The sequence below is a fragment of the Caballeronia humi genome, from assembly GCF_001544475.1.
GTDB classification, from domain to species: Bacteria; Pseudomonadota; Gammaproteobacteria; order Burkholderiales; family Burkholderiaceae; genus Caballeronia; species Caballeronia humi.
In genome coordinates, this window is record NZ_FCNW02000003.1 from 284,505 (window position 1) to 339,388 (window position 54,884).

The window sequence follows — 54,884 nt, forward strand, 5'->3', positions numbered from 1 at the left end:
GGCCGGCGCAGCTTTCCGGCGGACAGCGGCAGCGTGTCGCGCTGGCTCGCGCGCTCGTGCATCGGCCGGATCTGCTGCTGCTCGACGAGCCGCTCGGCGCGCTCGACGCTCTGACGCGAATTGAAATGCACGCGCTGATCGAGCGTTTGTGGCGCGAGCATCGGTTCACGGCGCTTCTCGTCACGCACGACGTGCAGGAGGCGGTGGTGCTCGGCGACCGCATCGTGCTGATTGAGGAAGGCCGCATTTCATTCGATGCTGCGATCGACCTTGCCCGGCCGCGCTCGCGTGCATCGGCGGGGTTTGCCGCGCTTGAGGAAGCGGTTTTGACGCGCGTCCTCGGGACGACGCCGGGCGTGGAGCCGTCGCGCGATTCACATCCGCTTGCGGTCCGCTGGGCCGTTTGACATCTCTCACAAGTCTGACGATCGATTCACCACTCTGGAGACTCACAATGGGCATCACCGCGATCAACGTGCGCAATCAGTTCAAGGGCAAGGTCAAGGAAATCATTCGCGGGTCGGTGGTGTCGGAAGTCGACGTCGATACGCCGTTCGGCATCGTCACGTCCGTCATCACGACGCGCTCCGTCGACGAACTCGAGCTCAAGGTCGGCTCGGAAGTGGTGGCGCTCGTGAAATCGACGGAGGTGTCAATCGCGCGGCTTTAACGCGCTTTATTTCGCCCTATTTGGCGATGGCGTCGCTCGCCGGGTTGCTGTGGATCATGCGATCACTGTTGGGCGGCGGCGTCGGACGCTTCATCGGCATGTTGTCCGAATTGTTGGGATTGTCGGGGCGAACCGTGCTGGCGCCCGCGGCAGCCGGCGGCTTGACCATCGAGGCGGCGTCGGCTGGCGGTTTTTGTTGCGCGAAGGCGGTCGAGACGGCGCAGAAGAGCAGGGCGGCGAGCGTTTTCATGATGTGTCCCTCGGATGGCGGGCGGCTTGGCATCCGCTTGGTAAGCATTTTGTGTGACTGAAGCGGGGCGGGGAGATTTGGGCGCTTGCGCACCGAGGGCTTTCCGTCTGCATTCCGTGACGACGCCCGAATGTTTTCGAAAAACGCCGAGGCCAAACCGCTGAACGATTTGAATCACCCACTCAGCATTCGATGCGGGAATTCGTTCTTGCGGGTCGCGCGGCTTCTGCCGTGCTCATGCCAGGAAGGTCCACATTTTCTCCCGAACGACTTGAACGGCTCAATGAGCAGTTGATGTGGAAGTTCATTGTTGCTGGTTGCGCGGCTTCGGCCGTGCCACGAAACCGCGCGCCCTGCGCGGGCGCCGACGTCTCAAAATTCCCGCACTTTTTCCCGAACGTTTTGAACGGCCCACTCGGCGATTGATGTGGAAGTTCGTCGTTGTTGCCCGCGCGACGGCGGCTACGCCACGAAACCGGGCGCCCCCACTGAATGATCTTGGACGACTCACTAGCCGTTCGAATCCGGAGATCAGGCGTTCGCCCGCCTCACGAACGAATTTGTGCTCATCCTGTAAAATTAGGGATTCGGCGCCTTTTTTGCCGCACCGGCGTGGCGCCCCACGCAATCGAATCCGCGTTCCATGTCAGCAGCTTCCAAACCCAGCCCGCGCCGCGTGTCCGTCGCCCCGATGATGGACTGGACCGACCGCCATTGCCGGTCGTTTCACCGCCTGCTTTCCCGCGATACGTGGCTCTACACCGAAATGGTGACGACCGGCGCGCTCCTCTTCGGCGACGTCGCGCGGCATCTCGCGTTCACGCCCGCCGAGGCGCCTGTCGCGCTGCAACTGGGCGGCAGCGAACCCGCCGACCTCGCGAAGAGCGCGAAACTCGGCGAGCAGTGGGGCTACGACGAGATCAACCTGAATTGCGGCTGCCCGTCCGAGCGGGTGCAGCGCGGCGCGTTCGGCGCGTGCCTGATGAACGAGCCGCAACTCGTCGCCGATTGCGTGAAGGCGATGCGCGACGCCGTCGCGATTCCCGTGACGGTGAAACACCGCATCGGCGTCGATGCGGTCGAGGACTACGAGTTCGTGCGCGATTTCGTGGGCACGGTGGCGGAGGCGGGCTGCGAGGTGTTCATCGTGCACGCGCGAAACGCGATCCTGAAGGGCCTGAGCCCGAAGGAGAATCGCGAGATTCCGCCGCTGAAATATGAGTATGCGTATCGGCTGAAACACGATTTTCCGCAGCTCGAAATTTTGATCAACGGCGGCATCAAGACGCTCGACGAGGTGGAAGAGCACCTGAAACACGTCGATGGTGTGATGCTCGGCCGCGAGGCTTATCACAATCCGTTCGTGCTCGCGGGCGTCGATTCGCGCTTTTACGGCGGACAGTCGCCGGTCGCGACGCGCGAGGAGATCGAGGCCAGCCTGATCGACTACGCGCGCGCAGAGCTTGCGCGCGGCACGTACCTCGGCGCGATCACGCGGCATGCGCTGGGGCTTTATCGGGGCGTCGCGGGGGCACGTGGCTGGCGCCGGGTGCTGTCGGACAGCAAGCGTCTCGCAACCGGCGATCTCTCCATCTTCGACGAGGCGCGCACGCATCTGCGCGAAGCAGTCGAACTAGCCGAAGGCTGATTGACGAATCGCTTCCCGCGGGGGCTAGGCAAACGGAATCTTTATTCGTATAATCTCGCTTCTCGATCGGCAAGCCAGTTCTTGGTAAGCCCGAGAGCAGTAAATCAGGTTGTCAGTGGTGGCTGTAGCTCAGTTGGTAGAGTCCAGGATTGTGATTCCTGTCGTCGTGGGTTCGAGTCCCATCAGCCACCCCAAAGTTTCTTTCTCAAGCCAGTTCGGCATTTTTCCCAGCTGATATATCGTGTTGAATCGGGTGTCGCCGCCGCTTTTCGCACGCGGTGTGAAGCCAACGGAAACAGCGTCGGCGGGTGAAAAAGTCTCGCAAGGCGAAGCGTGATCGCACGAGCAGGCGCGTGATGCTATTCGGTCATTCTGAGTATCGTGTCCGCGCCGGTTACTGCGTGGGCGGCCAATCCGCGATCGATCTCGACATCGATGTGATAGTCGGCCTTGACTCGTGCGTCGAACAGCGGCCGAAGCCTTTTGCTGATCGCCTGAGACGTTAGGAACTTCCTGTTCTGCCTGCTGCACTGCGGGTTCGCCAGCTGCGCTATCAACTGCTCATGACTACCGCTTGCCTTTCCGACGAGAGCCGGCACGGGAAGCGATGATGAAAAGCCCTCGCGGCATGAAACGCCGCGTAGTACGAGCGACTGCAGACCGCCCGGTAGTGAGGTTCCGACTCGGCAGTTTTCAACAATTCGGCTTCGTGGGCGGCAAGTTCTCTCGGTGTCGCGCTCATACCCGGACCTCCTCGAAGACCACATCGAAGGCGACATCCTTCTTGATACCCGCCTGATTTTCCGCTTCGGCGAGTTCGACGTTCATCTCAAATGCTTCGAGTGCCGGGACAGGAACGGTCAGCGAATACGTCACGCCATGGAACAAACCATCAGCGGAGGTGGCGAGAGGCACGATGATCGGGCGGATCCGAAGACGGCGAAGCACTGTGCCAGCGACATCGAGTTGACTCGCGATCTGTTCGTCCGGAATGCCAGCGTCGAGCAAAATCGCGTGCGCTTGCAGGAGATCGTCCGCTTCCTCCATGTCCCATTCGATCTGCATTTCTTCGGCTCGCGCAATGAAGCGGGCCGCCTGAGCGATTGCGCCAGCCGCAAATCCTTCCCGAAGCGCCAGCGTGAACTGACCAAGCTCCGGCGCGCCGACTCGAGCATAGATGTCCTGACCCGCCTGGAACTTGCCGAGGTTCAAGCGATTGATCATCCAGTTCACTTCGTTCGTGCCGGTGTTCCCCAGCGCGACGCTATTCCTGAATGCCTCTTCCGTGCCATCAAAATCGCCCGTCAGCCCCTTCCACGCGCCTGCGAGCTCCCAGGCGGAGCACGCATCGACGGTCATAAGAGCGTCGATTTCCCGCTTGATCGCGCGCCACTCGCGAACGAGCGGCGTCACCGTCGACGGCATCGATGCAATCGGGCGAGGCCGTCTGGAGAGCGTTGATTCTCTCCACGATTTGTTCGGTCTTTGGCTGGGGAATGGCTTTCATGCGCCTTCTTTGAAAGAGTCACGCGGGCTGCGCGGTTTTGCCTTTAAGTGAACTTGAACGACTTATTTTAAGAATCGTACTATTTGTCGATCGAGCTTGTGTGTGCCCGGCGGCGGCTTTGGAATAGGCCGCGCGGTAAGGCAAAAGCGAATCGGTCTCGAACCGTCAAGGCTGGCGCGCCTTTGCGAGACGCCTATGCCAAGTTGCCACTTGAAAACTCTTTGCACAAAAGCGCAGAAACCCACACGGATTAAGCAGAAGGCGCGAAACCGCGCTCTCAAGTTTCGACAAACGCTGCCGTCAAAACCGGCATGCCCCGCGAAACTTATTCTCCCGCGAATGACCCCGATATCCACGAGCTAATCGCCCGGGGCAGCGCGTTGATCGGATCGCTCGACGTGATACGCAAGGCGCGGGCGATGCCGTCGTTCACGGATGACATGAACGCCTACTGGACATGGTGCCAATCCGGCGAGCCCGACGATCCCCGCATGATCGATATCATCAGACGCCTGATTCGCGACGGCGCTTCCACTTGATCACGCCACGAGCCGCCAGCCTCCGCCAATTTGGCCCGCGATGTGGCCCGCGCCACACAACGCTCCCCACATCGGCACTACGCTCACCGTGCGATTCCTGCCAAAAGCATTCGAAGAACGGGAGACCGACATGGCGCTGAGCAAAGCAGAAAACCGGGTGTTCGGGGACAAATGCCTGCCGTTCCTCGTCAAAAGCGTCAGTTCCAGCTTCGGGCGCGACTTTCATGTGATGCCGCGCCTGATGCACGTCGCGCCGACCGTCGGACTGCACATCACCGCGCACCGCGCCTCCGACGCCAGAATGTCGTATCCGCTGAACGTGTTCGTCTTCTGGCCCGCGCCGGGAATCCGCCAGTTCCTGAGCAACGTCGACCGGCCAATCGTCGCCGCCAGCGTGAGCGAGCGCGTCCCGCAGGAGATCCGCAAGATCATGGAGCGATCGGGCATCGACTTCACCGGCCGCTCGCAGGAGCGCGGCGAAGTCGTGATGGTCGAATTGAGCGAGAGCGTTCTTTGAGCGGATCGTAGGCATCGGACTCGATGCCCGGATGACGGCGGTTTGGCCATGTGTTAATAATGCGCGAACCTGAAACCCGCCCCGGACCACCTCTGCATGAGACCGCCGCGCCTCGATCAACTCGACGACATCGATCGCAACCTCGTCGCGCTCCTGCAAACGAACGCGCGTGAGAGCGTGGCGAATCTGGCGCGCCAGCTTGGCGTCGCGCGCACGACCGTCATCGCGCGCATCGCGCGGCTCGAGAAGAACAACGTCATTGCGGGCTACGGCGTGCGCCTCGGTCAGGACGTGCTCGACGCGAGCATCCAGGCTTACGTCGGCATCAAGCTCGCGCCGAAGTACGGCCGCGATGTCCAGAAACGCTTCGCGAAAATGCCCGAGATCCAGCTTCTTTGCGCGGTGAGCGGCGAGTTCGACTACGTCGCCTGGCTACGCGCCGATTCCCCCGATCGCCTGAACGATCTGCTCGATGAAATCGGCGCGCTGGAAGGCGTCGAGCGCACGACGACGTCGATCATTCTCGCGCGCAAAATCGACCGCGGCGGATAGATTTCGACGATTTGTATCACAGTCTAGTCGAAACGACGAAAACCATCGTCGATACGCATCATTTTGTGTCTAGGATCAATATTCATGCGCTTCTAAACTTGTGTAAGAAGGACATTGACGCCCTGACTGCATAAGGAGAGAAGAATGAAAGTAGCCCTGATAGGCGCCGGCTTGATCGGTCAAAGCATCGCCCACCTGCTGCGTGAAACGGGCGATTTCGAAGTCGTCGCGTTCGACCGCGATACCGCCGCGCTCGCGCTGCTCGACGAGCAGGGCATCGAGACGCGCCGCGTCGATTCCGCCGATACCGCCGCCTTGCGCCAGGCGCTGCAAGGCTTCGACGCGCTTGTCAACGCGCTGCCGTACTACCTCGCGATCAACGTGGCGTCGGCGGCGAAAGCGGCGCGCGTCCACTATTTCGACCTGACCGAAGACGTGCGCGCGACCCACGCGATCCGCGCGATTGCCGACGACTCGCAGCAGGCGTTCATGCCGCAGTGCGGCCTCGCACCGGGTTTCATCGGCATCGTCGCGCACGATCTGGCGAAGCGCCTCGACGACGTACGCGAAGTGAAAATGCGCGTCGGCGCGCTGCCGGAGTTTCCGACCAACGCGCTGAAATACAACCTGACGTGGAGCATCGACGGCCTGATCAACGAGTACTGCCAGCCGTGCGAAGCGATCCGCGACGGTCGCACGCAATGGGTTCAGCCGCTCGAAGGCGTCGAGCATTTCTCGCTCGACGGCACCGAATACGAGGCATTCAACACGTCGGGCGGGCTCGGCACGCTGTGCGAGACGCTCGCGGGCAAGGTCGAGACGCTCGACTACAAGTCGGTGCGCTATCCGGGCCATCGCGACCTGATGAAATTCCTGCTCGACGATCTGCGCATGTCCACCGATCGCGACGGCCTGAAGGCGATGCTGAAGCGCGCGGTGCCCTCGACGGCGCAGGACGTCGTGCTGATCTTCGTGACGGTGACGGGCATGCGGCGCGGCCAGCTTGTGCAGGACGTGTTCACGCGGAAGATTTTCGCGAAGGACGTTTGCGGCGTGCCGATGAGCGCGATTCAGATCACCACCGCCGGCGCGATCTGCGCGGAACTCGACCTTTTCCGCGAGGGCGTTTTGCCGCAAAGTGGTTTCATCCGGCAGGAGCAGGTGCCGCTTGACGCGTTCCTGAGCAATCGCTTCGGGCGTTTGTATGAAGGGGAGAGCGTGGTCCAAGCGACGCGGCGGCTCGCGGCAGCGTAAAAACAAAAAACCTGAGAGACGAAAAGGCGCTTCGGCGCCTTTTTTGTGCGCCAGGCAGGCGGGGTGGCTCCGGTCAGCGTGCCGATTGGCGAATACGAGCAAGGCGCCGGTGGTGCCGCAGTGCGTGGCTTCCTCAACCCAAGCCGCTACAGAAGGCGCTTCAGCAACTCCTCATAAGCTTCGTCCGACGGTACCGAGTTATCGAACATCAGCAAATCGCGGCATTGATCGCCACTCGGAACGAAGCGGCGCGACTTGTACTCGTCCCAATGTGCGAGCTTGTACGCGTCGTTCGGATTGCCACGCGCGACGATCCGCTCACGCGCCACGTCTTCATCGACATGAACCCAGACGACGCGCAGCGTCACCTCATCGCCAATGCCGAGCCACGCGCGCTCGAAAATCCGCCCGTCTCGCACTTCGCGGGACAACGGCGCGACCACCGCCGCCGATACACCGAGTTCGAGGTTCTCCCGAGCGGTATCGATCAGCGATCGATACTCGGGATCGCGCAAGTGCTGCAAAAAAAGAGGGCTGTCGCGATCGTTCGGGTCGCCGGTGAGCGCGCCCATCGCAGCGGCGCTGTAGGCGCCGTAGAGCGTGTCCTTGTCGAGCATGCAGAACGGTTCGCCAGTCGCGCGCATGAGCCGCGGCACCAGCCGCCTGGCGAGCGTCGTCTTGCCGGTGCCGGCGTGGCCGCAGAAGAAAATCAGATGTGTCATAGGGTTGACCGTCCGCGCTGATACCACTTCATCAGCGGCGTCGAAGAGATGCCGTGCACGATCACCGACGCCGCGATCACCGCGATCACGAGCGGAATCAGCGGTCCGGCGGCGCTTTTCGGCGCGTGTTCCAGCGCGAACATCAGGTAATAGAACGAGCCGACGCCGCGTATCCCGAACCAGCTCATCAGCCGCCGCTGCGGCCCCGTCGCCATCGATCCGACGAGCGACGCCTCGACCGCCGCCGGCCGCACGACCACGAACAGGGCGACGATCAGGATCACCGCGTGCCAGGTCAACATCGGCTGCCAGTAGTTCGCGAGCACCGCCCCGACGATCAGCATGATCGCCACCTCCGCGATGCGTTCCAGTTCGATCGTGAAGCCGAGCACGCGTTCCGCCATGAACGCGTGCGCGCGCTCCGGATCGGAGGCAACCGAACCGACGTCGTCCGCGTCGATCGTGCCCATTGCCTCGCGCGGCGACTTGTCGCCGCTCGCCTTCTGCTCGACGCGGCGCATCGCGAGGCCGGCCGCGAACACCGCGAGGAACGCGTACGTGTGCAGCAATTCGGCGACGCCGTACGATAGCGCGATCAACCCGAGCGCATAGAAGCCCTCGGGGCCGAGCGCCTGGCCGTGGCGCGTGCGCAGGAACGCAACGAGCCGCACGGCGAGATCACCGAGCAGCCAGCCGCTCGCGAGCGCGCCCGCGACGCCCCACAGCGCCTCGCCCGTGAACGCCCACGAGAGCGCCTCGCCCGGTGATGCCTCGTACTTGCACACGGCGACGCCGAGCAGCGCGAACGGCAGCGCGATGCCGTCGTTCAGGCCGCCTTCGCCCGTCAGCGAAAAGCGCAGCAAGTCGATGTCGCCGGGACGCTCGACTTGCACGTCGTGGGCGAGCACGGGGTCGGTCGGCGCGAGCATCGCCGCGAGCAGCAGCGACGGGCCCCAGTTCAGGCCGAGCAGATACACGCCGACCAGCGTCAGCGCGGCGACCGTCAGCACCATCGCGACGACGCCGAGCCGCAGCGGCAACAGCCAGATTCGGTCGGTGGGCGGGACGCGCAGGCGCAGGCCGATCGCGAACAGCGACACGAGCATCGCGACTTCGGTGATGCGGCGCAGCACGGTGGCATCGGCGAGGAGATCGAGGGAGAGGAGGCCGGCGCCCGCGGGCCCCAAGCCGAAGCCGATCGCGAGGTAGCACATCGCCGTACTGATCGGCAGATGCTTAAAGGTCGAACTGGCAAGCCCCATGAGGATGAGTACACCGCCAACGACGAGAAACCACATCGTCTCGGTCATGGAAACCTGTCTGCAGAGGGGAAATGGCCGGCGCTTTCTCTGTGGCCGGAAGATGAATCAAGGTAGCACGGCCCATGCCCGTCGCGCCTTTTGGTGCACGCAATCGGCGCGCGCGACGCGTAAGATATGACGACCCTCGTTCAACGCAAGGCAACGCAATCGCGGGAGGTTTCCATGTCACAGCATTTCGACGCCGTCGTGATCGGCACCGGACAAGGCGGCTCGCCGCTCGCCGTGCGCCTCGCGCAAAGCGGACGCAAGACGGCGGTCATCGAGCGGCATCTGTTCGGCGGCACCTGCGTGAACGTCGGCTGCACGCCGACCAAGACGTACGTCGCGAGCGCGCGCGCCGCGCATGTCGCGCGCCATGCGGCGGAGTACGGCGTGATGATCGGCGGCGACGTGCGCATCGACATGGCGCGCGTGAAGGCACGCAAGGACGAGGTGATCGGCCAGTCACGCAACGGCGTCGAAAAATGGCTCCGCGATACGCCCAACATGACGGTTTTCACTGGCCACGCGCGCTTTACGGGTCTGCACGCGATCCGCGTCGACGGAAACGACGGCCAGCAGCACGACCTGCAAGCCGACACGGTTTTCATCAACACCGGCACGCGCCCGACGATTCCCGACATCGACGGCATCGAGCGCGTTTCGTATCTGACCAACTCGACGCTGCTCGATCTCACCGAGGTGCCCGAGCATCTGGTGATCGTCGGCGGGAGCTATATCGCGCTCGAATTCGCGCAGATGTTTCGCCGTTTCGGCAGCCGCGTGACGGTGCTCGTGCGCGGCAAGCGCGTGCTCGCGCGCGAGGACGCTGATTTCGCCGAAAGCGTTCAGGCCGTGCTGGCGAAGGAGGGCGTCGAGTTCCGTTTCGGCGGGGAGCCGACGCGTGTCGAGCCGCTGGAGAAGGGCGTGCGGATCACGCTGAACGAGGCGACGCTCAACGCCTCGCATCTGCTCTTCGCGACCGGCCGACAGCCCAATACCGACGACCTCGGCCTCGACGCCGCGGGCCTCGCCACCGACAAACACGGCCTGATTGAAGTCGACGCCCAGTTGCGCACGAAGGTCGAGGGCATCTGGGCGATCGGCGACGTGAACGGGCGCGGCGCGTTCACGCATACGTCGTACAACGATTTCGAGGTCGTCGCGGCGAATCTCCTCGACGGCGAAACGCGCAACGTCGATACACGGATCATGACCTACGCGGTATTCGTCGATCCGCCGTTCGCGCGCGTCGGCATGAGCGAGAGCGAAGTGCGCGCGGCTGGCGCGGACGCACTGATCGCGAGGATGCCGATGTCACGCGTGGGCCGCGCGCGCGAACGCAGCGAGACGGACGGCTTCATGAAGGCGATGGTCGACGCGAAGACGAAGCGGATTCTCGGCGCGGCGATCCACGGCATCGAAGGCGATGAAGCGATCCATACGTTCGTCGACATCATGAACGCGGGCGCGCCCTACACGACGCTGCAACAGGCGATGCACATCCATCCGACCGTCAGCGAACTGATCCCGACGCTGCTCGGCATGCTGAAGCCGCTCAAATAAATCAAGCCTCGACCGGCGGCTTCTCGGCTTCCTTCGTGAGCGCCGCCTCGCGCGTTTCAGGCATCGCAAGCCAGACGAGCGCCGCCGCGAGCGCGCCGGCCGCAGCAAGCCCGAAGAAGCTCATCGACGTGCCGAAGCGGTCGGCGGCGAAACCCGCGGCCGCCGTCGAAAGCGTCGCCCCGACGCCCGCCGCCAGCCCGAAGAAGCCGATGCACAGGTTGTAGCGGCCCTTGCCACCGGCGACGTCGGCGGCGATCAGCGGCAGCATCACGCCGAACACGGCCGCGCTGATGCCGTCGAGCATCTGCACCGGCACGAGCAGATACGGGCTGCTCACGCCGGCGAACAGCAGCGCGCGCACCGGCAGCGCGCAAAAGCCCAGGATCAGCACCGGGCGTCGTCCCCAGCGCTGCGCCTGCCGTCCGACCCACGGCGACAGCGCCGCGACGATGAACTGCGGCACGATGATGCACGCCGCGATCACGAGTTGAACGTTGTCGCCCATGTGCGCGGTGACTTCGCCGGCGGCGAGATTCAGCATTGCCGCATTCGAGAGGTGAAACAGCACGATGCACGCCGCGAAGATCAAGAGGCGCCTGTCCTGCAGCATCTCGCGCAGGGTCTCGCGCTCCTCGCCGGTTTCCGTCAGCTTTTTCTCCTTCGGACTGCCGCGCGGCAGCTTCGGCGCCATCTCGTGATGGATCATCGAAAGCGCGACGAGCGCCGGCAGCGCGAGCGCGGCTGTCAGGAAGAACACCGAGCGCAGCGAGAAATACTCGCCGAACACGCCCATCAGGGCGGCCGTGAGCGCGCTGCCGATCGATGCCCAGCGCGCGTTGCGCCCGAGCCGGTCGCCGAGATCGGCACGGGAGACGAGCGCGTACGAGATCGCCGCCATCGCGGGCACGAGCATGCAGCTCGCGAAGCCGTGCAGCACTTCGGCGGCGAAGACCATGACGAACGTCGGGCTCGCCGCGAGAAAGAGCGCGCTCGCGATGATCGCGATGATCGCGGAGGCGGCGGCGAACTTCTTGTTGCGCATTGCGTCGACGAGCGCGCCCGCCGGCAGCTGGCTCGCCATCGCGCTGATCGTGCCGACGGAGAGCATCAGGCCGATCTCGCCCTGCGTCCATTTGTTGGCCGAAAGGTAGGACGCGATGAAAGGGCCGAAGCCGGTCTGCACGTTGGCGACGAAGAAGTTCAGCCAGTCGAGCGCGCGAAGACTTCGTGCAATTACCATTGTTGTGGATCGGTCTCGTTGTCGTTATCTGGAGGAGCGCGCGGCCGAAGCCGCACCCACCACGCCCGCGACCCCCGACGCGCCCGACGCCACCGCGCCGGTCGCGACGGCGCCCGACGAAGACGACGCAGCGGACGCGGGGGCCGAAGCGGCAGCGGTGGCGGAAGCCGGCGCGGGCACGACGGGAGAAACGATCTTGATCGGTTGTTCAGGTCCGTAAGTAGGTGACGCCTTCAGTTGCGCGTCGGTGAAATCCATCTGCAATTGCAGGGCCTTGTTGCGTGTCACGAGCCGCAAGTCGCCCCAGTTCGCCGCGACGTGTCGCTTGTCGCCGGAGAGCGAATCGCTCAGGTCGACCACGACCGCCTGCGGCTGTGCCTGCGAGTCGATCAGCACGTCGACCACGCGGCCCATGCGGCCGCCGTTTTTCGCGAGAACGGTCGAATCGACGAGCTGTGCGAGGTTGGGCGGCACGTCCTTAACCGGCAGCGGCTTGGGCACCGCATCGGTCTTCGGCTTCGGCATGCCGGGCGGAGGCGCGCCGAGCGTGATCGCGGCGGTTTTCGCGGCCGGCGTGAAGCGGAACGCCGTCCACGGAAAGACGACCTTGCGATCGCCCACACCGAGGAAGCCCGCAAGATTCACCATCATCAGCTTAGGCTTCGCGGCGTTGTCGACGAAAAGGTCGATTGCCCGGCCGATCACCTTGCCGTCGGGACGCTGCACTTCGCTGTCGAGCAGGCCGTGGAGCTGGTCGTGCTGGAGAATGCGCGTTGAGATGATCTGCGGCGGAGGCGGCGGCTCGGGCTCTTCCACAGGCGGAGGAGCGGGCGGCACCACGGGCTTCGGCTTCACGACGCGGCGTTTCGGTTTTGGCGGAGGCGGCGTTTTCGTTTGCGACGCCGGCTCGGCTTCGGCGACGACCACCGCCGACGACGGCTCCTCGGCATCGGCGGCTTCACCTTCGCTCGGCGGCGGCTGGTACGAATGCTCGACGATCGGCACAGGCGACTGCTGCGGCAAGAGACTGCACGCCGACAGCGCGCAGAGCGCGGCGAGGGCACTCAGCCGGGCGCGGCGCTGCCACGCGGCAAAGAGCGCCGCCACAGCGAGGCCAAGCGCCAGCATCGCCGGCAACGACAGATCTCGGGCTGAACCATCTCGACTTCGACTTCGACGCGAGAAACCGCCAGTCATCACAAAAGCTCCATTGTCCGGGCCGCCTGCCTGGGTCAGATCGCCCCGGACGCAGCTTGCATGGCCGGGGCGGATTGAGAAGTTAACGCGCGCTGCGGGCGCTCAGTCGCCCAATGGCTTCGGGCGCGCTTCAGTTGCCGCGGCGAGCCGCGCGACGGTATCGGGCGCACCCATCTTTTCAGCGGCATCGCGCGCGGAGAAGCCGTTCGCGTCGCGCGCCCCGGGGTCCGCGCCGTGCGCGATCAGATACTCCACCAGTTCGACGCGATTGAACATCGCCGCGATCATCAGCGCCGTGCGGCCATCCGGCGACGCGCCTTCGACATCCGCGCCGTGCGCGAGCAGCACTTCGATGACCGGCAGGTAGCCCTTGAATGCGGCGCCCGCGATCGGCGTCTGGCCACGATCGTTGCGCAGATCGGGATCGGCCTTGTGTTCGAGGAGCACGCGCACCGCGTCGGCGTGGCCGTGATAGCTCGCGAGCATCACGAGCGTGTCGCCGTGGTCGTTGCGCAGGTTCGGCGGGAGGCCCTTCGACAGCAGGGCGTCGAGCATCACCGCATCGCCGCGCCGGGCGACATCAAATACTTCGCTCGCGAACGCGATCATGTCCTCGTCGGGGCCCTGCGTCGTTCGGTTGTCGGGTTCTTGCATGGTCTTGCTCCGTCTCGGCTGCCGGGTGAAACGCGCGGCGGGCGGGTTGCGTGCTCTTAAGCGTCGAACTGTGTGCAGGTCGAAAGCGCAGGTTGAAGGATACAGGTTTGCTCGCGCGGGCTGCGTGTCAGCACGATTCGCGCCAAGTGGGCGCTTGCGTGCTTGACTCGTGATGTCGCGCGCACTTACGCTCGGCGCAATCCATCGATCAAAGGGAGCCGCTCACATGACCGATTCCGACATCGCCGTACGCCGCAAGGCGCCCGCCGCCGAACGCAACCGCGACGCCATCCTCGCCGTGCTCGCGCGCGTCCTGCCAGAGCGCGGCGTCGTGCTGGAGATCGCGAGCGGCACCGGCCAGCACGCCGTGCATTGCGCGAGGGCGCTGCCGGGCATCGACTGGCAGCCGAGCGATCCGGATGCGGGCTCGCGTGCGTCCATCGAGGCGTGGCGCGTTCACGAAGGGCTTGCGAACCTGAAGACGCCGCTCGCAACCGATGTGCGCGCGGCGGACTGGGGCGTGAAATCGGCAGCGGCGATCGTCTGCGTCAATATGATCCACATCGCGCCTTGGGACGCGGCCGAGGCACTTTTCGACGGCGCCGGGCGGTTGATCGCGGCGGGTGGTGTGCTCTACCTGTATGGCCCGTACAAGCGCGACGGCGCGCACACGGCGCCGAGCAACGAAGCATTCGATGCGCAACTCCGCGCAACCGACCCGCGCTGGGGCGTGCGTGACATGGAAGCGGTGGACGCGCTGGGGCGCGGCGCTGGTTTCGTGCTGGAGGAAGTCGTGCCGATGCCGGCGAATAACTTCAGTCTGGTGTTTCGGAAGGGTGCGACGGTCTGACAGCGTCCGAAATTGCGCAGCGCGCAACGTGCCAGGTCACGAGCGGCAAATTGTTGATCAAATCGAACACGTTCGCTTCACGCGCTTCGGCGTGGCGTTACGTATCGCGCTCGATGGTCAGGAAGCGTTCGGAATTGCGCCGCGCGCACCGCGCCAAGTCGCGCGCGGCAAGCTGTTTGATCAAATCGAGCGCGTCGTCGCTTCACGCGTTTCGGCGCGGCGATACTTATCGCGCTCGATGGTCTGAAAGCATTCAGACTTGCACCGCGCGCATCGCGTTTCGTCGCGCGGCAAGCCGTCCAAGAAGCCTCAAGTCCCCACGCCGACGCCGCGCTCCGCGACCGCGACCGGCTTCCCCCACCGCACCGTCGCCATCAGAGATGCCGCGACGATCATCCCGCCGCCGATCCAGCCGCCAGCCGACACCGTTTCCCCCAGCCACACACTCGCGAAGAGCGCGCCGAACGCGGGTTCGCTGCCCATCAGCAGGGACACGCGCGTCGGGCTGCTGCGGCCGATCGCGAAGTTCTGCGCGAAGAACGCGAACAGCGTGCACGCGCAGACGAGATAGATCACCGATCCCCAGAAGAGCCCGTGTCCGGCGAACGCGGGCACGTGGCGCAGTTGCCCCGGCGCGAAAACCAGCGCGACGACCACGCTCCCGATCGTGACGACGCCCGCCTGCACCGCCGTGATCGACAGCGCGGGCAGGGCTGCCGCGCCGCGCATGACGCGCTTGGTCACACAGACGTTGAGCGCGCGCAACAGGGCCGCCACAAGGATCAGCGCGTCGCCGGAGTTGAAGACGAACGCGCCGTCGCCGGCGAGGAGCCACGCACCCGCGAGCGACACCGCGACCGCCAGCCATTCGATACGGCTCGGCCGCCGCCGCAACAGCGCCCATTCGACGATCGGCGTCAGCACGACGCACAGGCTGATGAGGAACGCCGCGTTTGCCGCGCGCGTCTGCATCACGCCGAAGGTTTCCGCGAGAAAGATCGCGAAGAGCAATACGCCGACGGTCAGCACGCCACGCACGGTGGCGGCATCGGCGCGGCGAAAGTGTCGCAGACTCGGCGACAGTAAACAGAACGTGATGCCGAAGCGCAGCGCAAGGAGAGCGAGCACGGGATAGACCGCCAGCGCCTCCTTCACGACCCCGTAGCTGCTGCCCCACACGATGGCGACCCCGAGCAACATCAGGTCCGAGAGAAGTTGCAGACGCTTGGTGTCGGTTGTCATGGCGCGGCCGGTAAGGAGTCGAGCCGCCATTGTCGAATGATGTATGAACCGCGATAATCGGGTGCGCGTGCACAACCTTTTTGCGTCTCGCGCACAAATGAACCCGTCCGAACTTTTTGCGTTGCTGCCCGACATGGCGGTGTTCGCGCGCGTCGTCGATGCCGGCAACTTCTCGGTCGCCGCACGCCAGCTCGGCAGCACGCCATCGACCGTCAGTCGCCAGATCAAGCGTCTCGAGGACGCGCTCGCCACGCGCCTCCTCGAACGCTCGACGCGCAAGGTCCGCGTGACCGAATCGGGCCAGCAGGTGTATCGGTACTGTCGCGACATGGCGGCGGCCGCGTCGGGAGCGGTCGACGCGGCGGGGCGCGTCGTCGGCAGGGCGCAGGGGCGGGTCGCGGTGAGCGCGCCGTCGGCGTATGCGAAATCCGTGATTCATCCGCTCGTGCCGGCGTTTCTCGCGGCTTATCCCGAAGTCGACATCCAGTTGCGCTTCGACGACCACGATATCGATCCGCTCGACAGCGATCTCGATCTCGTGATCCGCGTGACGGAGCGCCCGCCGCAGGGGCTCGCGGCGCGACCGCTCGGACGCGTGCGCTGGGTGCTGTGCGCGTCGGGCGCGTATCTGCGCGAGCGCGGCACGCCCACGCATCCGCGCGAGCTCGCGACGCACGATTGCATCTGGCTAGGCGAAACCGCCGATGACAACCGCTGGCAGTTCCGCCGCGGCAGCGAGACGGCGAGCGTGGCGGTGCGCGGCCGCTATGTCGCGAATCACGCGGGCGCGCGCCTGGAGGCGGCGCAGGCAGGCCTCGGCATCGCGAGCTTGCCGGAATTTGCCGCCCTCGACGCGCTCGCGGCGGGCGCCGTCACGCGCGTGCTCGACGACTGGACCCTCGAAGCGCGCGCGTATCAGGGACCGGTCTGGCTGCTCTATCCGCCGAACCGCTTTTTACCGCCGAAGGTGCGCGCGCTGATCGACTTTCTGGCGGAGCGGCTGGCTTGAGCGCACCGGCCGTTGGCACGGTCGATTGCATCGCCTCAGCAGAACAGACAGCAAGGGTGCCGAAGCAGGAGGCCGCGGAGGCCGCCGTTCACGCAAGGATCATCGACTTCGAGCCGAAAACAGCGTCGCCGTGTAGACTGCGAATGCTCGTTCGCCACGCCGCGCCCGAGGGCCGCGGCCCAACAGATTTCCTCATACGGAGGCATCGTTCATGCACGCAGCGTTGCCGCAGCAAACGGAGCAGAACGCCGGTTCCAGCGACGCAGGCGCGTCGCAGACGCCGCGCGACCTGCGCCGCGTCGACATCCATCCCGATCATTGGTATCCGCTCGCGTGGTCGCGCGAGGTGAAGCGTGGCAAGACGCACGGCGTCTTTTTCGCCGGCGACCCGATCGTCCTCGTGCGCACGGACTCGGGCCGCGTCTTCGCGCTCGAGGACCGCTGCGCGCACCGGCAGGTGCCGCTGCACGCGGGCGTCGTCGATGGCGAATCGATCCGCTGCTGCTATCACGGCTGGACCTACGACTGCACCGGCCGCTGCATCGACGTCCCTTATCTCGGCCGCGAGCGGCTGCCGAACGGCGTGCGCTCGTATCCGTGCCGCGAGGAAGCGGGGCTCGTCTTCGTGTTCACCGGCGACCCGCTGCTCGCCGGTCAAGCCAGGTTCCCCGAACTTGCCTCCGCGAGCGACAAGGCCTACAAGACGCGCCGCTTCGGCCGCGCGGTCAAATGTCACTACACGTTCATGCACGAAAACCTGATGGACATGAACCATCAGTTTCTGCACCGCAAGCAGATGGGGCAGATGAAGGCGCGCTCGCTCGGGCGCCGGCGCGGCGAGGACTGGGTCGAAGTCGATTACACGTTCGCGCGCGAGGAAGGCAAGCAGCCGATCGGCGAAGCGCTCGTGTTCGGGCAGAAGCGGGGCAACGACAGCACCCGTCCGGACGACGCCCACAAGGACGTCATGACGATTCGCACCGCCTATCCGTACCAGACGCTCAAGATCCGCACCAAGGACGACACGATGGTGATGGATCTGTGGATCGCCTACGTGCCGCTCGATCGCGAGCAGCGCACCAATCGCACGTTTGGCCTGTTGTCGATCCGCCGCCCGAAAGTACCGCTTGTCCTCGATGCCGCGTGGCCGTTGCTCGTATGGTTCACCGAGCGCATCTTCAAGGAGGATCGGTGGATCGTCGAGCGCGAGCAGGAAGCGCATGACCGCCAGGGCGCCGACCACAATCACGAAGTGTTTCCGGTCATCAACGAATTGCGCGCGCTTTTGACGGAACGCGGCGCGCCGGAGCGCGATGCGACCACGCATGGCTTCGACGGCCGACGCGTGCATCTGATCCAGCCGGTGACGGACCTGCCCTCGGCGTCATGAGGCGTGCATGTCGCCGCGCATCGGGCATGGCCCACTGGCGCGAAACGCGCGGCGGCGCTATACAGAAGGGATGCTCCACACGAAGGAGGTGCGACCATGACACGCGACTCGACTGACCCATCCGCCGACGACACCACGACGCCCGAAACGTCGCAGCCCGAGCTCGAACATTTCGATGCGGCGCTCGCGCACGTCGATGATTCGGTCGCGGCGGGCCGGATGGCCGCGGGCGCGGCGAAGGGCATTCTGTACAGCATCATCGAGACGCTCGGTACGCTCGTTGGCGATCCGGATTTGCCGGCGCATGCGCGCTCCGGATATGAGGGATTGCTTGAGACGGCGCGCGAGTTGCGCGCGAAGATCGATTAGTGGGAGAGGCGCTGACGCCTGGGGTCGAGGAGGGGCGGTACGTATAGACCGAAACCAAAGCAAGTTCCCCCTCATCCCAGCGCCAGCGTCAAGCCTCGCCAATTCGCGCGGCGTCGGGCACTATGAGAGCTCTATCGTAAGAGGAGGCCATCATGAGTAAAGCCCAGGACGCCAAGAAGGCGCAAAAGAAAGTCGCGACCAAGACGCCCAAGGAAAAGAAGGAAGCGAAGAAAGTGAAGAAAGAGGCATCAAAGCGTCAGTGATGTCGGCAGGAATGGTTTAAAGAAGGTCTGGGCGCCGCTGGAGGTCGGGTTCATCCAGCGGCGCCTGATCGATTGAAAAGTCGAACATTTCGACATTCCAGCACCCACCTCCGGCGCGCGATTTCCAACCCCTCTGCTTACACGATGTAAGGCGACGCAATGCCGCCTTTGAGCACGCTCCGTAAGCCTCCCAGCCTGTGCCAGCACTCCACCCGCCCCATCCGGACGGCGGCGGAAATACTCGTTAACCAGACAGTGAAAAAAAACGACACTCGCATTTCGTGATGCTTCCGCATTCCGTCTGTAAGCCCTTAAACTTGCGAGCAACAAAATGTAACGAAGTGGACCAAAACTGCACGGACGTACACAGTGCCGCTTTCAGCTCCGCCCAAGAATCCGCCAAAACCGTTCAGAGGAGAAAAGAATGAAGCGTTATCAGAAAACCAAGGCCGCGATGATCGCCGGCGCCGCTTTGACGGCAGCGCCGGCCTTCGCGCAAAGCAGCGTGACGCTGTACGGTATCGTCGACGATTCGATCGTCTATCAAAGCAGCTCGACGAACCTTGCCAAAACCAATCCGGGCCGCTCGAACGTCAAGATGGCGTCGGGCATCTGGGCGGGCAGCCGCTTCGGTTTGAAGGGCGCGGAAGACCTCGGCGGCGGCTACAAGGCGATCTTCCAGTTGGAATCGGGCTTCGACATCAACAGCGGCAGCCAGCAGTTCACGAATGCGATGTTCGGCCGTCAGGCCTGGGTCGGCTTGACGAACCCCGCCTACGGTACGTTCACCGCCGGCCGTCAGTACACGTCGTACTACACGCTGCTCTCGCCGTATAGCCCGACGAACTGGCTCACGGGCTACTTCGGCGCGCACCCGGGCGATCTGGACGGCCTCGACACGATCTACCGCGCAAACAACTCGGTCGTCTATACGTCGCCGAAGCTGTACGGCGTCACGGTGAGCGGCTCGTACTCGTTTGCCGGTGTGCCGGGCAGCGTCTATCAAGGCTCGACGTGGTCGGCTGGCGCGCAGTACGCGCAAGGCCCGATCGGCCTGGCGGTCGCGTTCTCGCGCATCAACAACGCGGCGAACGGCGGCGGCATCTACAGCGGCAGCTCGACGACCATCAACGACACGACGAGCACCACGGGCGCAGGCCAGCCGGGCGTGTCGGCGGTGACGGCCGGCTATCAGCGTGCGCAGGCGCAGCAGCGCTTCGCGGTTGCGGGCGGCTACACGTTCAGCAGCGCGTGGGACGTCTCCTTCACGTACACGAACGTCCAGTACATCCCGGGCCTGAACTCGCTCTTCACCAGCGAAGCCGTCTTCAACACGGCCGGCACGGTGCTGCACTGGAAGGCATCGCCGACGTGGGACTTCGGCGCGGGCTACAGCTACACGTGGGCGAGCAAGGCGAACGGCATCAACGACGCCGCGTCGTACCACCAGTTCAACCTGTCCCAGTACTACTCGCTGTCCAAGCGCACGGGCCTGTACGCGCTCGAAGCGTTCCAGCGCGCGAACGGCAACACGCTCGCGGTGCCGTCGGGTACTGGCGTGAATCGTCAGACGTCGGCCAACGCAACGATCGGCGACGGCTTCCAGAGCGCACCGTCGGCCTCGCGCAGCATGTTCGCAGCAGGCGTGGGTATCATCCACCGCTTCTGATCGACGATCGACGCCGCGCCTTCTTCAGGCGCTGCATGAAAAAACCGGACGCCTCGGCGCCCGGTTTTTTTTCGCCTGCGTCGCGTGGAATCAAAAATCCGACGTCACCGAGAGCAGCAGCGTGCGCGGCGTGCCTTGCGTGAGATAACCGCCCATCGTCGAGCCCCAGTACGCCCTGTTCGTCACGTTCAGCACGCTGGCACGCAGCGTCGTGCCGTGGCCGGCGACGTTGGTTGCATAGCGCGCGCCCAGGTCGAAACGGTTCCACGATGAAATCGACAGCGTGTTCGCCGCGTCCAAATACTGCTTGCCCGTGTGGACGTAGCGCGCGGTGAGCGTGAGGCCGGTCAGCATCGGCACGTCGTATTCGGCGCCCAGGTTGAAGAGAAACCCCGGCACGCCGACCGGGCGGTTGCCGTCGGTCGCGCCGCCGTTGTTGGTGTCGAGCTGCTCGGCCTTGATGAGCGACGCGCCCGCGATCAGCCGCACGCCGCGATACGGCTCGCCATAAACCGACGCCTCCAGCCCGCGATGCCGCTGATTGCCGTTCGTGCTGAAGATGCGGGTGTCGGCGTCGGTATAGGCGGTCGGCTTCTCGATCTGGTACGCCGCGAACGATGCGCCCATGCGTGTCGTGTCGTACTTCACGCCGAATTCGACCTGTTTCGCCCGATACGGCGCAAGCGTCTGCCCGACATTGACCGCATCGGCCGGGGCGGTCTCGCCCTTTGCGAGCGCTTCCGAGCGGTTCGCGTAGAAGGCGACGTTCTGCCACGGCTTCACGACGAGCCCGAAGATCGGCGTGGTGACGGAGTCGTCGTAGGAATCGGTAAGGGCGCTGGTCGCGCTGGAGTAGCCGTTCTGGTGGATCTGCTGATGCCGCGCGCCGATCGTGAAGAGCACGCGGTCGTTCAGAAACCCCAGCGTGTCCGATACCGCGACGCTCTTCATCATCGTGCGGGCCGTGACGGGCGGGTCCGCGAAGTCCCCGGCGGTGATGACGGCGGCGGGGCGCGGCACCTGGGCCGTGTCGTAGAGGCTCGTCGGGTAGGTGCCGGAGAAGTCGTAGGCCGAGCGGTCTTCGATATGCGTGTACGCCGCGCCCGCCGCAATCTGATGCGTCACCGGGCCCGTCGCGAAATGGCCGCGCACGCCGGCTTCGGCCGCGAGCGCGTCGGATTTGCGCGGCACGCCCAGGCGATAGGCCGTAGTGCCCGTGTCGGCGTTGTAGTTCGGCGACGAATAATCGCCGTGCTCGTTGCTGTGATGCGCGCCGCCCGACACATACGCCGTCCACGCGGGCAGGAAGTCGTACTCCGCGCGCAGGATGCCGACCGTGTCCTCCAGATTGCTGTAGGTCCACGATTGCGCGTAGTTGTGCGTCGCGGGGGGGACTGTCGGCACGCCCGGCCCGGTTACGTAGACGACCGAGCGGCCTTCGTCGATTTTTTCGCGCTGGTACAGAAAATCGCCGTGCAGGCGCAGCTTGTCGCCGCGCCAGTCGAGCGAGACGGCAGTCACGCCGCTCTGGCGGTGTTCGTCGTCGATGCTCGTCTCGCCGCCGCGAAGCGCTGTGTTCACGCGGATCCCGAACTGGCCGTCGCTGCCGAAGCGCCGGCCGGCGTCGAGATGCGCGCCCACTTCGCCCGAGCCGCTCGTTTCGGCGGTGATGCGGGTGAGCGGCCTGTCGTCGGCGCGCTTCAGTTCGAGATTGATGCCGCCGCCGACCGCCGAGCCCGTCGGCGACGCGCCGCCGAGAAACGCGTTCGCGCCCTTGAAGACGTCGACGCGCTCGATCGCCTCGGTCGCGACGAGCTGGCGCGGCGTCACGCCGTAGAGGCCGTGGAGCGAGATGTCGTCGCCGGTGAGCGCGAAGCCGCGAATCACGAATACCTGCGCGAAATTCCCGAAGCCGAAGGCGGTGCGCACGGCCGGGTCGTTCTCGACGACGTCGGCGATCGTGCGCGCCTGCTGGTCTTCGATCAGCTTCGCCGTGTAGCTCGACATGCTGAACGGCACGTCGATCGATTTCTGGGTGCCGAGGATGCCGAACTGTCCGCCGCGCGCGACCTGTCCGCCCGCGTAAGTGGGCGCGAAGTCGCCAGGAAGCAGGGCGTCGGCGCTCGCGGTGACCTTGACGGCGGGGAGGGTGTTTTCCGGCGCGGCTTGCGCGGCCGCGATCGTTGGCAGGCTGAGCGCCGCAAGCAGGAAGGAGAAGCGCGCGGCGGCGCTGATCGGTGAAACGCGCGAAATGGATAAGACGTGCATGTCTGGATTTGAAGCGGAATGGTAGTCGTTCGTTGCGATGGTCGAGCTGTCGCTGCGTAGTGCGGCGGCTCTTGGAAAAGCGCCGGATTATATGGGCAGATGCGAATCGTTTTCATTTAAATGAAACGTTCGTGCGGTTTCTGTTGCGTCGACGCGACCGAAAACCGAATTGGCGTCACTCAGCGGGTTCCTAACAATTGTTGACATTCATGCTTTGCGTCTTCCGTTATGTTCCGAAGCTGGTCAATCAGTGATGCCAACGAAAATGAACATCCGCCATCGCCTCGCGTTTCGTCCTCTCCAGGCCATGTTCGCTGCGGGCGCAGCCACTTCCGGGCAAGCCGCTCGGGCTCTGTCGCTGCGGCAGGCCACGCTTATCCTCGCAGGCGTCGCGCCGATGCTTGCCTCCGCCGCTACGGGCACCGTCAAGAATGCGTCGCCGAGAGCCGACGAGCCGTATCAAACGGAGATGATGGATTCCGTGCTGATCGAAGAGCCGCATCAGATGCCGCGCGTCAAGCGGCAGGCGCGTCCTCAAGCGAAGGCGAGTGTGCAACGTACGTCGGCCGCGCGTCGCCGGACGGCGCCGCGCAGCGGGTTCAACGTGAGCTCAGCGAAGGTTCGTGGGGCGTCCGCGCCGCAAGTCGCGGTGACCGATGTCGCGAGCCGCATCGCACCTGTTGCGATGCCTGATGCGGCGATATCCGCAATCGCGAAGCCGGTGAAAGCCGAGCCGCGCCCGCAGCCGATCTTCGACGACTGGACATCGGCGGCGGCGATTGCCGAGTCGGCGTATCCAGCGTATGACGGATGGTCGCGCAGCGCGGCTTCGTCGAGCGATTCGGGCGTACCGGCAGGTGAAATGGCGGCGTCGGCGGGCTTCGGCCTTGCGCCTTTGCCGGGCCGGGCGGCGTCAGCGGGCATCACGGGTGCGCGGGTGACCGAACGCGTCGCGGCGTCGGCCCAGCTTCATAGCGTGGTCGCTGGCGTGGCGATCGTGACGGCGTCGGAAACGGCGGGCGCCGCGTCCGGCCGCAGCCAGCCGATCCTTCCAGTGGCGCGGGTAATGCCGTCCGGCAGCGATGCCGTCGCCGATCCGTGGAGCAGCGCGTGGTTCAGCCGTAGCAGCTTGATGCAGGGTGGTGCCACGAAAGCGTTCGACGCCACGCTCATCGCGGCACCGCGCGACGATTCCCGCGACGACTGGACGCGCGTCAGCGAAGTCCGGCCGGAATCGGAGTCGATGAACGTGCTTGACGCGCGCGAGGTCTGGTAAGTAGCGGGCGCGGGCGCGCGATGTGCTACCGGATGATGTGCCAGCAATCCACATCGAAGGGACACATCGACATGACCGACCCAAAAGACGACACTCAAACCGACCGCCCGACGCCGCCCCAGCAGACGACGAGCGACCCGAATGTCGCCGATCGCCGCCTGAGCGAAGAGCAGAAGCAGTCATCGACGGGCGAGCCTGACCCGCCGGAACCCACGCGCGGCAAGCCGGAACTGCCGGACCCGGCAGGCGTCGGCGAGGCGGGTTGAGCCAGGAGAGTGACGATGGCCACGAGTGAAAAGGAAGGCGTCGCCCCGCGCCTCGAACGTCCGTTCCGGCTGTTTGCCGTGGAGCAGCGCGTGCTGGCGCAGAACGTTGACGGAAAGGTGATCGACATCGGCGCGATGGAAGCGAAGGCGGGCGAATTCTGCGTGCGGCTGGACGTGGACGATATCGTCGTCGAGCCGAAGCGGAGCGCGGAGCTTGCGCTAAAAGCGCTCGTGCCGAAGCTGTCGTTCGACTATCTCGACGGGTTGTTCACGAGTGAGGGCGAAGCGGAGGTAGCTGGGCGATTGCAGGACTTTCCGAACGTCGAGTTTTCGCTGGACGAAGCGTAACGGGGGGCGGCAGCATGCAACCGTACCGGTCGCATGCCATATAGCCACGGCGCCGGGTGCACGGTGCGACGTTACCCACATGCTACGGCAAGCTCTCTACGGGCGAGGGCGAGGCATGGTGGCCCGGCGTCTGCAGGACTTTCCGAACACCGAGTTTCGCCACGCGAAGCATCGGCCCGGCAGCATCAGGTGTCAGTCGCGCGCCACCGTTTCGGCTACCGGCCGCATCAACTCAAGGGCGTCCGCCGCGACGCCGCAGTGCCATCATCGCCGCCCGTCGGCTTCGATGCCGCTCCATGCGGCGTTCGGCCGGCGCCACCGCTGCCATGACCCGCGCCGGGCTTCTCCGGCTTGTCCGGCGCACGCGCCGGAAACACCGCACTAACCAGCCGGTCGACGAAAAAGAAGAACTTGTCAGACGCGTAGCCCGCGATAAACGCGATGGCGAGCGGCGACACTTCCTTGCCGCCCTGCAGCAGTTCGCTGAAGAGCCCGATCGAAATTCCGACGATCACCGCGCTCGTCACATGCGCACGGTTCGCCACTTTCGAGTGCTCGGGATGGAACGTGTTGGCGGCGGAATCGGCGCTCAATTGCCGCAAGATCGCCGCGCACGCACCGAGCCATGCGTAAAGCACCGGCAGCAAAAACCCCGTCACTGCCCCCACGATCGACAGAATGATGTCGTTCACGTAAAGCGCCATCGCGCGGATGTCCTGATACACCGCGATCTTCTGAAAACCCTGCGCGACCGCGTCCTCGGGCGGCGGCGGGTCCTTGTCGCCGGCTTGCGCGCGTGGGGTCGCGAGCAGCGGCAGCGTGATTTCCAGCACCTCGCGCGCGATCGCCAGATTGCATTGCCAGTCGTCCTTTTCCTCGCGGACGATGTACCCGGTCGAGTGCGACGTCGCGTACGCGCTCGGGAAATTGAGCACCGACTTCTCGCCGGGACACGGCGGCTTGTAGGGGCTGCGCACGACGCCCAGCCCCATGCTCGTCGTGAGTGAACTGATCCGGGTCACGTCGGCGAAAAGCTGGCGGTTGTTGGTCGCGAACTGCTGCAATTCCTGCTTGATCTGGAGCGCCGGTTGCGAATTCTGCAACGCGATCACCGCGTCGACACCTTTCACCTTCGCCTCGGTGATCGCGACCGCGTGCGACTGCAACTGGTTGTGCAGCGAGAGCGCGGCGGCGTCGTTGTCCTTCACGACGATCGCGATATCGGTCGAAATCTGGTTCACCACGAAGAGCACGCAAGACAGCAGCACGACGAGCACCGTCAACGCGATCGCCGAGCGCGTGTAGATGCGGATCGCGCGGCGCGCGCCGCGACGCGCATCGTCGCCGGCGGTTTCCGCGACGACCGGCGTCACCGCGTGCGCGATGCGGCTCATCGCCGCGTAAAACGCACCTTCGATCGCCGGATTCCACGAGTGGCTCAACTGCGCGTCGCGCGCCCTGGACATCGAACCGACGTCGTTTTCGTCTAGCACTTTGCCGTTCTGCGCCGCGTAGGAAACCATGTCGCGGCAGTGATCCAGGTCCTCGGCGATCTTCGTGCCGGGATACTGCACCGCCGCCGCGATGCGGCTCATCGCGGAGTAGAAACTGCCGTCGACGGCGTTGTTCCACTTGTTCAGGTCGAGCGCGTGGCGGGCGTCGCGCACGGCGTCGACATCGGCCTTGTCGAGCGTCGTGCCGGTTTCCGCCGCGTGCGACACGAGCCCTTCGCATTTCGCGACGTCTTTCGCGACGCGCGGGCCGGGGTAGCCGTCGGCGTCGCCGGAGTCCGCTCCGGCGGCGAGTCCCTGCGACGAAGGAACGCCCATGCCAGTTACCTCGCTGTCGATTCAGGCCCGGTTTCGTGTGTCGGCAAACGTTTGCTAAACCGATTTTAGGCGGCGATTTATCGGACCGTATGCGTGCGATCGCACAGAAACACGGTCCGCGTTACTTCCCGAGCGGCAACGCCCTCAACTGTTCGCGATATTCGCCGAAATCGGCGAGGAAAGCGGGATCGTCGAAACGCATCAGGAGGCTCTGGTCGATCGTCTCGTTCAGCGCGCCGCCCGCCGCGCGCGCCTCCCGGTTGCAGACTTGCTGGAGGAAGGGGTGGTGCTCGGTGAATTCGGCATAGGAATCGACGAGCGGCGACGTGTACGCGGCGGCGGGGATATCGACTGGGCCGTCGGTTTCCAGACCGCATTCCTCCGCTTTCTGGCGCAGCCACTCGGCCGGGATCAGCGGCAGCAGGTCCTCGGGGTTGCGCGGCGGCGTGAGGTAGCCGCCGCCGACGTTCGCATGCGCGCCCGCGAACCAGCGCTGCTCCAGCGGCAAGGCGCCGCGCGGGTTGGCGCCGAGGGTCCAGAGCGTCGGCTTGTAGAGCGAGCGGTATTCGTTCGCCGCCAGCGCGTGGAAAGCGGCTTTCGTCGTGCTGGAGAGCGTCGTGTCGTGAAATGTGTAATAGCTGGAAAAGCCAGGAATCGCGAGGCCGCCGACCGGAATCCCCAGTTCGCCGACCGTATCCCACACGCCGACGTACTCGATATCCACCACGCGCGAATGCTGGCGTCGGTACTCGACGACCTGGTCGTCGTTCGGGCCGAGGTCACGGTCGCGATAGAGTTTGTACGCCTCGGCGACCGATTCCTCGCCCGCGTCGCGTATCAGCCCGCATTTGCGGATGAGTCCGGCCAGGCTGCGCGCGGAATAGGCGCCGCGGCTGAAGCCGAAGATGTAGATGCGCCCGCCGTCCTCATACTGCTGGCAGAGCCATGCGTAGGCGGACTTGATGTTGTCCGAGAGGCCGTCGCCGAATGCGCCGCCGAGCAGCTTGTCAGCGAGCGCGAAGAGGCCCTGTCCCTGCGTGCCGACGCCTTGCACGTAGCAGGTTTTCTGCTGCGCGGTCACCGGCGTCTTCTGAAACAGTAGCCAGGCGTTGGTGCGGTCGTTGGGTTCGTTCCAGGTGCCGTCGAAGAAAATCGCGAAGTTCATTTTCGGCTGTCTCCATGAGTGCGGGTGCGGTCTTTCATCGGTCTTTTGTAAGGCATAGGTAATGGCGTGGCGCGATTCAAGGTCGCCGCGCACGACGGTGCGGTTTTAGCTGGAGATCGTCGGAAGAAGGCGAGGGCGGAACGGCAGGCTCGACTTGCACGCTTCTGTGCGGCGTGCATCACGGCGGGCCGGTTTGGGGTTGAACGGCGCAGCGAGGGCGGGATCATTCTGTGCGGCGTGCATCACGGCGGGCCGGTTTGGGGTTGAACGGCGCAGCGAGGGCGGGATCAAATAGGGCTTGAGGCGCGCATGCACGCCTCCTAGTCGTCTGGTTGTCTCCGAGTCTGCGTGACCTATGGAGCGAATCATGAAGAAACTGCTTCTGACCGCGTCGTTGCTGGCTTTTGCATCCTCGTTCGCCGCTTCCGCCTTCGCGCGCGACGACGGCCCGCGTTTCGCCTCGGATCTCCTCGATACGCTCGTCGCCCAGCACGCGGACGCGAGCCGGTACATCAAGGACCGGCAGGCGCCGGCCAAGGCGGACGCCGCGCAGGCGCCCGGCGCGACAAACTGAAATCGGGCGAAGTAGCAGAAGCGCGCTCGAGGTGAGCGCGGGAGGACGTTCGTCCGCAGATTCCCGCGCCGGATGCGCGATCAGCACGCGTGGCGAACGGCAATGGCCCGGACAGCCGGCCTTTGACAGGCGGCTCTCGGCAAAAGCGCCGCAGATGTTAATGGACCCTCAAACGGCCGCCGCCGATCACTCCACCGAGAACCCGCGAACGTCGACGGCCGACCAAAAGCGCCTTTTCCCCCGCAACAAAACATCAACAAAGGAATGAAATTTGCGACCCCCGCCCCGACGCGGCGGCCTTCCTGTCCGCCTGACCGACTGATCCAGACTCCCGAGGGCCCATGACAAGGAAAGCAATTTCGATAGCGGTGCTCGGCCTGGCGTGCCTTTCGGCGGGATGCTCGATGATCGGACCGAACCGGCTGAAGGCCGATCAGGTCGATTACGCGCGCGCCCTCGGCGATGCCAAGAAGCGTGAAATTCTTGCAGCCATCATCGGATTGAGGTTCGCGGATTCCCCCGCGTTCCTGACCGTGAGCCAGATCATTGCAGCCTATACCTTCGATGCCACCACCGGCGCCACGCTCAACGCCGGTTCCGGCTCGCAGCCGAACTACGCGCTGGCGACAGGCGCGGTGTCCTACTCAAACCACCCGACCTTCACCTTCACTCCGACGACAGGCGAAGCCTACGCAAGCGCCTATATCCGTCCGCTCGCGCCGACACTCGTGATGCCGCTCGCCGAAAGCGGCATGCCGATCGATCTCCTCCTGCGCATCACTGCGCAGTCGATCGGCGGGTTGCAGAACGGCACCGCGCTCGGCGGCCCGAACAGCTCGGGCGCGCCGGAGTTCTTCCAGCTCCTGCGGGTACTGCGGCGGCTGCAACTGGCGGGCGAGCTGAACATCGAATCGCGCGACGAGAAGCACACCGGCCGGGTGTTCATCACGATCGGCGCGACTTCCAGCGGCGCCTCGAAGCAAACTACCGCCGATCTCGCGAGCGTCCGCAAGCTTCTGAAACTCTCGCCGAAGACGAAGACCTATGAGATCGTCTACGGACAGTCCGCGCAGCGCGGCGACCACATTCCGATGGTCACGCGCTCGGTGCTCGGCATTCTGACGGACCTGGGCGCACAGGTGAACGTGCCCGACGAGCAGGTCAATAGCGGCTCGACGCAGCCGACCATCGGACTGATCGGCGGGGAGACACGTCCGACGATCATCGTCAGCACGGGCAGGAAAGCGCCGCCCGATGCCTACGTGAACATCCTGTACGGACAGTCGGAGTACTGGATCGAGCGCAGCGACTTCGATTCGAAATACGCGTTTACGGTCGTGCAGAACCTGATGGCGCTCGCGGAGGTGACGCAGGATTCAAAGGCGCCGATCGTGACGATTCCGGCGAATTAGCGTGATCAAAAGAAACGCCGCGTAATATTTCGAATTAATTCCTCAGCGGGAATCTCGCGCGCAAACGCTCGCAAGCGTTTGCGCGATTTGTTTTGTAAGCTTCTTTTGTGTCATGTTATAGAGCGTTGAAAATCCAATAACCGTCAGACACGGAAAACATACGGGCAAGCGAAATCGATGTGGATCGTCAGACTCGCGCTCCGGCGCCCGTACACGTTTATCGTTCTGTCGTTGCTGTTGCTGATCATCGGTCCGCTCGTGATCGTGCGCACGCCGACCGATATCTTTCCTAACATCGACATCCCCGTCGTCTCCGTGATCTGGTCGTACAACGGCCTGCCGCCCGACCAGATGGAACGGCGCATCACGCTCAACTACGAGCGCGGGCTCTCGGTGGCGGTGAACGACATCGAACACATCGAGTCGGAGTCGCTGCCGGGCATCGCGGTGATCCGCATCTTTTTCCAGCCGAACGCGAACGTCGATGAAGCGATCGCCGAAATCACGGCGCTCTCGCAGACGCAGCTCCGCGCGCTGCCGCCCGGCATCACGCCGCCGAACATCCTGCGCTACAACGCGTCGACGGTGCCGATCCTGCGGCTCGCGCTTTCGTCGATGGAACTCACGGAGCAGCAGCTCTACGACTTCGGCAACAGCTTCCTCAAGACGCAGCTCGCGACCGTGCAGGGCGCTTCGGTGCCGCTGCCTTACGGCGGCAAGCAGCGCCAGATCATGGTCGATATCGACTCGCGCAAGCTCCAGGCGAAAAACCTCGCGCCGACCGACGTCGTCAATGCGATCAGCGCGCAGAACCTGATCTTGCCGACCGGCACGACCAAGATCGGTCCGACCGAATATTCGGTGGGCCTGAACGCGAGCCCGAACTCGATCGAAGGGCTCAACGACATCCCGATCCGCACCGGCCCGAACGGCACGATCTATATCAAGGACGTGGCGCACGTGCGCGATGGTTTTCAGCCGCAGACGAACATCGTGCGCCTCGACGGCACGCGCGCATCGTTGCTCACGATCAACAAGAGCGGCAACGCGTCGACGCTCGACATCGTGTCGCGCGTGAAGGCGCTCCTGCCGACGTTGAAAGGCCTCGTGCCCGAGTCGCTCAAAATCGAGCCGGTCGCGGACCAGTCGCTCTTCGTGCGCGCGTCGGTGTCGGGCGTGCTGCGCGAGGCGGTGATCGCGGCGGGCCTGACGGCGCTGATGGTGCTGCTGTTCCTCGGCAGTTGGCGCGCCACGCTCATCATCGCGATATCGATCCCGCTTTCCATGCTCACGTCGATCGTGATGCTCTCCGCGATCGGCCAGACAATCAACATCATGACGCTCGGCGGCCTCGCGCTCGCGGTGGGTATCCTCGTCGACGATGCGACCGTCGCCATCGAAAACATCAGCCAGAACCTGGAGCAGGGCAAGGAACTGGAACAGGCGATTCTCGACGGCGCGCAGCAGATCGCCGTGCCGACGCTCGTCTCGACGCTTGCCATCTGCATCGTATTCATCCCGATGTTCCTGCTGACGGGCGTCGCGCATTACCTCTTCGTGCCGCTCGCCGAAGCGGTCGTGTTCGCGATGCTCGCGTCGTACTTCTTCTCGCGCACGCTGGTGCCGACGCTTGCGAAATACCTGCTGCGCAACCACGAGCACATGGGCGGCGACGTCGAGGGCATGAAGGGTTCGAAGAATCCGTTCGTGCGCATCCATCTCGGGTTCGAGCGGCGTTTCGAGTCGGTGCGGCATCGCTATCGCGGCTTTCTCGAAGCGCAACTGAAGCATCCGGGCCGCTTCGCGCTGATCTTCCTGCTGTGCTGCCTGCTCTCGCTCGGGCTCGCGCCGTTCCTCGGACGCGACTTCTTCCCGTCCGTCGATGCCGGCGTCATCGCGATGCACTTGCGCACGCGCACCGGCACGCGCATCGAGGAGACGGCCGCGCTGACCGATCGCGTCGACCAGCGCGTGCGCCAGTTGATCCCGAAGAACGAAGTGCATTCGATCATCGACAACATCGGCCTGCCGGTGTCGGGCATCAACCTCTCGTACAGCAACACGGGCGCGATCAGTTCCGCCGATGCCGACGTGCTCATCAGCCTGAGCGAAGACCACAAGCCGACCGCCGATTACATCCACGAGTTGCGCCAGAAGCTGCCCGCCGAGTTCCCGGGCGTCGCGTTCTCGTTCCTGCCGGCCGACATCGTCAGCCAGATCCTGAACTTCGGCGTGCCCGCGCCGATCGACATCGAAATCGTGGGGCGCGACGTGCAGGGCAACCGCGCGTTCGCGAACCGCCTGCTCGCGAAGATACGCGGCGTGCCGGGGCTCGTCGATGCGCGCATCCAGCAGCCGTCCGACCTGCCGACGATCAACGTCGAAGTCGATCGAACGAAGGCGTTGCAGGCGGGCTTCACGCAGCGCGACGTGGCGAACAATCTGCTGATCACGCTCTCCGGCAGCCAGCAGACGACGCCGACCTTCTGGCTCAATCCGGCCAACGGCGTGAGCTACAACGTGATCACCTCGGCGCCGCAATACGACATGGATTCACTGCAATCGGTGGCGAACATTCCGGTGACGTCGTCCACGGGCCGCACAAACCTGCTCGGCTCGCTCGCGCAGCTTTCGCGCGGCTCGCGCGAAGCGGTCGTGTATCACTACAACGCGCAGACGAGCATCAACCTTTACGCAACCACCGAGCGGCGCGACCTGGGCGCGGTGTCGGATGACGTGCAGCGCATCATCGACGAAGCGCGCGGCCAGTTGCCGAAGGGTTCGTCGATCAGCATCCGCGGTCAGGTCGAGACGATGAACTCGTCGTTCAACGGTCTCGCGTTCGGCCTCATTCTCGCGGTCGTGCTGGTGTATCTGCTGATCGTCGTGAACTTCCAGTCGTGGCTCGATCCGTTCATCATCATCACGGCGCTGCCGGGCGCGCTCGCGGGCATCGTCTGGATGCTGTTCCTCACACACACCACGCTTTCGATTCCCGCGCTCACCGGCGCGATCATGTGTATCGGCATCGCGACGGCGAACAGCATTCTCGTCGTGAGCTTTGCGCGCAGCGCGTTGCAGGAGCATGGCGACGCGGTGCGCTCGGCGCTCGAAGCGGGCTTCACGCGCTTCCGGCCGGTGCTCATGACCGCGCTCGCGATGATGATCGGCATGGTGCCGATGGCGATCGGCCTCGGCGAAGGCGGCGAGCAGAACGCGCCGCTCGGACGCGCGGTGATCGGCGGGCTGATGGTCGGCACGCTCGCGACGCTGTTCTTCGTGCCGGTCGTGTTTTCGATGATCTACACGCGGCTCGAAGCGCGCGCGAAGAAAGCGAACGCAGGTTCACCGCCGCCACAACGGCAGCAGACGGAATAACTCGGAGCGTAAATGGAAGAGCAGGGAACGCAACGGCCAATTCAACCGCGACGCAACAGGCTGTGGCTCGTGCTCGTTGTGGTGGTCGTGCTCGCGCTGATCGTGCAGGGCATCGTGTCGCGGCGTTCGGCGCATGCCGAGCTGGAGCGAGACGTCGATCGCTATAGCGTGCAGACCGTTGAAGTGATCGCGCCGACGCGCATGAAGGCCACGCAGGACCTGATCCTCGCGGGCGATATCCGCGCGTTCTCCGATGCACCGATCTTCGCGCGCACGAACGGCTATCTGAAGCGCTGGACCGTGGATATCGGTGAGCACGTGAAGAAGGGCCAGTTGCTCGCCGAAATCGATGCGCCCGAAACCAACGACCAGTTGCGCCAGGCGCGCGCCGACGAACAGACCGCGCGAGCGAACTACCTGCTCGCGAAGACGACGGCGGACCGCTGGGCGCAGATGCAGAAGAACAACTCGGTTTCCCGTCAGGAGACTGATGAAAAGAACGGCGACATGCTCGCCAAACAGGCCGCGCTCAACGCGTCGCAGGCGAACGTGTCGCGGCTCGCGCAGCTCGTGTCGTTCCAGAAGATCTACGCGCCGTTCGACGGCGTCGTCACGGCGCGCAATACGGATGTCGGCCAGTTGATCGACGCGGGCAGCGGCTCGGCCGGGCGCGAGCTGTTCCACATCCAGGACCCGACGACGTTGCGCGTGTTCGTCGACGTGCCGCAGGCGTATGCGCGGCTCGTGCGGGTCGGCTTGCCCGCCGAACTGCTGCTGACCGAGCAGGGCGAGCGCAAGTTCGAAGGCACGGTGGTGCGTACGGCGGGCGCCGTCGATCCGGTCGCGCGGACGATGCGCGTCGAGGTGCAAGTGAAGAACCCGGGCGGCGAACTGCTCGCGGGCGCGTATGCACAGGTTCGCTTCAAACTGACGAGCGCGAATCCGGGGCTGATGCTGCCGGGCAACGCGCTGCTGTTCCGGCCCGACGGCGTGCGCGCCGCGACCGTCGATGCGAACGGCCGCGTGAAGCTCCTGCCGGTCGTGCTCGGCACCGATTACGGCACGCGGGTGTCGATCGTATCGGGCCTGACCGGCGACGAGCGCGTGATCCTGAATCCGCCCGATTCGATCATCGACGGCACGGCGGTGCGCGTCGCCAAGAAGGACGGCAAGGCGCCGGAGGGCAAGGCGTCATGATCGCGATGCGCGCTTTGGCCGTGGCATCGGCTTTGAGTTTTGCACTGGCGGGGTGTGTCGTCGGGCCGGACTATGTGAGGCCTGACGTGAGTGTGCCGGCGGCATACAAGTCGCTGGATGCGCAGGCATCGAAAGACTGGAAGCCCGCCGAACCCGCTGACGCCAAAACGCGGGCGCCGTGGTGGGAAATCTACGGCGATCCGCAACTGAATGCCCTCGAAGAAAAGGTCGCGTCGGCGAACCAGACGGTCGCCGCCGCCGCTGCGCGCTTTCGCGGCGCGCAGGCGGCGGTTGCGCAGTCGCGCGCCGCGTATTTCCCGACCGTGACGGCGAACGCCGCGTTCAACCAGTCGCGGGCATCGGAGAATGTGCTGTACAAGTCGAGCGCGGGCGTGACGCTGCCCGACTACATGCTCAACGCGCAGATCACGTGGGAACCGGACTTGTGGGGACGCATCTCGCGCGCGGTCGAAGGCGGGCGCGCGGAAGCAGCGGCGAGCGCCGCCGACCTTCAAAGCGCGATCCTGTCGATGCAGGCCGAACTCGCGACCAACTATTTCGAATTGCGCGGCACGGTGGAGGAAGAGCGGCTGCTCGCCGAGACCTTGCAGACTTACCAGAAAGCGCTCGCGCTGACGAAGGACCGCTTCGCGGGCGGCATCGCGGCGGAGTCCGACGTCGCGCAGGCCGAGGAGCAACTGAAGTCGACGCAGGCGCAACTGATTGACCTCGAGACCACGAAAAGCCGCCTCATCAACGCGATCGCGATTCTGATCGGCGAGCCACCGTCGTCGTTCACGCTCGACGTTCCACCGCTCAACGCGGGCAACGTGCCGAACCCCGGCGCCGCGCTCGATGCGCTGCCGCCCGGCATCCCGTCGACGCTGCTCGAACGCCGCCCGGACATCGCGGCGGCGGAAAGACGCGTCGCGGAGGCGAATGCGCGCGTGGGTGTCGCGACGGCGGCGTTCTTTCCGAATTTGCTGCTCGCAGCGACGGGCGGCCTCGAAGCGACCAACTTCAGCTCGTGGCTGATGGCGCCGAGCCGCTTCTGGTCGCTTGGACCGCAACTCGCGTTCACCGTGCTCGACTTCGGCGGACGCGCGGCGGCCCGCGACGCGGCGCGCGCCGCCTACGACGAAAGCGTCGCGGACTATCGGCAGACGGTGCTCACGGCGTTCGGCCAGGTCGAGGACAACGTCACTGCGTTGCAGGTGCTGCGGCGGGCGCTGGATGCGCAGCGCGAAGCCGTCGATGCGGCACAGCGCGCGTTGAGCAAGGTGGGCAATCGCTATGAGAACGGCGCGATTACGTATTTGAGCGTCGTCGTGACGCAGGCGATCGTGCTCAACGACCAGCGCGCGGCGGTGAGCATCGAGCGCAGGCGGATGGCGGCGAGCGTTGCGCTCGTCAAGGCGCTGGGCGGAGGATGGACGGCGGGGGAGTTGCGGGTGTCGAAGGGGGACTGAGCTTCACACGCTCGCCACGCCTTTAGAACCTCCCCACCCGATAAGGCGCCGGATCGGTAAACGGCGTCTCTCCCGTCATCATTTCCGCGAGCAAGCGTCCGGTCACCGGCCCGAGCGTCAACCCATGATGCGCGTGCCCGAACGCGAACCACAATCCCGGATGCCGCTCCGCCGGCCCGATCACCGGCCGCATATCCGGCGTACAAGGCCGTAGCCCAAGCCAGGGTTTGTCATCGAGCCGCCGCCCGAGCCCGAACACCGGCCGTGCCGCGCGTTCCGCCAGATCGAGTTGCACCGGATTAGGCGGCCGGTCGCGTCCGGCGAGCTCGACACCCGTCGTCAGCCTGAGCCCGCGCCGCATCGGCGCAACGACATACCCGCCTTCGATGTCGACCACAGGCCGCAGCAGCGGCGCCTTCGCCGTGCTCGCGTAATGCATGTGATAACCGCGCTTTGCCATCAGCGGCACGCGATAGCCGAGCGGCCGCAGCACGCGGTCCGACCACGCCCCGAGCGCGACGACGGCCGCTTCGGCTTCGATCGGCCCATCGTCCGTCTGCACGCGCCACGCGGCGCCACGCTGTTCGAGCGTCGCCGCATCGCCGCGCACGATACGGCCGCCTTCGCGCTCGAATAGCCGCGCGTAACCCTTCGTCAGCGCGCCGGGGTCGGACACACTGCGCGGATCGGTCCAGTGGATCGCGCCCGCATAGCCGCCGTCAAGCGACGCCTCCACGCCACTCAACCCCGCACGATCGAGGATGCGCACATCCAGTCCGTGCGTCGTCGCGATGCGTTGCGCATCGAGCGCCTCGCGTTCGAATGCGTCGGCCGCGCGATACGCTTCGAGCCATCCCGTCGGCCGCACGAGATCGGCGAGGCCCGCGCGCTCGATGAACGCCTCGTGCTCCGCGACGCTGCGCCCGATGAGCGGCAGCATGTCGCGCGCGGCGGCCTGCAGACGGACGGGCGCGGACTCCCACCAGAAGCGCGCGAGCCAGCGCGCATATGAGGGCAGCGAGCGCACGTCATAGCGCAGCGCGGTCGAGCCGTTGCGCGCGTAGCGCAGCACGGTGCGCCAGTCGCGCGGAAACGCATACGGCACCACCGACGACGCCTCGATCAGCCCCGCGTTGCCAAAGCTCGTCTCCTCACCGGGCGCGCGCCGGTCGACGAGCACGACGTCGAATCCGCGCTGCCGCAGATGCAGCGCCACGCTCACGCCGACGATGCCCGCCCCGAGCACGATCACGTCCTTTGCCATATCGTCCTTTGCAAAAACAGCGTTACTTCGCAATGATGTCGCGTTTGAAGTATTTCTGCGACAACTGGCTGAGCGTGCCGTCCTTCTTCATCTCGTCGAGCGCGGCGGCTATCTTCGCCTTCAAAGCGGCGTCGTTCTTGCGCAAGCCGAAGCCCGTGCCTTCGCCGAGCGTCGAAGGATCGGAGACGGGCGGGCCCGCGAAATCGAAGTCGCGGCCCTCGGGTTTCGCGAGAAAGCCGTCGATGGCGGTCTGCACTTCCTGCACGCCGCCGTCGAGCCGCCCGGCGCTAAGGTCCGCGAAAATCTGGTCCTGGCTCTGGTACGTCACGATCTGCACGCCTTCCTTCGCCCAGTGCTTGCGCACGAAATCCTCCTGCGTCGAGCCCTGCAACACGCCGACCGACTTGCCCTTGAGACTCGCGGTAGTCGGCTGAAGGTTCGAGCCGCGCTTGGCCACGAGCTGGATCGGCATCACGTAGATGGGCGGCGTGAAATCGATGGCTTGCTTTCGCTTGTCCGTGATGTTCATCGCCGAGTTGATCACGTCGAACTTGCGCGCCTGGAGCGCCGGAATCAGACCGTCGAAACTGTTCTCGACCCACACGCATTTCATCTTGATGCGCTGGCAGACCGCGTTGCCGATGTCGATGTCGAAGCCCTCAAGTTGCCCCGACGGCGTCTTGCTCTCGAACGGCGGATACGCCGCCTCGACGCCGAATCGCAGGGCTTGCTGAGTGTCGGCGTGCGCCGCGCCGAGCGTGATGGCGAAGCTCGCCGCGCCCGCGAAGCAGATCGTTTTCCAGTTCATCGTTGTCACCGTGTCGTATGTTGTAAGTGCGCTTTCCGATCATTGCGGCGCGGGTCACGAAGGACGAGGCCGCCAACGCAATATAGACTAAAAATAAAATAAAAGTCTAGAATGGACGAAAATGTCTATCAATCGGAAGGAGGCTCGAAATGAACGAATCGCTTAATCGGGGCGCTGCGGCGCCGATCGTCGTTGGTGAGGAAGGGGTGCGCGCGGCGCTTCCCGGGCTCGATGTGCGCGGCGCGCTGGAACGCATGTTCGGCGCGCTCGCGCGCGGCGCAGCGATCCAGCCGCCGCAGACGCTCACGCTGTTTCCGCAAGACGCGGGCGACTTCATCACGTATCTCGGCGTGCTCGCCGAAGAGAACGTGTTCGGCGCGAAGCTCTCGCCGTACATCGCGGTGCCGGGCGCCCCGGTGATCACCGCGTGGACGGCGCTGATGTCGATGCGAAGCGGCCAGCCGCTGATGTGGTGCGACGCCGCGCTGCTCACGACCGAACGCACGGCGGGCACGACTGCGCTTGCGGTGGACTATCTGGCGAAGAAGGACAGCACGCGGCTGGCGGTGATCGGCTCGGGCGCGGTGGCGCTCGCGCATCTGCGGCATGTCGCGCCGTTCAGAGCGTGGGAGACCATCCGCGTGTATTCGCCGAGTCTTGCAAACGATGCCGCGCGTCAGGGCGATATCCGCGCGATCGATCCACGCGTCAGCATCGCAAGGACGAGCGCCGAGTGCGTGCGCGATGCCGATGTCGTGATGTTATGCACATCGTCGGGGACCCCTGTTCTCGATCTGGGCGATCTGGCGAAGCCCGCGCTGATCACGTCGGTGAGCACAAACGTCGCGCGGGCGCACGAAGTCGATCCGGCGGCGTTGCCTTCGTTCGACGTGTATTGCGACTATCGACGCACAACGCCGTCGAGTGCTGGCGAGATGGTCATCGCGAGCCAGACCGGCTGGTCGCCCGATGCGATCCGCGGCGATCTCGCGGAACTCGTGGGCGGGACGTGCGGCGCGCCGTCGTACGAGCGGCACGCGTTCTTCCGGTCGATCGGGCTCGGGCTGGAGGATGTCGCAGTTGCGCATGCGTTGTATCTGCAGTTGCGCGGAGCAGCATAGAATTGCCTCCTTTGTTAAGCAAAGGAGGAACAGCACAGATGACGCATTCACCCGTTCGCCGCGCGTGGCTGGCCGCGGCTGTATCGATACCGTTCGCGAGCGCCTGCATGTCGTCGCCGGCCGATGGCTCGGCCGCGTCACGGCTGAAGGCGCTCGAAAGCGCTTCGAAGGGACACCTCGGCGTATCCGCGCTGAACACCGCCGACGGCGCCCGCATCGAGTATCGCGCGGACGAGCGCTTTCCGTTCTGCAGCACGTTCAAGGTAGTGCTGTCGTCGGCGATCCTCACGCGCAGCGCGCGCGACGAGGGCCTGCTCGCGCGGCGCATTCGCTACGGGCAAAGCGACATCATCGCGAATTCGCCGGTCACGGGCAAACACGTCGCCGATGGCATGACGGTCGGCGAACTATGCGCCGCCGCGCTTCAGTACAGCGACAACGCGGCGGCGAACCTGCTGATCCGTTTGCTCGGCGTCGCCCGCGGATGTCACGGCGTATGCGCGCTCCATCGGCGACACCGAGTTCCGGCTCGACCGCATGGAAACCGAACTCAACACGGCGATCCCCGGCGACCCGCGCGACACGACGACGCCCGCCGCGATGGCGCTCACGTTACAGCGGCTCGCGCTGGGTAACGCGCTCGGCATCGCGCAAAGAGACCAACTGCAAACGTGGATGCGCGCCAACACGACCGGCGACAAGCGCATCCGCGCCGGTGTTCCGCGCGACTGGCAAGTCGCGGACAAGACCGGCACGGGCGACTACGGCACGTCGAACGATATCGCCGTGCTGTGGCCGCCGGCCAGGCCGCCGATCGTCCTCGTGATCTACTTCACGCAGCGCGAGCAGGACGCGAAAGCACGCGACGACGTGCTCGCGTCGGCGGCCAGGATCGTCGCGGAGAAGTTCGGCCAGGCCCGTGTCACAGGAGAATGAGCGCCGCGCCGCACAGCACGAGCGCGGCGCTCCATACGAGATCGATGTTGATCCACCCCGTGCGCAGAAAGCCCAGCCCGCCCGCGCGGTCGTAGACGATCATCGAGATCGCGCCGATCACCGCGAGCATCGCGAGCGTATGGATGCCGAGCACGAGCGCGGCGGGCGGCAGCGTCTTCGCGGTCGCTGAGAAGCCGGCGGCCGGTCCCGCCGCCGCGCACAGCGGCAGCAGCACCGGAATCAGCATGAACCCGGCGCCGTGCGCGCTCGACATCACGAACGACCACACCGCGAGCCCCGCCAGCCCCGTGCGCATCCCGACCGCCGGTTTCCCGCGATGCCCGCGCACCGCGCTCCACACGCCCCAGCCGATCAGCAACGCGCCGCACGCGCGATTCAGATACGCGTGATCGATCAGCGAGCCGAGCGTGAGCGCGCCCGCGAGCACGAGCGCAACCGACGCCGCGTGCCCGATCGCGATCGGCACGAGCGAGATCAGCACGACGCGCCGGCTGTGCGCGTAGAGCCCGAGCGCGACGGCGAAGAGCCAGCCCATCGCCGGATTGATGCCGTGGAAAGCGCCGAGGCCGGCGGCGCTGAGCCACATCGTGGTGGAACCGGGCTCCATCAAAAAGCGCCTACGGGTAGCAATACGAATCGGACGAGCAGTCTCCGCCCTGCAGCCGGATCTGATGCGGACGGCGTCCCTTCGGCCAGTCGATGAAGAAGTTCTTGTCGGCGGACAGGCCGCCCGACGGATCGGCGTCGAGCTTGACCATCCAGCCGTCGATGCCATCCGGGTAGAACTGGTCGTCGATCGCGCCGTAGAGTGAGTTCGTGAAATAGACGCGCCGGCCGTCGCGGCTCACTTCGACCATCTGCGGGCCGCCGTTCAACTTGCCGTTCGTGGCACCCGGATGCGTCTCCCGCGACACGATCCCGCCGATACGCACCTTGCCCGTCAGCTTCGGCGCGAACGGGTCGGAGACGTCGTATTGCAGCAGGTCGCCCGTGCCCCAGCACGACACGTAGAGGAAGCGGTCGTCCATCGAGAGATCGATGTCGGAGACGAGCGGGGGCACCGCGCCGAAGCCCTTGAGCATCGGCGGGAGCACGGAGGCATCGGCTGGCTCGGCGGGAATGTCGATGATCTTCTTGACGGCCCATTTGTCGCCATCGCGATACCACGTCCAGATCGACGACGACAGATCCTTCAGGCTGATCACGCAATTGACGAAGCCGTAGGGCTTGGTCGGATCGTGCGCGGGGCGCAATTCGAAGACGAGCTGATATTCGTCTCCGAAGTCGATTTCCTGCAGGTGCTTGCGGCGCGTCATGTCCCAGAAGTGGAGCTTGCGGCCGTATTTCCCGCCAAGCAGGATTTCGGGGACGAGGCCGTTCTCGAACGTGTCGGGCGTGCCCCATTCGCTCGTGACGACCGTGTCGTAGCCGAGATGCCACCAGCCGTCGTAGGCGAGCTGCTGCGGGCCGCGCTCCACCTCCCAGCGGCCGAGCGGATCGAAGCTCTGTTGATCGAGCAGCGCGATGCCGCCCGGCGCTTTGCCTTCGGCATTGCCGAGCGCGGTCACGTAGATGCCGCCCGGCCCGCAGTGGATGGTGTGCGGGCGCGTATAGCCGGTCTTCTCGGCGAATTCTTCCGGCTCGATCGTCTTGACGATGCTCAGGTTGCGCGGGTCCGGCTTCGTATCGACGATATGGATGCGCGACGAGCGCAGCCCCGGCACGATCAGATAGCGCCGCTCCATATGCGGATGCGGCGCGTTCGGGCACAGGCACGACGAGCACGCGTTCCAGCCGAAGTGATGCAGTTCGTCGCCGGTATTGGGCATCGCCAGCTGGCTGACGATTTGCGTGTAAGTCGGCGATTGCGGATCGACGTCGACGACCGCGAGCGCGTCGGGTTGCTTCCTCTCGGGATCGAATGTTGCGACGTAGGCGAGTTGTTCGGGCGGTGCCTGGGCCGCGAGTCGGGGTGAGGGGTAGAAGCTGGGGTCCGGTCTCCATGTCGCCATGTTCGTTCTCCGCTCTGAGTGGTCTCTGCACTATAGGACACACACGCGGATGACGTTGCGCTCAGCGCAAGGATTCTGTCAGGACGCCGGATGTGCCATTGCAGCGTGCCAACGCAACAAATAGCGCTTGACCCAGGGTGATTTAAGCAATTCAATCATCGCGATCGGGTACAGCAACGAGACGCATCGACATGTTCACCTACGTAGGCGGTTTTGTCCTGCTGGCCGCAATCCTGCATGCGACGTGGAATGCCATGCTGCACGGCAACCGCGACCGCTTCCTCTCGATGACGTGGATGAGCACCTGCACGGGCCTCGTCTCGGTCATCGCGATCCCTTTCCTGCCGATGCCCGCCGCGCCCGCGTTTCCGTACATCATCGCGTCGGGGCTCGTGCATATCGTCTACAGCGTCAGCCTCGTCTATGCGTACCGCAGCGGCGATCTCGGCGAAACGTATCCCATTGCGCGCGGCTCGTCACCCTTGCTCGTCGCGCTCGGCGCCTTGCTTTTCGCGCGCGAGCACCTTGGCCTCCTGCCGATGGCGGGCATCCTGCTTGTCTCCTGCGGCATCGTTTCGCTTGCGCTCGAACGTGGACGCGTCTCCACGAAAGGCGCGGCGGCCGCGTTCCTCACCGGCGCGACGATCGCGGTCTACACGGTGATCGACGGCATGGGCGTGCGCGTCGCGGGATCGGCTGCTGGCTATACGGCGTGGATGTTCGCGTTTTTCTTGCTGATGCCGCTGGTTTTCATCTCCGTGCGCGGCGTCGCGGCGCTCTGGACGCCGCTCGCCGACATCGGGCGGTCGGCGGGTGGCGGAATGGTGTCGATCGCGGCGTACGGCATCGTCATCTGGGCGATGCAGTTCGGTTCGATGGGTGCCGTGTCCGCCCTGCGGGAGACGAGCGTCGTGTTCGCGGCGCTGATCGGGCGGATGTTTCTCAACGAGCGGCTGACCTTTCGGCGCATCACTGCGTGCTGCGTGATTGCGGCCGGCGCGATTTGTCTAGGCGCCTGAGGTGCGGCTGGTGATTATCCGTGGCTCACCTACAATGTAAGCATGGCCCTGACCTCGGAGGAGGCTGCCATGACTGAGCCGATGATCAGCTTGATAGTTGGGATCGTGGTGGTGCTCTGCATCGCCGTCGTGCTGGTGACGCGTCGCCGCGCAGAACACAGGGGAGAGCCGCATGCCACGAACGCGCGCTGGCTCGACACCCATCCACTGCGCGACTGGATGAAGCACAAGCACTAGCAACCCGGTGGTACTCACTCGGCCGCGCGACGCGGCCCGCCGCCGGCCCTGCGCGCCGGCGGTTTTGTTTTCCGCGGGCGATTTCGTATCAGGCGCGAATGTCAGCGCTTCGGTCCCTTCATGGCTTCAGCTTCCATCGCGGCGTGCCATTCCTCGCTGGCCTCGATCGGGTCCATCGCTTCGTCGATGAAGGCGGACGCGCGCTCCGAGGCCGCGCGGGTTTCGTCGTCGGAGTCGTCGGCGGCGAGGTCGTCGTCGCCGGGCGGTTCGAGCATGTCGCGCAGCATCTCGCGCAATTCCGGCGTGTCCCACGGCTCGCCGTGCTGCTTTTTCTTCTTGATGTAGTGGCGGACTTCGGCATCCTGTTCTTCGGTCAGGGGAAGCCCGCGGAAGGTGCGGTTGGCGTCGATATCGGGCATGGTGTTCCTCCTGGTGATTCGCCACCCAGTGTAGACCTGTTGCCGCGCCGTTTGTAGGGCGGCCGCCCGAGCCGCGCGCCGCCTAGCTGAGCGGGGGAAGCCGGCGCGCGACCGGCGTCGATTTGACGATCGCCGTGCTCGTTTCCGCGCGCTCCGTGATTTTCGAGAGGATCGCGTCGAGCTGTTCGATCGAGCGCAGATAGAGGCGGCAGATGAAGCAATCGTCGCCGGTCACCTTGTCGCATTCGACGAATTCCGGGATGCGGCGGATTTCTTCTTCCACCAGATGCAACTGCCCGGGCAGCGGTTTCACGCGCACGATCGCCTGCAGCGTGTAGCCGAGCGCGCGAGGCGCGATGCGCACCTCGAAGCCTTCGATCACGCCCTGCGCTTCGAGCCGCCGCATGCGCTCTGCGGTGCTCGGCGCGGAGAGGCCAACGCGCCGCGCGAGTTCCGTGATGGCGATGCGGCCGTCGTCTGCGAGGATGGAAAGCATCTCGCGGTCGATGTCGTCGAGGCCTTGTTGCGATGTGAGGTTTTTCGACATGGTGAGCTTCTTTCGAAAGGCAAATCCGCCGATACGCCTAATTTTATGCATGGTTTGGCGCGTTCGTCGCCGATAAACTTGTTCTCATCAAAACCTCGACATCAACGCCAATCATGCACACCGATGAAACGCGCCGTGGCGCGATTGAAATGAGCCTCGCAATGCTGATGTCGGGCACGATCGGCTGGCTCGTCGTCTCTTCGGGGCAGACGCCGTTCAACGTCGTGTTCTTCCGCTGCGTGTTCGGTGGCGCGACGCTCTTTGCCGCCTGCGCCGTGCTCGGCATGCTGCGGCGCCGGTTCTTCTCGTGGCGCATGCTGCTCTTGGTCGCGCTCGGCAGCGTCGCGATCGTCGGCAACTGGCTGCTGCTGTTCGCGGCCTATTCGCGCGCGTCGATCTCGATGGCGACGACCGTCTACAACACGCAGCCGTTCATGCTCGTCGCGCTCGGCGTGCTCGTGCTGCGCGAGCGCGTCTCGATATCGACGATCGCGTGGCTCGGCATCGCGTTTGCCGGGCTCGTGATGGTGGTGCGCGTCGAGCCCGCCGTGCTGGCGATGCCCGGGCAGTATCTCGAAGGCATCGGCTACGCGCTCGGCGCGGCATTCCTGTACGCGATCTCGTCGATCGTGACGAAGCGCCTTAAGGGCACGCCGCCGCATCTGATCGCGCTCTTGCACGTTTCGCTCGGCGTCATCATGCTCAGTCCCTTCGTGCGCTTCGACCAGTTGCCGGTGGTGGCGTCCGGGTGGATCGAACTCGTCGTGCTCGGCGTCGTGAACACGGGGCTCATGTACGTTCTGCTCTACGGCGCGATCCAGAAGCTGCCGACCGCAATGACCGGCGCACTGTCGTTCATCTATCCGGTGGTGGCGATCGTCGTCGACTGGATCGCGTTCGGGCAGCGGCTCGCGTGGTTGCAGGTCGCGGGCGCGGCGTTGATTTTGCTCGCGGCGGCCGGTGTCAACCTCGGCTGGCGCATCGTGCCGGCGCGGCGCGCGGCGGCGAACTGAACGCGCGATGCCCGCAATGCTCGGTTAGAATGGCGCGCTTTGCTTAAAACGCGGGGCGCTTCCATGTGGTTCAAGAACCTTCAGCTTCATCGTCTTCCGGCTCACTGGGCCGTCACTCCCGCGCAGATCGAAACATGGCTCGCGCCGCATGCGTTCGCGCCGGGGAACACTGTCGAGATGCAGGCGCACGGCTGGGCCTCGCCGCGCGATGACGGCGCACTCGTCTATTCGACCAACCGGCAGATGCTGCTTGTTTATCGCGCGGAGAAGAAGCTGCTGCCAGCGTCGGTGGTCAATCAGGTGACGAAGGCGCGCGCCGCCGAACTCGAAGAGCAGCAGGGCTTCAAACCCGGCCGCAAGCAGTTGCGCGAGTTGAAGGAGCAGGTCACCGACGAACTGTTGCCGCGCGCGTTCAGCATTCGCCGCGATACGCGCGTGTGGATCGATCCGGTGAACGGCTGGCTCGTGATCGACGTTGCATCGCCGACCGTCGCCGATGAGGTGCGCAGCCTCCTCGTGAAATCGATCGACCGGCTGCCGCTCGCGAGCGTGCGCGTGACGCGCTCGCCGGTCTCGGCGATGACGGAATGGCTGCTGTCGGGCGATGCGCCGAGCGGCTTCTCGCTCGATCAGGACACGGAACTGCGCTCGACGGGCGAGGGCAACGCGACGGTGCGCTACGTCGGCCACGCGCTCGACGCCGACGACATGCGGCGCCATATCGAAGGCGGCAAGCAGTGCATGCGGCTTGCGATGACGTGGAACGACCGCGTGTCGTTCGTGCTGACGCCGTCGCTGACGATCAAGCGCGTGAGTCCGCTCGACGTGCTGAAGGAAGCGGCCGATCCGACCGCGCAGAACGACGAGGAACGCTTTGAATCGGATTTCGTGCTGATGACGGCGGAATTGGGGCGGCTTTTTGTCGATCTCGCCGATGCATTGGGCGGGGAAGCGGAGAGCGTCGTGGAGCAGGCGGCGTAAGACGCCCTTTGGGATCGGTGCGATCGCCCCGCGCCTTTCACCCGCCGCGTTGCGCGAACGCAAACCCATCCTTTCCGTTGCGCTTGACCTCGTACATCGTTTCATCGGCCGCTGCAACGAGCCGCCAGTAGTCGTCGACGCGATCCGGGAAACTCGCGATCCCGATGCTCGCGCGCACGAGCCCGAGCCCCATCTGTTCGTCGGTCTGCGCGACGCAGTTGATCAGCCGCTGCGCGATCGCGGCGAGTTCCGAGTCCGTCTCGAAGCGCGCGACGAGTACGGCGAACTCGTCGCCGCCGATCCGCGCGACCACATCCCCGTTCCTCACCGACTGCCTGAACCTCCGCGACACCGCGATCAGAAACTCGTCGCCGATGCGGTGCCCGAGCGTATCGTTCACGCGCTTGAAGCCGTCGAGGTCGATGTAGAGCACGGCGATCTTGTGCCCCGTTTCCGGCGATGCCGCCGCTGTCGCTTCCAGCGCCGCGAACAGGCGCCGCCGGTTCGGCAGGCCCGTCATCGCGTCGTGGAGCGCGGCGTGCTCGAATTCGTGCGAAATGCCGGCGAGTTGCCGGTTGCGCTTCGCGTACATGCCGAGCGCGGTGACGAGCACGCCGAACATGATCGCTGAAAGCAGGATCAACGTATCCGCGACGCGCGAAATGCGCTCGCGCATGGCGCCGCTCACGCTTTCACGCTGCGCGCGCCAGTAGGATGCGGTCGAATCGAGCGACGCGCTCGCGGTGGTGAGGCTGGCGGTGGGTAACAACGAGTCTTTGGGAAGCGGCGGCGCCGGCTGCGGGCTGGCGTTCACGAGGGCATCGAGGGTGGCGAGGCGCGCGGAGAGGTCGATGCGGGCGCGGCGGTAGGCATCCGTGGCAGGCGGGGCCGAGAGGGTGGTCGCGGCATCGCGGGCGCTTTCCGCGCGATCAACGGCTTCCAGCACGAGACCGATGTATTCCTGCTGCAATTGCGCCGAGAAAATCGACCGGACCTGAACGGCCACGAACAGCAGGCCGATCAACAGGCAAAGAAGGGCGGCGCCCGCCATCGGTGCCGGTCCCGGCAGCCGTGGCATGAAACGCAGTGCCGGCCGGCCTTCAGGGACGGGAATATTCGTCTCGCTGGCTTCCGTTGACATTCTGTCGATAGCTCACGCGGTGGAAAAATGAACCCATGCGGGCGAACAGGCTCTCGTTCGGCTTGGCGCGTGGCGTCGGGTGGCGATGGTTTTGCGCGGTGTTTTGAGTTGTCTGGGCGCGGCTCGCCTTCGACTGCGCCGTTTGCTGCGCGCGGTTCGCGGCGGCGGCCGGTGTGCCCGCGCGGCCCGGCGCGGCGGGCAAGACGAGTGGAGCGGTCGTGGGAGGCGTGTCTGCGCTGGCGAGCGTGATCGGGGCGGCCGGGGTGGCGGCTTCGGCAGCGGCCGGCGTGTCGCCGCGCGGTGCGTCGACGGTTCCGTACGAAGCCTGCGCCAGCGTCGCCTGCGACATGCCGAGCGTCGTGCGCGCGCTCGAAAGCGCTTCGACGTAAGCGGTCTGCTCGTGATCGAACCAGACGCGATACGCAACCGTCCCCGCGACGCCCACCGCAAGCGCACTCGCCGACACGATCCACAGCGCAAGGCGCCCGAAACGCGGCGGCGGCGGCACGGGCAGGGCATTGTCTGAATAATCGATGTCGGCGGCGTCCAGCAGACCTCTGCCGGAGGTCGGCGGCATGTCGTGTCGTGTCATGGCAGCGTCTCCGAAACGGTTCGTCAGACGTCGATGCGCCGAGGGCGTCTGGGCACAGACACGCTTTCACGGCAAAGCGGAACCATTCCGGACTCGTCTGACAGAATCCGATGTGAGCTTATTCAACTGATTTTAACGAGAAAGTGGCGCCTGTAATGCATATTCCGTCAACCGGGCGCGCAGTTGGGCGAAGTGCACAGCGGGTATCCCTTGATGGACGGACGTCACGGCTCGTCAAATCGTCCGCGCAACGTGGTGGATTAGACGCTTTCAGCACAAATTAAGCGCAAACTTCGTTCCCGACCAAGCAACGCTGAACGAAGCGCGCCGCTTGTCAATGCGCCTTCCGTCCCGCGATCACGAGCGCGACGCCCCCAAGAATGGCCGCCGAACCGACCAAGAGCCGCACCGTCAACGGTTCCCCTAGCAGCACGATTCCGCCAGCCGCCGTGATCACCGGCACGCTCAACTGCACCGACGCCGCACTCGACGCCTTCAGTTGTTTTAACGCCGCGTACCACACGATATAACCCGCGCCCGACGTCACCGCGCCTGACACGATCGCATACGCCAGCCCGGCACCATCGAGCGAAACACTGCCGATCGTCGCAACGCTCAGCGCAACCGCGAACGGCACGGCGCGCAGGAAGTTGCCGGCGGTCGTCGCGACGGGATCGACGGCACTGCGTCCTCGCAGCGAGTAGACGCCCCATGCGGCGCCCGCGCCGAGCATCAGCATCGATGCACCGACCGGCGTCGACAGCGCGGAGACCGCCCTCGGCAGCACGAGCCACACGAGCCCTGCCAGCGCGATCAGCAGCCCCATCCACTGCCGCACGCGCATTCGCTCGCCGTGGACGACGCCGTAGCCGATCATCGTCGCCTGGACGGCGCCGAAAAGCAGCAGCGCGCCGGTTCCAGCCGCGAGGCGCACGTAAGCCAGGGAAAATCCTGCCGCGTACACGAACAGCGCAAGCGCCGACGCCCAGTTGCCGCCGAGTCCGCCGCCAACGCCGCGCGTGCGGCGGATCAGCCACAACACGAGGGCCGCCGACACGATCCGCACGAGCGTAAACGTCGACGGATCGATGGCCGTGCCCTTGAGCGCCAGCCGGCAGAGCAGCGAATTGCCCGCGAAAGCGAACATCGCGATGGTGGTCAGCAGGGCGGTTCGCGTGCGCGGCATGAGCGTCGCGGCCGGGGAGGGCGGCGAGATGGAAGGGGACGTTTCCAATGTAGGTCGGCGACGCGAACGCCGGTGGATTTCCTGGCCGGTCAACCCGTATGAAACGGCTCCGGCTCGGCTTCATCGACCGCCGTGCCGAAGCGCTCGAATTCCGAGATGACTTGCGCGCCAAAGAGCAGCAGCGTCGCGAGCGCTTCGAGACTGAACAGCACGACGATCGACGTCGTGAGCGACCCGTAGACGACGCTCACCTGCGAGAGCGTCGCGAAGTACCAGACAAGCACGTGCCGCGTGATTTCCCACAAGAGCGCCGCCGTGACGCCGCCGATGAGTGCATGCCGCAGCGACGGCCGCCCGACCGGCATCACGAGATAGATCGACGTCAGGACGAAAATCTCGCCCGCGAGGCCGAGCAGGTAGAGCAGCGCGCGTGAAAATCCTTTCAGCGACACATATTCGCCGAAAAGGTCGATGCTGCTGTCGCCCATCGCCTGCAGGCCGTTCGAGACGATCGTCACGATCAGCATGCCGATGCCGAGACACAGGATGTAGCAGTAAGGGAGCAGCGCGGAGAGCAGGAAATGCCGACGCCGGATCGCGACGCGATGCACGAAGATCACCGACATCGCGTTTTCCAGCACGGTAAACGCGAGCGAACTGAAGAAAATCATCGTAACCAGCAAAAGCCAGCCGATGACCGCACGATGCGCGAGGAAATTAGACAATTCGCGAACGACCGCACGCGCCTGCCCTGGCACGAGCCATTCGAGGAGACGCGCGAGGTTATCGAGCAGCGTCTGTTGCCCGACGACGTTCGAGAGCGCGATTACGATCAGGATAAGGAGCGGGACGATCGAGAGCAGCGCGTAATAGGCGACCGCGCCCGCGAGCAGCATGCCTTGATTGGCGCGGAACGCCTTCAGCGTCTGCAGCACGAAAGCGCCGGGATGGCTCGCGATGTTCTGAACGTTCGGACCCAGAATCTTCCACACGACTTTCACATGAGACCTCCGCCGGGCCGAAGGCCGGCAGGGCGGCCGTCATCGGCGCCGCGCGGGATTCGCGCGGCATTCGGACAATATTGGCCTCTTGCAGCAATTTCTGCACCAGCGGGTGCGCGTAGCGGTCAGTTCCGGCGAGCTTCGTCGGGGACCAGATCCTTCTGCGCTGCGACGTCGAGCGCCATGTTCCAGAATGCGTCGACTTCGCTCGGCGCGAGGTCGACGGCATCGATGCCGCGCAGGCGGCAAATCAGTGCGAGCGTCTCGCCAGCGGCGGCGAAGGCGTCGTGCATATCCCGAGAGGTGACACGTTTCTTTTTCATGTCAGGATTATCGGCAGGGCGCGGGCAGACTTGAGTCGACCGGGCCGCTCATTGCAGCCACTTGCGCACGTCTTCCTCCCACGCGGGCTGGCCGCAGCCGGGCGGATTCTCCGGGCCGAGCACCGTGATGTAACCCTTCGTCTTCATGCACGCCTCGTAAGCGCGGACCTGCGTGCAGCGCCCCGCGCCGGCGCTCTTCGCGGCTTGCTTGCAGCCGTCCATCGTGCGGTCCATGTCAGTGAAATCGGCGTTGTCGCTGGCGAGACTCGATGGTGGCGCGCCGCCGCCCAGCGATAACTCGACCGGACCGGTCTGCGTGCACGCGCTCAGGAGAACGGTGACGGCGGCGATCAGGAGGGCGGTCGGTTTCATCGTCGGGTTCCTTGGATGTGGGTCACTGCTTATTATGAGATGCTTTCTCGCGCGGCGGCCTGCGAAGTCCTGAAGAACAATCACCCGGAGTCTGCGATGAAAACGTCGGTGCTCTTCTGCGTGTGCGCGTCGATCGTGCTCTCGTGCGGGGCGCCCGCCGCCAACGCCGAGCAGGTTTCGCTCAGGCAGAGCATGGTATGCGGGAAGCAATCGGCGCGGCCCGACCGCAACGCGGCGGCGCTGAAGGAAAACGTCGTCGAAGGGAGAAACGGGCCGATCGCCTATTACCGCTTCGGGCGCGGCACGCCGGTCGTGTTGATCACGGGCTACCGCGCGAGCATCGCCGAGTGGAACGCGTACTTCCTTGGCGAACTTGCGCGCCATCACGAAGTGATTGTTTTTGACAATCGCGGTGTGGGGCGCTCGGCGGGCGTCGCGGGGCGCTACGGCGTCAATTACGGCATCCCCGACATGGCCGACGATGCCGCCGATCTCATCGCCGCACTCGACCTTCGGCGTTTGACGATCGTCGGCTGGTCGATGGGCGGGATGATCGCGCAGCAACTCGTCACGATGCCCGATCGCCGTTTCGACCGCCTCGTGCTGCTCTCGACCGCGCCGCCTGGCGCGCACGCGGTGCCGCTCGCGGCCGAAACCGACAAGGTGCTGTCGGGCGGCGGCGGACCGGACGCCTTTGCGAACGTCATGGGCGTGCTGTTCCCGTCGAACGCGACGAGCGACGCGGTGCGCTGCTTCGTCGGCGACATGTTCGCGCCGCCCGGCTACGAGGAGACACGAATCCCCGACGACGTCACCGCGCAGCAGCATCGCGCGATGGAGCGCTGGTTTGCTGACGACGAAGCCGCCACGGCGCTCAGGCGTGTGCGGCTGCCGACGCTGATCATTGCGGGCGCCGACGACGAAGTCCTCGCCGACGCCAACGCAGTCGCGCTGAACCGGCTGATCGCGGGTTCGAGGCTGCGCATCGTCGATGACGCCGGGCATGCGCTGATGTTCCAGTATCCGCGACAGCTCGGCCGGATGATCGACGCGTTCATCGGGCCGTGAGCCGCTCCGCTTACTGTTTCATTTTGCCGGTCGCTTTCCCGGCAGCCGCATCCGACGCCCCTTCCGGCGACATGCCTTTTTCGCGCTGCTGCATCAGCGTGCCGCCGCCCGCGCTGTTTGCACCCGCATCGGCCTTGCCCGCTTGGGCGCCCGGCTGCGGCGACGGCGGGGTTTTCGCGTCGTTCTGGGCGAAGACGCTGGTGCTCGCGGCGAGGACGAGGGCGCCGAGAAGGATCGGGATATGTTTCATGACTGTCTCCATGTTGTGGGTTCGTAAGCTTGCTTCAGCATCAGTCGTGCCGCGCCGCACATCGACGGCGACTGACATTCCCGGCAAGGTTTGCTAGCGTATGTTCCGTCCCCTCTCCGCGCGATTCAAATGGACCTTTTGAGCCGGCTTCTGTCGCTTATGACCGTCAGCGGACGACTCGACGTGCGCTGTCACTTCGGCGCTCCGTGGGAGATCACGCACGGCGTCGCGGGCGTGCGCGAGATTCACTATCACATCCTCCTGTCGGGCGAGGCGGTGCTCGAAGACGCCGACGGCGCGCCGCAACCACTGATCGCCGGCGATATCGTGATGTTTCCGGGCGGCGGCGCCCATCGTCTGCACGATGGCAGCGGCAAGCCACCCGTTCCGGTCGTCAAGCGCCCCGGCCCCGCGTTCGAGATCGCAGGCAACGGCGCATCGGGCGACGCTGCTGATCTCCTCTGCGGCCGGTTTCTCCTCGGCGCCATGCCGGACCGATTGCTGCGCGACCATTTGCCGGGGCGGCTCGTCGTGAGGAGCGCGGCGGCGGATTCGTCGGAACCCGCGAGTGGCTCGCGGCTCGCCCGGCTGATCGGCCTGATGCGCGAAGAAGCCACCGACGAAGGGCCGGGCAGCGAATCCCTGGTCGGCCATCTGTCGGCGGCGCTGTTTGCGCTGACGCTGCGCTTCGCGAGCGAGGGATCGCAGCCGCCGCACGGATTGCTCGCGCTCGCCGCGCGTCCTCGTCTGCAGGCGGCGCTCTCGGCGATGTTCGAGCGGCCCGGCGAGCCGTGGACGCTCGATCAGTTCGCCGCGCTCTGCAACATGTCGAGGGCGACCTTCGTGCGGCAATTCCAGGACGCGATCGGCCGCTCGGCCACCGACGTGCTGACCGAAGTCCGCATGACGATGGCGGGCCGCGCGCTTGTGGAGACGAGCGCGCCGGTGGCGGAAATCGGCGAATCGGTGGGGTATCAGTCGGACGCGGCTTTTCAGCGGGTTTTCAAGCGGCAGACGGGCGTGACGCCGGCGCGGTGGCGGGCATCGGGCGGCCGGGAGGTGGGAGGGGAGGAGTGCGCTGTGGGATGAGCCCCGCGCGCGCAAATAATCTTTTGTTGCAAACGACATTGATCGACGCGCTCGCCGTGCCTAGGATTTTCCCTATGACGCGCCGCTTGTACGGCGCAGGGAGCGAACATGCTGAAAGTTTTGCTGGAAATGCTGGTAGCCATCGCGGCGATCGCAATGTATCTGCTGCCCGCGATCCTCGCCGACCGCACAAAACGCCGGTCGGTGTTGCTGCTGGCGCTGTTCAACTTGCTGTTCGGGTGGACGGTCGTCGGGTGGTTTGCCGCGCTTTACTGGGCGTTCCATCCCGATAGCGCGCGACGGCTCGGGCGTGTCGCGAAGAAAAATCGTCAGGCGGCCGCGCGCCATACGGTTGATGCGATCGTTTCCCGCGCGCAGGCGCGTGGGGCGCGTCGCGCGGGGATCGAATTTGTACACGGGGGCGTCCGCGGCGGTTCGGAGTAGTCGACCTCTGTCCTGTGCGCGAAGCGCTGTTCCGAGGCTGTGGCGGGGACCACAACGCATGAGCATTCGCATTGTCCAGCTTGGAACGGAGCGCGCAGCCGACGAAGGACTGCGCGTCGGCACCGTGCGGCGGCCGCCGCGCGGCGTGCCGAAGGCCGAATTCGGCACGCGCAATTATTACGACGTATGGCTGCCGATTCTCGCGCCGAGCGCCGAGTTGATGCCGCAGGGACGCAACGCCGCCGACGATGCCGAATGGTCCGCGTTCGAGCGCAAATACCGCGCGGAGATGAACGCGGGCGATGCGAGCAAGGTGCTGGACCTGCTAGCCGCGCTTTCGGCGGCGTCGAACTTTTCGGTCGGCTGCTATTGCGAGGATGAACGCCGTTGTCATCGCGGGATCTTGCGGCGGTTGTTGAGCGATCGCGGGGCGGTGATCGTTTGATGGGTTTGACCGACGAACAGTCGAGGTGGTGGCGCGACATTAAACGGGATGCGCTACAACGACCTGAGAGCGATCATTGTAGTTAACCACCAAATAAAAAATTGATAATTTATCTTATGTTAAATTATCAAAGTGGATGTAGCTATCAAAGGCACCCATCCGAACGACCGCGTCACCCCATCTCCCGCGCACGCCCAAGCAAGAAATCCCGCTCCCTGGAATTCCGCGTCATCCCGGCCGCGCGCTCGAACTCCTCGCGTGCCTCCTCACGCCGCCCGAGCTTCGCGAGCAGATCTGCGCGCACGCTCGGCAGCCAGTGATAGCTCGTGAGCTTCGCCTCGGCCCCGAGCGCATCGACGATATCGAGCGCCGCCTGCGGCCCAAACGCCATCCCGACCGCGACCGCCCGATTCAGCTCGACGACCGGCGACGGCGCCACCTGCGCCAACGCGTCATAGAGCGCGACGATCATCGGCCAGTCGGTGGCCTCGGCGCTCGGCGCGCGCGCGTGACACGCCGCGAGCGCCCCCTGCAACGCGTACGCGCCGCGCGCGCCACCGAGCGCTTCCGAGCGCCGCAGCGCTGCCAGCCCGCGCCGGATCAGCAGCGGATCCCAGCGACTGCGGTCCTGATCGGGCAGCAGGATCGGCCGCCCTTGCCCGTCGACGCGCGCCCGCATCCTCGACGCCTGAATCTCCATCAGCGCGACGAGCCCGTGCACTTCGCTTTCTTCGGGCGCGAGCTCGGCGAGAATCCGCCCGAGCCGCAGCGCGTCCTCGCACAACGCCGGACGCAGCAGATCGTCGCCGGCGGTAGCCGAATAGCCTTCGTTGAAAATCAGGTAGATCACTTCGAGCACCGATGACAGCCGCGCTGCGCGCGCATCGGCCTTCGGCACCTCGAACGGCACGCGCGCCGCCGACAGCGTGCGCTTCGCCCGCACGATACGTTGCGCGATCGTCGGCTCAGCTACCAGAAACGCGCGTGCGATTTCATCGGTGGTG

At 65.2% G+C, this 54,884-nt stretch carries 55 protein-coding genes, 1 tRNA gene and 1 pseudogene (2 of these 57 cut by a window edge); 32 read left to right on the forward strand and 25 right to left on the reverse strand.

What is annotated here, in order from left to right; translation table 11 throughout:
- Together AWB65_RS05930 and AWB65_RS05935 are read left to right on the forward strand one after the other, a co-directional pair.
- On the forward strand, positions 1 to 407 hold the 3' end of the coding sequence (locus tag AWB65_RS05930; RefSeq protein WP_087666247.1) for an ATP-binding cassette domain-containing protein. 454 nt of this gene lie to the left of the window's left edge; the window shows 407 of its 861 coding nt (coding positions 455-861); its start codon lies beyond the left edge, outside the window; its stop codon occupies positions 405 to 407.
- A 47-nt stretch (positions 408 to 454) separates the two neighbouring features.
- Complete coding sequence (locus tag AWB65_RS05935) at positions 455 to 670, forward strand: TOBE domain-containing protein (RefSeq protein ID WP_087656000.1); 216 nt, start codon at positions 455 to 457, stop codon at positions 668 to 670.
- 16 nt (positions 671 to 686) lie between these two features.
- Here the strand turns inward: AWB65_RS05935 and AWB65_RS05940 are convergent, their stop codons facing one another.
- A complete protein-coding gene (locus AWB65_RS05940; protein ID WP_087666248.1) occupies positions 687 to 920 on the reverse strand; it encodes a hypothetical protein in 234 nt (77 codons plus the stop codon).
- A 643-nt stretch (positions 921 to 1,563) separates the two neighbouring features.
- On the opposite strand from AWB65_RS05940, the gene dusA reads away from it, so the two are divergent.
- Complete coding sequence (dusA, locus tag AWB65_RS05945; RefSeq protein ID WP_087666249.1) at positions 1,564 to 2,568, forward strand: tRNA dihydrouridine(20/20a) synthase DusA; 1,005 nt, start codon at positions 1,564 to 1,566, stop codon at positions 2,566 to 2,568.
- A 118-nt stretch (positions 2,569 to 2,686) separates the two neighbouring features.
- Positions 2,687 to 2,762 (forward strand) — tRNA-His (locus tag AWB65_RS05950).
- Positions 2,763 to 3,306: 544 nt separating this feature from the next.
- Here AWB65_RS05950 and AWB65_RS05960 read toward each other — a convergent pair.
- On the reverse strand, positions 3,307 to 3,993 hold the full coding sequence (locus tag AWB65_RS05960; RefSeq protein WP_087666251.1) for a hypothetical protein: 687 nt from the start codon (positions 3,991 to 3,993) through the stop codon (positions 3,307 to 3,309).
- A 393-nt stretch (positions 3,994 to 4,386) separates the two neighbouring features.
- Between AWB65_RS05960 and AWB65_RS35430 the strand changes: the two genes are divergently transcribed.
- The 4 genes from AWB65_RS35430 (at position 4,387) to AWB65_RS05975 (ending at position 6,937) form a co-directional block, all read left to right on the forward strand.
- Positions 4,387 to 4,614: a hypothetical protein gene (locus AWB65_RS35430; protein ID WP_125474072.1), complete on the forward strand. Its 228-nt coding sequence runs from the start codon at positions 4,387 to 4,389 to the stop codon at positions 4,612 to 4,614.
- Positions 4,615 to 4,744: 130 nt separating this feature from the next.
- On the forward strand, positions 4,745 to 5,131 hold the full coding sequence (locus AWB65_RS05965; protein WP_087666325.1) for a hypothetical protein: 387 nt from the start codon (positions 4,745 to 4,747) through the stop codon (positions 5,129 to 5,131).
- A gap of 96 nt (positions 5,132 to 5,227) precedes the next feature.
- Positions 5,228 to 5,683 (forward strand): Lrp/AsnC family transcriptional regulator, encoded by a 456-nt coding sequence (locus AWB65_RS05970; RefSeq protein WP_087666252.1) that lies wholly within the window; start codon positions 5,228 to 5,230, stop codon positions 5,681 to 5,683.
- 144 nt (positions 5,684 to 5,827) lie between these two features.
- Entirely contained in the window at positions 5,828 to 6,937 is a 1,110-nt protein-coding gene (locus AWB65_RS05975) for a saccharopine dehydrogenase family protein (protein WP_087666253.1), read from the forward strand.
- Between the two features lie 146 nt (positions 6,938 to 7,083).
- On the opposite strand, the gene AWB65_RS05980 is transcribed toward AWB65_RS05975, so the two are convergent.
- Positions 7,084 to 7,659 (reverse strand): P-loop nucleotide/nucleoside kinase family protein, encoded by a 576-nt coding sequence (locus AWB65_RS05980; protein WP_087666254.1) that lies wholly within the window; start codon positions 7,657 to 7,659, stop codon positions 7,084 to 7,086.
- A complete protein-coding gene (locus AWB65_RS05985; RefSeq protein WP_087666255.1) occupies positions 7,656 to 8,969 on the reverse strand; it encodes a cation:proton antiporter in 1,314 nt (437 codons plus the stop codon). The genes AWB65_RS05980 and AWB65_RS05985 overlap by 4 nt, the downstream gene beginning before the upstream one ends.
- Before the next feature lie 174 nt (positions 8,970 to 9,143).
- Here AWB65_RS05985 and AWB65_RS05990 point away from each other — a divergent pair, with 174 nt between their 5' ends.
- Positions 9,144 to 10,526 (forward strand): FAD-containing oxidoreductase, encoded by a 1,383-nt coding sequence (locus AWB65_RS05990; RefSeq protein WP_087666326.1) that lies wholly within the window; start codon positions 9,144 to 9,146, stop codon positions 10,524 to 10,526.
- Between the two features lies 1 nt (position 10,527).
- Here AWB65_RS05990 and AWB65_RS05995 read toward each other — a convergent pair whose 3' ends face one another.
- From AWB65_RS05995 to AWB65_RS06005, 3 genes are all read right to left on the reverse strand, one after another.
- Complete coding sequence (locus tag AWB65_RS05995) at positions 10,528 to 11,766, reverse strand: MFS transporter (protein WP_087666256.1); 1,239 nt, start codon at positions 11,764 to 11,766, stop codon at positions 10,528 to 10,530.
- Positions 11,767 to 11,790: 24 nt separating this feature from the next.
- On the reverse strand, positions 11,791 to 12,894 hold the full coding sequence (locus AWB65_RS06000; RefSeq protein ID WP_087666327.1) for a hypothetical protein: 1,104 nt from the start codon (positions 12,892 to 12,894) through the stop codon (positions 11,791 to 11,793).
- 171 nt (positions 12,895 to 13,065) lie between these two features.
- On the reverse strand, positions 13,066 to 13,617 hold the full coding sequence (locus tag AWB65_RS06005) for an ankyrin repeat domain-containing protein (RefSeq protein WP_087666257.1): 552 nt from the start codon (positions 13,615 to 13,617) through the stop codon (positions 13,066 to 13,068).
- Positions 13,618 to 13,843: 226 nt separating this feature from the next.
- On the opposite strand from AWB65_RS06005, the gene AWB65_RS06010 reads away from it, so the two are divergent.
- On the forward strand, positions 13,844 to 14,467 hold the full coding sequence (locus tag AWB65_RS06010; protein ID WP_087666258.1) for a DUF938 domain-containing protein: 624 nt from the start codon (positions 13,844 to 13,846) through the stop codon (positions 14,465 to 14,467).
- A 309-nt stretch (positions 14,468 to 14,776) separates the two neighbouring features.
- Here AWB65_RS06010 and AWB65_RS06020 read toward each other — a convergent pair whose 3' ends face one another.
- On the reverse strand, positions 14,777 to 15,709 hold the full coding sequence (locus AWB65_RS06020; RefSeq protein WP_087666260.1) for a DMT family transporter: 933 nt from the start codon (positions 15,707 to 15,709) through the stop codon (positions 14,777 to 14,779).
- Positions 15,710 to 15,806: 97 nt separating this feature from the next.
- Between AWB65_RS06020 and AWB65_RS06025 the strand changes: the two genes are divergently transcribed.
- The 4 genes from AWB65_RS06025 (at position 15,807) to AWB65_RS06040 (ending at position 20,409) form a co-directional block, all read left to right on the forward strand.
- The gene (locus AWB65_RS06025; protein WP_087666328.1) at positions 15,807 to 16,718 is read left to right on the forward strand and encodes a LysR family transcriptional regulator; all 912 of its coding nucleotides are present in this window, start codon (positions 15,807 to 15,809) and stop codon (positions 16,716 to 16,718) included.
- Positions 16,719 to 16,929: 211 nt separating this feature from the next.
- Positions 16,930 to 18,108, forward strand: a complete 1,179-nt coding sequence (locus AWB65_RS06030) for a Rieske 2Fe-2S domain-containing protein (protein ID WP_087666261.1) — start codon at positions 16,930 to 16,932, stop codon at positions 18,106 to 18,108.
- A 96-nt stretch (positions 18,109 to 18,204) separates the two neighbouring features.
- Positions 18,205 to 18,477 (forward strand): hypothetical protein, encoded by a 273-nt coding sequence (locus AWB65_RS06035; protein WP_087666262.1) that lies wholly within the window; start codon positions 18,205 to 18,207, stop codon positions 18,475 to 18,477.
- 687 nt (positions 18,478 to 19,164) lie between these two features.
- Positions 19,165 to 20,409: a porin gene (locus AWB65_RS06040; RefSeq protein WP_087666263.1), complete on the forward strand. Its 1,245-nt coding sequence runs from the start codon at positions 19,165 to 19,167 to the stop codon at positions 20,407 to 20,409.
- Positions 20,410 to 20,499: 90 nt separating this feature from the next.
- On the opposite strand, the gene AWB65_RS06045 is transcribed toward AWB65_RS06040, so the two are convergent.
- Positions 20,500 to 22,677: a TonB-dependent receptor gene (locus AWB65_RS06045; protein WP_087666264.1), complete on the reverse strand. Its 2,178-nt coding sequence runs from the start codon at positions 22,675 to 22,677 to the stop codon at positions 20,500 to 20,502.
- A 253-nt stretch (positions 22,678 to 22,930) separates the two neighbouring features.
- Between AWB65_RS06045 and AWB65_RS06050 the strand changes: the two genes are divergently transcribed.
- The 3 genes from AWB65_RS06050 (at position 22,931) to AWB65_RS06060 (ending at position 24,567) form a co-directional block, all read left to right on the forward strand.
- Positions 22,931 to 23,953, forward strand: coding sequence for a hypothetical protein (locus AWB65_RS06050; protein ID WP_235007517.1), 1,023 nt, complete (start codon positions 22,931 to 22,933; stop codon positions 23,951 to 23,953).
- Positions 23,954 to 24,024: 71 nt separating this feature from the next.
- Positions 24,025 to 24,219, forward strand: a complete 195-nt coding sequence (locus AWB65_RS06055) for a hypothetical protein (protein ID WP_087655979.1) — start codon at positions 24,025 to 24,027, stop codon at positions 24,217 to 24,219.
- A 15-nt stretch (positions 24,220 to 24,234) separates the two neighbouring features.
- Entirely contained in the window at positions 24,235 to 24,567 is a 333-nt protein-coding gene (locus AWB65_RS06060; protein WP_087666266.1) for a hypothetical protein, read from the forward strand.
- 227 nt (positions 24,568 to 24,794) lie between these two features.
- Here the strand turns inward: AWB65_RS06060 and AWB65_RS06065 are convergent, their stop codons facing one another.
- Positions 24,795 to 26,396, reverse strand: coding sequence for a hypothetical protein (locus AWB65_RS06065; protein ID WP_235007518.1), 1,602 nt, complete (start codon positions 26,394 to 26,396; stop codon positions 24,795 to 24,797).
- A 121-nt stretch (positions 26,397 to 26,517) separates the two neighbouring features.
- The gene (locus AWB65_RS06070) at positions 26,518 to 27,561 is read right to left on the reverse strand and encodes a T6SS phospholipase effector Tle1-like catalytic domain-containing protein (RefSeq protein ID WP_087666267.1); all 1,044 of its coding nucleotides are present in this window, start codon (positions 27,559 to 27,561) and stop codon (positions 26,518 to 26,520) included.
- A 367-nt stretch (positions 27,562 to 27,928) separates the two neighbouring features.
- On the opposite strand from AWB65_RS06070, the gene AWB65_RS06075 reads away from it, so the two are divergent.
- The 5 genes from AWB65_RS06075 (at position 27,929) to AWB65_RS06095 (ending at position 35,591) form a co-directional block, all read left to right on the forward strand.
- Positions 27,929 to 28,135 carry a hypothetical protein gene (locus tag AWB65_RS06075; protein WP_087666268.1) on the forward strand — a complete coding sequence of 69 codons (207 nt, stop codon included), beginning with the start codon at positions 27,929 to 27,931 and terminating at the stop codon, positions 28,133 to 28,135.
- 341 nt (positions 28,136 to 28,476) lie between these two features.
- Positions 28,477 to 29,547: a hypothetical protein gene (locus AWB65_RS06080; protein ID WP_087666269.1), complete on the forward strand. Its 1,071-nt coding sequence runs from the start codon at positions 28,477 to 28,479 to the stop codon at positions 29,545 to 29,547.
- Positions 29,548 to 29,724: 177 nt separating this feature from the next.
- Positions 29,725 to 32,925 (forward strand): efflux RND transporter permease subunit, encoded by a 3,201-nt coding sequence (locus tag AWB65_RS06085; RefSeq protein WP_087666270.1) that lies wholly within the window; start codon positions 29,725 to 29,727, stop codon positions 32,923 to 32,925.
- A 12-nt stretch (positions 32,926 to 32,937) separates the two neighbouring features.
- A complete protein-coding gene (locus AWB65_RS06090; RefSeq protein WP_087666271.1) occupies positions 32,938 to 34,122 on the forward strand; it encodes an efflux RND transporter periplasmic adaptor subunit in 1,185 nt (394 codons plus the stop codon).
- Positions 34,119 to 35,591 carry an efflux transporter outer membrane subunit gene (locus tag AWB65_RS06095; protein ID WP_087666272.1) on the forward strand — a complete coding sequence of 491 codons (1,473 nt, stop codon included), beginning with the start codon at positions 34,119 to 34,121 and terminating at the stop codon, positions 35,589 to 35,591. Before AWB65_RS06090 ends, AWB65_RS06095 begins: the two co-directional genes overlap by 4 nt.
- Positions 35,592 to 35,613: 22 nt before the next feature.
- Here AWB65_RS06095 and AWB65_RS06100 read toward each other — a convergent pair whose 3' ends face one another.
- Complete coding sequence (locus AWB65_RS06100) at positions 35,614 to 36,855, reverse strand: NAD(P)/FAD-dependent oxidoreductase (RefSeq protein WP_087666273.1); 1,242 nt, start codon at positions 36,853 to 36,855, stop codon at positions 35,614 to 35,616.
- Between the two features lie 22 nt (positions 36,856 to 36,877).
- Positions 36,878 to 37,663: an ABC transporter substrate-binding protein gene (locus AWB65_RS06105; RefSeq protein ID WP_087666274.1), complete on the reverse strand. Its 786-nt coding sequence runs from the start codon at positions 37,661 to 37,663 to the stop codon at positions 36,878 to 36,880.
- A 149-nt stretch (positions 37,664 to 37,812) separates the two neighbouring features.
- On the opposite strand from AWB65_RS06105, the gene AWB65_RS06110 reads away from it, so the two are divergent.
- Positions 37,813 to 38,784 (forward strand): ornithine cyclodeaminase family protein, encoded by a 972-nt coding sequence (locus AWB65_RS06110; RefSeq protein WP_087666275.1) that lies wholly within the window; start codon positions 37,813 to 37,815, stop codon positions 38,782 to 38,784.
- Between the two features lie 38 nt (positions 38,785 to 38,822).
- Positions 38,823 to 39,720, forward strand: a pseudogene (gene bla, locus AWB65_RS06115) (class A beta-lactamase).
- Here bla and AWB65_RS06120 read toward each other — a convergent pair.
- Together AWB65_RS06120 and AWB65_RS06125 are read right to left on the reverse strand one after the other, a co-directional pair.
- Positions 39,707 to 40,348 carry a hypothetical protein gene (locus AWB65_RS06120; protein ID WP_087666276.1) on the reverse strand — a complete coding sequence of 214 codons (642 nt, stop codon included), beginning with the start codon at positions 40,346 to 40,348 and terminating at the stop codon, positions 39,707 to 39,709. The pseudogene bla and the gene AWB65_RS06120 overlap by 14 nt on opposite strands.
- A 10-nt stretch (positions 40,349 to 40,358) precedes the next feature.
- Positions 40,359 to 41,753, reverse strand: coding sequence for a selenium-binding family protein (locus AWB65_RS06125; protein ID WP_087666277.1), 1,395 nt, complete (start codon positions 41,751 to 41,753; stop codon positions 40,359 to 40,361).
- 191 nt (positions 41,754 to 41,944) lie between these two features.
- Here AWB65_RS06125 and AWB65_RS06130 point away from each other — a divergent pair, with 191 nt between their 5' ends.
- Together AWB65_RS06130 and AWB65_RS36640 are read left to right on the forward strand one after the other, a co-directional pair.
- The gene (locus tag AWB65_RS06130) at positions 41,945 to 42,772 is read left to right on the forward strand and encodes an EamA family transporter (protein ID WP_087666278.1); all 828 of its coding nucleotides are present in this window, start codon (positions 41,945 to 41,947) and stop codon (positions 42,770 to 42,772) included.
- A gap of 69 nt (positions 42,773 to 42,841) precedes the next feature.
- Positions 42,842 to 43,009: a hypothetical protein gene (locus AWB65_RS36640; RefSeq protein WP_200821666.1), complete on the forward strand. Its 168-nt coding sequence runs from the start codon at positions 42,842 to 42,844 to the stop codon at positions 43,007 to 43,009.
- Between the two features lie 101 nt (positions 43,010 to 43,110).
- Here AWB65_RS36640 and AWB65_RS06135 read toward each other — a convergent pair whose 3' ends face one another.
- Both AWB65_RS06135 and AWB65_RS06140 read right to left on the reverse strand, forming a co-directional pair.
- Positions 43,111 to 43,428 carry a hypothetical protein gene (locus AWB65_RS06135; protein WP_087655964.1) on the reverse strand — a complete coding sequence of 106 codons (318 nt, stop codon included), beginning with the start codon at positions 43,426 to 43,428 and terminating at the stop codon, positions 43,111 to 43,113.
- Between the two features lie 82 nt (positions 43,429 to 43,510).
- Complete coding sequence (locus tag AWB65_RS06140; protein WP_087666279.1) at positions 43,511 to 43,975, reverse strand: Lrp/AsnC family transcriptional regulator; 465 nt, start codon at positions 43,973 to 43,975, stop codon at positions 43,511 to 43,513.
- A 113-nt stretch (positions 43,976 to 44,088) separates the two neighbouring features.
- On the opposite strand from AWB65_RS06140, the gene AWB65_RS06145 reads away from it, so the two are divergent.
- Both AWB65_RS06145 and AWB65_RS06150 read left to right on the forward strand, forming a co-directional pair.
- The gene (locus AWB65_RS06145) at positions 44,089 to 44,988 is read left to right on the forward strand and encodes a DMT family transporter (RefSeq protein WP_087666280.1); all 900 of its coding nucleotides are present in this window, start codon (positions 44,089 to 44,091) and stop codon (positions 44,986 to 44,988) included.
- Between the two features lie 63 nt (positions 44,989 to 45,051).
- A complete protein-coding gene (locus AWB65_RS06150) occupies positions 45,052 to 45,969 on the forward strand; it encodes a recombination-associated protein RdgC (protein ID WP_087666281.1) in 918 nt (305 codons plus the stop codon).
- A 37-nt stretch (positions 45,970 to 46,006) separates the two neighbouring features.
- On the opposite strand, the gene AWB65_RS06155 is transcribed toward AWB65_RS06150, so the two are convergent.
- From AWB65_RS06155 to AWB65_RS06175, 6 genes are all read right to left on the reverse strand, one after another.
- Positions 46,007 to 47,110 carry a GGDEF domain-containing protein gene (locus tag AWB65_RS06155; RefSeq protein ID WP_200821667.1) on the reverse strand — a complete coding sequence of 368 codons (1,104 nt, stop codon included), beginning with the start codon at positions 47,108 to 47,110 and terminating at the stop codon, positions 46,007 to 46,009.
- The gene (locus AWB65_RS06160; protein ID WP_125474073.1) at positions 47,070 to 47,702 is read right to left on the reverse strand and encodes a hypothetical protein; all 633 of its coding nucleotides are present in this window, start codon (positions 47,700 to 47,702) and stop codon (positions 47,070 to 47,072) included. Before AWB65_RS06160 ends, AWB65_RS06155 begins: the two co-directional genes overlap by 41 nt.
- A gap of 334 nt (positions 47,703 to 48,036) precedes the next feature.
- Entirely contained in the window at positions 48,037 to 48,888 is an 852-nt protein-coding gene (locus tag AWB65_RS06165) for a DMT family transporter (protein WP_087666284.1), read from the reverse strand.
- 89 nt (positions 48,889 to 48,977) lie between these two features.
- On the reverse strand, positions 48,978 to 49,880 hold the full coding sequence (locus AWB65_RS06170) for a YihY/virulence factor BrkB family protein (protein WP_087666329.1): 903 nt from the start codon (positions 49,878 to 49,880) through the stop codon (positions 48,978 to 48,980).
- A 134-nt stretch (positions 49,881 to 50,014) separates the two neighbouring features.
- Complete coding sequence (locus AWB65_RS35435) at positions 50,015 to 50,212, reverse strand: hypothetical protein (RefSeq protein ID WP_125474074.1); 198 nt, start codon at positions 50,210 to 50,212, stop codon at positions 50,015 to 50,017.
- 48 nt (positions 50,213 to 50,260) lie between these two features.
- Positions 50,261 to 50,584: a hypothetical protein gene (locus AWB65_RS06175; protein ID WP_087666285.1), complete on the reverse strand. Its 324-nt coding sequence runs from the start codon at positions 50,582 to 50,584 to the stop codon at positions 50,261 to 50,263.
- A 96-nt stretch (positions 50,585 to 50,680) separates the two neighbouring features.
- Here AWB65_RS06175 and AWB65_RS06180 point away from each other — a divergent pair, with 96 nt between their 5' ends.
- Entirely contained in the window at positions 50,681 to 51,652 is a 972-nt protein-coding gene (locus tag AWB65_RS06180; protein ID WP_087666330.1) for an alpha/beta fold hydrolase, read from the forward strand.
- Positions 51,653 to 51,662: 10 nt separating this feature from the next.
- On the opposite strand, the gene AWB65_RS06185 is transcribed toward AWB65_RS06180, so the two are convergent.
- A complete protein-coding gene (locus AWB65_RS06185; protein ID WP_087666286.1) occupies positions 51,663 to 51,902 on the reverse strand; it encodes a hypothetical protein in 240 nt (79 codons plus the stop codon).
- 129 nt (positions 51,903 to 52,031) lie between these two features.
- Here AWB65_RS06185 and AWB65_RS06190 point away from each other — a divergent pair, with 129 nt between their 5' ends.
- The 3 genes from AWB65_RS06190 to AWB65_RS06200 all read left to right on the forward strand — a co-directional run bounded on the left by AWB65_RS06190 (position 52,032) and on the right by AWB65_RS06200 (position 53,880).
- Positions 52,032 to 52,991, forward strand: a complete 960-nt coding sequence (locus AWB65_RS06190; protein ID WP_087666287.1) for an AraC family transcriptional regulator — start codon at positions 52,032 to 52,034, stop codon at positions 52,989 to 52,991.
- Between the two features lie 108 nt (positions 52,992 to 53,099).
- Positions 53,100 to 53,435 (forward strand): superinfection immunity protein, encoded by a 336-nt coding sequence (locus AWB65_RS06195; RefSeq protein WP_087666288.1) that lies wholly within the window; start codon positions 53,100 to 53,102, stop codon positions 53,433 to 53,435.
- A 58-nt stretch (positions 53,436 to 53,493) separates the two neighbouring features.
- Positions 53,494 to 53,880, forward strand: coding sequence for a DUF488 domain-containing protein (locus AWB65_RS06200; protein ID WP_087666289.1), 387 nt, complete (start codon positions 53,494 to 53,496; stop codon positions 53,878 to 53,880).
- A 172-nt stretch (positions 53,881 to 54,052) separates the two neighbouring features.
- Here AWB65_RS06200 and AWB65_RS06205 read toward each other — a convergent pair whose 3' ends face one another.
- Positions 54,053 to 54,884: the 3' portion of an RNA polymerase sigma factor gene (locus AWB65_RS06205; protein ID WP_087666290.1), read on the reverse strand. 452 nt of this gene lie beyond the right edge of the window; the window shows 832 of its 1,284 coding nt (coding positions 453-1,284); the start codon falls outside the window, past its right edge; the stop codon is at positions 54,053 to 54,055.

Coding starts and splice junctions, on each gene's coding strand:
- AWB65_RS05985 (WP_087666255.1), bottom strand. CDS start 8,969: ATGACCGAGACGATGTGGTTTCTCGTCGTTGGCGGTGTACTCATCCTC.
- AWB65_RS06130 (WP_087666278.1), top strand. CDS start 41,945: ATGTTCACCTACGTAGGCGGTTTTGTCCTGCTGGCCGCAATCCTGCAT.
- AWB65_RS06045 (WP_087666264.1), bottom strand. CDS start 22,677: ATGCACGTCTTATCCATTTCGCGCGTTTCACCGATCAGCGCCGCCGCG.
- AWB65_RS05990 (WP_087666326.1), top strand. CDS start 9,144: ATGTCACAGCATTTCGACGCCGTCGTGATCGGCACCGGACAAGGCGGC.
- AWB65_RS06190 (WP_087666287.1), top strand. CDS start 52,032: ATGGACCTTTTGAGCCGGCTTCTGTCGCTTATGACCGTCAGCGGACGA.
- AWB65_RS36640 (WP_200821666.1), top strand. CDS start 42,842: ATGACTGAGCCGATGATCAGCTTGATAGTTGGGATCGTGGTGGTGCTC.
- AWB65_RS35435 (WP_125474074.1), bottom strand. CDS start 50,212: ATGAAAAAGAAACGTGTCACCTCTCGGGATATGCACGACGCCTTCGCC.
- AWB65_RS06165 (WP_087666284.1), bottom strand. CDS start 48,888: ATGCCGCGCACGCGAACCGCCCTGCTGACCACCATCGCGATGTTCGCT.
- AWB65_RS06110 (WP_087666275.1), top strand. CDS start 37,813: ATGAACGAATCGCTTAATCGGGGCGCTGCGGCGCCGATCGTCGTTGGT.
- AWB65_RS06035 (WP_087666262.1), top strand. CDS start 18,205: ATGACACGCGACTCGACTGACCCATCCGCCGACGACACCACGACGCCC.
- AWB65_RS05970 (WP_087666252.1), top strand. CDS start 5,228: ATGAGACCGCCGCGCCTCGATCAACTCGACGACATCGATCGCAACCTC.
- AWB65_RS06150 (WP_087666281.1), top strand. CDS start 45,052: ATGTGGTTCAAGAACCTTCAGCTTCATCGTCTTCCGGCTCACTGGGCC.
- AWB65_RS06140 (WP_087666279.1), bottom strand. CDS start 43,975: ATGTCGAAAAACCTCACATCGCAACAAGGCCTCGACGACATCGACCGC.
- AWB65_RS05960 (WP_087666251.1), bottom strand. CDS start 3,993: ATGCCGTCGACGGTGACGCCGCTCGTTCGCGAGTGGCGCGCGATCAAG.
- AWB65_RS06195 (WP_087666288.1), top strand. CDS start 53,100: ATGCTGAAAGTTTTGCTGGAAATGCTGGTAGCCATCGCGGCGATCGCA.
- AWB65_RS05975 (WP_087666253.1), top strand. CDS start 5,828: ATGAAAGTAGCCCTGATAGGCGCCGGCTTGATCGGTCAAAGCATCGCC.
- AWB65_RS06070 (WP_087666267.1), bottom strand. CDS start 27,561: ATGAACTTCGCGATTTTCTTCGACGGCACCTGGAACGAACCCAACGAC.
- AWB65_RS06145 (WP_087666280.1), top strand. CDS start 44,089: ATGCACACCGATGAAACGCGCCGTGGCGCGATTGAAATGAGCCTCGCA.
- AWB65_RS06030 (WP_087666261.1), top strand. CDS start 16,930: ATGCACGCAGCGTTGCCGCAGCAAACGGAGCAGAACGCCGGTTCCAGC.
- AWB65_RS05965 (WP_087666325.1), top strand. CDS start 4,745: ATGGCGCTGAGCAAAGCAGAAAACCGGGTGTTCGGGGACAAATGCCTG.
- AWB65_RS06065 (WP_235007518.1), bottom strand. CDS start 26,396: ATGGGCGTTCCTTCGTCGCAGGGACTCGCCGCCGGAGCGGACTCCGGC.
- AWB65_RS06185 (WP_087666286.1), bottom strand. CDS start 51,902: ATGAAACATATCCCGATCCTTCTCGGCGCCCTCGTCCTCGCCGCGAGC.
- AWB65_RS06040 (WP_087666263.1), top strand. CDS start 19,165: ATGAAGCGTTATCAGAAAACCAAGGCCGCGATGATCGCCGGCGCCGCT.
- AWB65_RS06100 (WP_087666273.1), bottom strand. CDS start 36,855: ATGGCAAAGGACGTGATCGTGCTCGGGGCGGGCATCGTCGGCGTGAGC.
- AWB65_RS06080 (WP_087666269.1), top strand. CDS start 28,477: ATGACAAGGAAAGCAATTTCGATAGCGGTGCTCGGCCTGGCGTGCCTT.
- AWB65_RS06135 (WP_087655964.1), bottom strand. CDS start 43,428: ATGCCCGATATCGACGCCAACCGCACCTTCCGCGGGCTTCCCCTGACC.
- AWB65_RS06055 (WP_087655979.1), top strand. CDS start 24,025: ATGACCGACCCAAAAGACGACACTCAAACCGACCGCCCGACGCCGCCC.
- AWB65_RS06050 (WP_235007517.1), top strand. CDS start 22,931: ATGCCAACGAAAATGAACATCCGCCATCGCCTCGCGTTTCGTCCTCTC.
- AWB65_RS05935 (WP_087656000.1), top strand. CDS start 455: ATGGGCATCACCGCGATCAACGTGCGCAATCAGTTCAAGGGCAAGGTC.
- AWB65_RS06025 (WP_087666328.1), top strand. CDS start 15,807: ATGAACCCGTCCGAACTTTTTGCGTTGCTGCCCGACATGGCGGTGTTC.
- AWB65_RS06180 (WP_087666330.1), top strand. CDS start 50,681: ATGAAAACGTCGGTGCTCTTCTGCGTGTGCGCGTCGATCGTGCTCTCG.
- AWB65_RS06090 (WP_087666271.1), top strand. CDS start 32,938: ATGGAAGAGCAGGGAACGCAACGGCCAATTCAACCGCGACGCAACAGG.
- AWB65_RS06085 (WP_087666270.1), top strand. CDS start 29,725: ATGTGGATCGTCAGACTCGCGCTCCGGCGCCCGTACACGTTTATCGTT.
- AWB65_RS06155 (WP_200821667.1), bottom strand. CDS start 47,110: ATGTCAACGGAAGCCAGCGAGACGAATATTCCCGTCCCTGAAGGCCGG.
- AWB65_RS06075 (WP_087666268.1), top strand. CDS start 27,929: ATGAAGAAACTGCTTCTGACCGCGTCGTTGCTGGCTTTTGCATCCTCG.
- AWB65_RS06095 (WP_087666272.1), top strand. CDS start 34,119: ATGATCGCGATGCGCGCTTTGGCCGTGGCATCGGCTTTGAGTTTTGCA.
- AWB65_RS06020 (WP_087666260.1), bottom strand. CDS start 15,709: ATGACAACCGACACCAAGCGTCTGCAACTTCTCTCGGACCTGATGTTG.
- AWB65_RS06105 (WP_087666274.1), bottom strand. CDS start 37,663: ATGAACTGGAAAACGATCTGCTTCGCGGGCGCGGCGAGCTTCGCCATC.
- AWB65_RS06160 (WP_125474073.1), bottom strand. CDS start 47,702: ATGACACGACACGACATGCCGCCGACCTCCGGCAGAGGTCTGCTGGAC.
- AWB65_RS06125 (WP_087666277.1), bottom strand. CDS start 41,753: ATGGCGACATGGAGACCGGACCCCAGCTTCTACCCCTCACCCCGACTC.
- AWB65_RS35430 (WP_125474072.1), top strand. CDS start 4,387: ATGCCCCGCGAAACTTATTCTCCCGCGAATGACCCCGATATCCACGAG.
- AWB65_RS05940 (WP_087666248.1), bottom strand. CDS start 920: ATGAAAACGCTCGCCGCCCTGCTCTTCTGCGCCGTCTCGACCGCCTTC.
- AWB65_RS05995 (WP_087666256.1), bottom strand. CDS start 11,766: ATGGTAATTGCACGAAGTCTTCGCGCGCTCGACTGGCTGAACTTCTTC.
- AWB65_RS05980 (WP_087666254.1), bottom strand. CDS start 7,659: ATGACACATCTGATTTTCTTCTGCGGCCACGCCGGCACCGGCAAGACG.
- AWB65_RS06060 (WP_087666266.1), top strand. CDS start 24,235: ATGGCCACGAGTGAAAAGGAAGGCGTCGCCCCGCGCCTCGAACGTCCG.
- AWB65_RS06200 (WP_087666289.1), top strand. CDS start 53,494: ATGAGCATTCGCATTGTCCAGCTTGGAACGGAGCGCGCAGCCGACGAA.
- AWB65_RS06175 (WP_087666285.1), bottom strand. CDS start 50,584: ATGAAACCGACCGCCCTCCTGATCGCCGCCGTCACCGTTCTCCTGAGC.
- AWB65_RS06010 (WP_087666258.1), top strand. CDS start 13,844: ATGACCGATTCCGACATCGCCGTACGCCGCAAGGCGCCCGCCGCCGAA.
- AWB65_RS06120 (WP_087666276.1), bottom strand. CDS start 40,348: ATGGAGCCCGGTTCCACCACGATGTGGCTCAGCGCCGCCGGCCTCGGC.
- dusA (WP_087666249.1), top strand. CDS start 1,564: ATGTCAGCAGCTTCCAAACCCAGCCCGCGCCGCGTGTCCGTCGCCCCG.
- AWB65_RS06000 (WP_087666327.1), bottom strand. CDS start 12,894: ATGCTGGCGCTTGGCCTCGCTGTGGCGGCGCTCTTTGCCGCGTGGCAG.
- AWB65_RS06005 (WP_087666257.1), bottom strand. CDS start 13,617: ATGCAAGAACCCGACAACCGAACGACGCAGGGCCCCGACGAGGACATG.